Genomic DNA, 57,498 nt, shown 5'->3' on the forward strand with positions numbered 1-57,498 from the left:
GAAGAGCCGGCCAAGATGGCCCCTATTTTAAGGGAACATGCAAGGAGTACGCTCGTTTTAAGGCGTATCATTTCGATGTATTCGGTTTCGGTAACGTCGTTACGTGTCTCGAAATCCATGTCTAATTGCTGTCCCTCGCCTATTTCGAGTGCCGTTTCGGTAAACAAATCTATAACTTCTTTCAGTTTCGAACCATCGCATTGCGCCATGTAGTGATAAGCCAGAACGAGCATAGAGTCGCCGGAGAGAATGGCCGTGTTGGCATTCCATTTTTTATGCACGGTAGGCCTACCGCGCCTGATCGCGGCATTATCCATCAGATCATCGTGCAACAACGTGTAATTGTGGTAGGTTTCGATGGCGCAAGCCGATGAGAGTATGCTCTGCGGATCGTCTTTGTAAAGGTTATAGGCAAGCAACATAAGTGTAGGACGTATACGCTTTCCGCCCAACGAAAGCACATATTTAATGGGCTCGTAAAGTGTATGTGGCTTGCGTGCATACTGCAAATTGTCGAGATATTCGTTGAAAATATTCAGGATTTCGTCTGCTGTCATTATCGTTGATCATTTAGTTTTATTACAGTTTAAATACCACCGGTATGGCGAAGAGCGTACGACAAGGTTTGGCATTCTCTATACCCGGTTTCCATTTAGGCATCATGCGCATGACGCGCAGTGCCTCTCTGTCGAGCAAAGGATGTATGGATTTCTCCAGTTTAATATTCACAATGGAGCCGTCTTTGTTGACTATAAAGGAAACGACCACCTTGCCTTCTATCTGTTGTTGTTGCGCCAAAATGGGATACTTCAGGTTTTTGGTGAGCCATTTCATAAACTCTACCATCCCTCCGGGGAACTCCGGAAGCTGTTCTACAATACGGAAATTAACCGGCTTTTCATCGTCTATGGGGATTTGAGGCAATGCCTGTGTAACGTTGGCATCCTTTGTAAGGCCCTCACCATTGCCGATAAGCAGCGGATTAGTATCGGGAGAAAGCCTTTCTTTGCCCTCCACAGGGCGGTCGACGGGCTTTATTCTTTCGGTAACCGATGGAGATGTTGGCGACGGAGCGGTCGAAATCATGTCTTTCCTGTCCATATAAGGTGCCAAATCCATCTCGTTTTGCAGCTCGTCGAGTATAGACTGTCTGTCCTGTTTTGCCGGTTTGTTGTTGTCGGTATATTCGAATGCGACAAATAGAACCGCAAGCACAAGTATCAATCCTAACAGAAAACCTGTGGTACGCTTGCCCTCCAAATCTGCTCTATTTGTCTTTTTCGCTTCCAAAATACACTTACAATAATCAGTATGTTATTCCGTTATATACATCGTAAATCATTTACAAAAATACTGTAGATATTTGAAAAAAGTGTATCTTTGCCCATAAATTAATGAAATTAGATGAAAAAAGTTGCTTTAGTTCTCCTTTTTTCGCTTATTGCGACAATGGTTTATGCTCAAGAGAGCCGAACTGTATATAATTTTCTGCGCCTTCCTGCGGGAGCTCATGCGGCAGCTTTAGGCGGCGATAATATAACGATAATAGAGGATGACGAGGCGCTTATTTTCAACAATCCGGCACTGTTGTCCTCGGTGAGCGACAAAACAATTAACCTGAACTATATGAATTATATGGCCGGAGTGAATGTTTTGAGCGCTTCCTTCAATAAGATAATCAAAGAAAAACTCTCTTTAGCGGCATCGGCCCAGTACATTGATTACGGTAAGATGAAGGAAGTAGACGCGAACAACGTGCAGACAGGAGAGTTTACCGCAAAGGACATTGCCGTTAGCGGTTATCTTTCGTACATGCTTACCGACCGTTTAGCGGGTGGAATTACGGCAAAAATCATCACTTCTTATATCGGGAATTACAATTCCATAGCCATGGGAGTGGACTTAGGAGTAAACTATTACGACTCAGAACGTGAATGGTCGCTCTCTTTAGTGGCCAAAAATCTGGGTGGACAGCTCAAAGCATTCGACGTAGGTTATGAACCTATGCCTCTCGATTTGCAATTTGGCGCAAGCAAACGATTGATACACACCCCGTTCAGGGTGTCGGCAACGCTGGTAGACCTTAACCATTGGAATTACAAGTTCATCAATCATGCCGTGTTCGGCGTAGATGTAATTCTGTCGCCTTCTATCTGGATCGGCGCAGGGTACAACTTCCGTCGTGCCGACGAGATGAAGATAGCCAACACAGACGGTGAAAGTAACCACGGTGCAGGGCTTTCTATGGGCGGCGGAATTAACCTCGAACGCTTTAAGATTAATCTTGCATACGGCAAATACCATGTGTCGAGTTCTTCTTTAGTTATCAGTCTGGCCTATAATTTATAATAGGTGTTGCAGCAAGAACAGGCAAGAAACGTTTCCGAATATACTGAAAATATGAAAAAGATCATCATAGCAATCGACGGATACTCGTCGTGTGGTAAAAGTACGATGGCCAAAGACTTGGCCCGCGAGATAGGTTATATTTATGTAGATACGGGTGCCATGTACCGTGCAGTTACGCTCTATGCCCTTCGTAAAGACTTGTTCCGGCCCGATGGCAGCGTAAAAACAGGGGAGTTGGAGGCATGTATGCCCGATATCGATATCTCTTTTCGGTTGAACAAGGAAACTATGCGCCCCGATACTTATCTGAACGGAGAGCTTATAGAGCACGAAATACGCACGTTGGAGGTAAGTTCGCACGTGAGTCCTATAGCAGCCGTTCCGTTTGTGCGCCATGCTCTCGTGGCACAGCAGCAGCAGATGGGGAAAGAAAAAGGCATTGTGATGGATGGCAGAGATATCGGAACCACAGTATTTCCGCATGCCGAACTGAAGATATTCGTAACGGCTTCGGCCGAAGTAAGGGCACAACGTCGCTTCGATGAGTTGAAAGCAAAAGGCATGCCTGCCCGTTTTAACGACATTCTACGTAATGTGCAAGAACGCGATTATATTGATACACACCGAGAAATATCCCCCCTTCGCAGAGCTGAAGATGCCATATTGCTTGATAACAGCAACATGACGATCGACCAACAACGGCAATGGCTCATCGACAGGTATAACGAATGTGTGGGATAGGTATGCCCTGTATCGGTGCCACACCGTATGTCTGTTGCCGTTACATGGGCAGCCTGTTTATAGAATGTTAAATGTTTGGTGCGGATATATAAAAATCGTACCTTTGACGTCTGATTATATTAGCGGCGGTTTGTTGCCCGTGCGGCGGCGATGCCTGCCGGATTCTCGTATCGATAATAACCCTTAAAATGAAACAATCGATAGTAAAAATAACGATTATCATCTGCCTGATATCTTGTTGCGCCATGCTTTCGCAGGCTGCGCCGAGTGCGGATAAGTCCGTTGCAGCAGACACTTCAGCTGCGCAAACCGACTCCATAAGCATGGAAGACCGGCTGAACAGCTCTCTCGCAGCGGCTTCCGATACCGTTACAATGCCTGTGGAAGAAGGAAGCATACACCATTCGCTGAAAACAAAGTTTATCGAAGGCAATGCCGGATTTATGTCGCTCGTGGCATTGGCATTGGTAATAGGCTTGGCATTCTGTATAGAAAGGATCATTTATCTTAGCCTTTCGGAGATTAATGCCAAGAAGTTAATGGCCGATGTCGATGCAAAGATTGCCGACGGAGATATCGAGGGTGCCAAGAATTTGTGCCGAGATACGCGCGGACCTGTAGCCTCTATCTGCTATCAAGGGCTTTCGAGGATCGATGAAAGTATCGATAACATCGAACGTTCCGTAGCTTCGTACGGCACGGTGCAGGCATCCAACCTCGAAAAAGGGTGCTCGTGGATTACGTTGTTTATAGCCATGGCGCCGTCGCTCGGCTTTTTAGGAACGGTAATCGGCATGGTTATGGCGTTCGATCAGGTGCAGATGGCGGGCGATCTCAATGCTACAGTTGTGGCAGCCGGTATGAAGGTGGCCCTTATTACAACCATCTTCGGTATCATCGTGGCATTGATATTGCAGGTATTCTACAATTATATCCTTTCGAAAATAGACCATATTACCGGTCAGATGGAAGAGTCGGCCATCACACTCCTCGATTCTATCATGAAATATAAGCTAAAACAATGAATATAAACGGTTGGAAGAGGCTTTCTGCAGAGCAGATTTCGCAACGCATATTGTATGTGTTGACAGCTGTAACCGTACTTGTATTCGGCTTATTCTATTCGGTTGGCTTCGACAGGCTGTTTATAGATAATCCCGACTTCAACGCTCCGCTTTTCACAGATGTACTGTTAGGGCTGATGTATTTTATGCTCTTCGTGGCGTTTGCCGTAGGTGTATGTGCACTTGTGGGAGAGAGCAGGAAACGCAGAGACGAGGAGCGTGTAGTCAACGGCATACCCGCGACCAAGATATCCGTTGCTGTTTTCGGCGGTACTCTTGTTCTGTTGGTGCTTTTCGGGTTGTTGGGATCGTCGGAGCCCATAATGATTAACGGAAGAATGTTTACCGATCGTCTTTGGCTGAAGGCCACCGATCTGTTTATAAATACCTCTTTAGTGCTGCTGTTTATAGTAGTTGTCGCCGTTATTTACGGTTCCACGAAGTATTATCGTAAGAAAGAAGGCAAATGATAATTAAGAAACGTCGGCATCGGGTGCCCGGACTTAACACCACGTCTACGGCAGATATCTCGTTCATGCTGCTCATCTTTTTCCTTGTAACCACATCTATGGACGTGGACAAAGGCCTTCTGCGGCAGTTACCTCCCGCACGTAACGAGAGCAAACAGCAGATAACGGAGATAGACAGGCACACGCTGATGACGATAAAGGTAACTTCTGCCGACGAAATTCGGATAAACGATCGCCCTGTAAAGGCATCGGAATTGCAACAAAAGGTGGAGGCATTCGTGTCGCGTCTTGGAGATAAGCATCTTATTTCGCTCGATACTGATCCTTCGGCAAGCTATCAGGCGTACATAAATGTACAGAACGGCCTTGCGGCAGCCTATCACAACGTGCGCAACAGATTGGCTTCGAGGCAATTCGGTAAGCCGCTCGAGGCCTGTACTTCGCAACAGAGAGAGGCTATACGTGATGTGTGTCCCATGCGGATCATGGAAAATTATGGCCAAAAGGTAGGGGAGAGCAAGCCATGAGCATATTTGAACGACGCCGATACGAGGTGCCCGGGCTCAATACAGCCTCGTTGCCCGACTTGATTTTTACGGTTCTGTTCTTCTTTATGATCGTAACGCACATGCGTAAGGTTACGCTCAAAGTGCAGTATCGTGCGCCCCATGCCACGGAACTTACACGACTTACCAAGAAAACAGCCGTATCTTACGTGTACATAGGCAGGCCTGAAAGGCAGTTGCAAGCGGTGGCCGGCAGCAGTACACGCATACAATTGAACGATAAGTTTGCCACTGCGAACCAGATTGTCGACTACATCGAGGCCGAAAGAAACCGTATGTCGCCCGAAGACAAGCAGCAAATGACTGTTTCGATCAAAGCCGATAAAAGTACTAAAATGGCTGTAATTACCGATGTAAAGCAAGCTCTTCGGCGTGCAAATGCACTAAAAATCAGCTATTCGGCTACCAAGGAGCAATAAAATATGTGCCGGATTATTACTTTTTAGAATGTAATTGTTGTAAATATAATTATTTTATTCTAACTTTGTGAGCAAATTATAATATAGTATGACGCATCATAATTTAGATTTACTGGATAGGAAAATCCTTAAATTAGTGGCAGAAGACGCCCGCATTCCGTTCCTTGAAGTGGCACGAGCATGTAATGTTAGCGGCGCTGCAATACATCAACGTATTCAGAAACTTACGAATTTAGGTGTCTTAAAAGGTTCGCAATTCATCATCGATCCCGAGAAAATAGGCTATGAAACATGCGCTTATATAGGCTTATACCTAAAGGATCCCACTAAATTCGATGAGGTTGTAGAGGAATTGAAGCGCATTCCGGAAGTGGTGGAATGCCATTATACCACCGGTGGTTTCGATATGTTCATCAAGATATATGCACTTAATAACCATCATCTGATGAATGTTATTCACGATAAATTGCAGCCCTTGGGGCTTTCACGCAGCGAAACAATCGTTTCGTTCAATGCGGTTATCGACCGTCAATTGCCGATTATCGACCTTCCGATGGCCGAACAAAGCAACGAAACCGAAGAATAAACGAAAATGATGGATAGGTTTATCCATCATTTTTTATTTGATATAGTCTGTAAAAACGTATTCATACGCATGTTTGTCGTCTTTTTCATGTTCTTCTTTTTGTACAGCTTTCCATCCTTCATAAGGCGGGAAATAGGCGTCGGCATGCTCCGGAACGTCGTTGACTTCGGTTAATAACAGTCTGTCTGCTATGCTCAAAGCCTGCTCGTAGAGGCTTGCGCCACCTATTATATATATGTCTTCCTCCGGCGAACAGTGCTTCAAGGCCTCGTCGAGCGACTTGTAGCAGTCACATCCGGCAAATGTATCTTGGGTTCTGCTTAGCACTATGTTTCTTCTATTGGGCAAAGCGCCCTTCGGAAGCGACTCGAAAGTGCGTCTGCCCATAATGATTGTGTGCCCTGTAGTGAGCATCTTAAAGCGCTTGAGATCGTTGGGAAGCCAATAAATCAGTTTGTTTCGGTAGCCTATGGCACGGTTCTTGGCCACGGCGGCAATAATGTTAATTCGCATATTGTTAGCTGATAATAAGGAAATGAGAATAAGATACGGCAGCCGGAAAGGCTCTCCGCCCTCTGTTCATACCGACACTTGCGCACTTATATGCGGCATCGGATCGTAATCTTTGAGCTCGAAATCTTCGAAATGGAAAGCAAATAAGTCTTTTACATCGGGATTTAAAAGCATCTTGGGCAATGCTCTGGGGGTGCGAGACAGTTGTAGTTTCGCCTGTTCCAAGTGGTTCAAATACAAATGGGTGTCTCCTGTGGTGTGGATAAAGTCGCCTGCTTTCAGTCCTGTAACCTGCGCCATCATCATCAAGAGCAACGCATAAGAGGCGATATTGAATGGAACTCCGAGGAACGTATCGGCACTTCGTTGGTACAATTGCAACGAAAGACGGCCGTTAGCCACATAGAATTGGAACAGACAATGGCAAGGTGGCAGCGCCATATCGTCCACTTCAGCCGGGTTCCATGCACTTACAATCATCCTACGACTATCGGGATGTTGCCTTATCTGGTCGAGTACGTTCTGGATTTGGTCTATTGTACCGCCCTTATAATCAGGCCATGAGCGCCACTGATGGCCATATACCGGGCCTAAGTCGCCGTTCTCGTCGGCCCATTCGTTCCATATTCTTACGCCATGTTCCTGCAGAAACCTCACATTAGTATCGCCCTTGAGGAACCAGAGCAACTCGTAAATGATGGATTTCAGATGGAGTTTCTTCGTTGTAAGCAATGGGAAGCCCTCTTCGAGGTTAAATCTCATCTGGTTGCCGAATATGCTTATGGTGCCTGTTCCCGTACGATCGCCTTTCTTTACGCCCTCTTTAAGGATGCGGTTAAGTAGGTCAAGATATTGTCTCATATTTATTTATCGTTGATAAGTTTATAAAGTTGCGGTGCTGCATCGGGCATATAGGTGCTTTTAATGCGCCATTCTTGGGGATAAAGATTATTGGAACGGCTGCCAAGATGCTTCTCGAAGCCTAACGGTATGCCCATGTAAGTTATCAATACGAAGCCTTTCGGGGTGCCGATAGGCAATGTTACGGCCTCTTTACGCAGGAAGCGTATTGCTTGTTCGTAAGGGAGTTCTGCGATAGGGAATGCCTCTTTATTGAGTAGGAGCGACAAAGCGAGTGATTGGTCGGGTACGATATCCTTGCTTTTTACCTCGCCTAAGCGTATTCCGGCATGGAGAACGCGCAGCTTATCGGCAACTGCGTCGTACAAAGACTGCATGTCTTTCGGAATGGCGATGAGGCTGTAGCCCTCTTGCATGATATTGAAATCGTCGCTATTCTGCAGCCATGTCGTATCGAGTTTTACCGGCTGTCGGCCTTTTTTCTGCTGTTTAACGGTTGTCGATGGCTTTCTGCCGGCCTTATCCCCGATCTTTCGCAGCACTGCCATGAACAAACCTTCGCCCTGAACGCTATCTTTATCGCCGCCGTATCTCGGTATAAAGCGATAAACCGGTGCATCGAAGCCCGATAGAAGTGATCCGCAGATGTTCCACTCCTTGCAGATGTCTACGCTGACCGGTTCGCCTTTCAGCTCTTTACATATCCATTGTACGTTCTCCTCATTCTCTTTAGCGTTGAAAGTGCAGGTGGAATACACGAGCAGACCGCCCGGACGAAGGCATTCCCAAGCACTTTTAACGATCTCGCGTTGCAATCTGCTGCACTTATCCACGTTGCCTATGCTCCATTCTTTTATGGCATTGGCATCTTTACGGAACATTCCTTCGCCCGAACAAGGCACATCGCAGAGAATTACATCGAACATCAAGCCGGCCTTGCGGTACTCTTCAGGATAGTTATTCGTAACGATTGCTTCCGCTATACCGCATTTTTGCACGTTTTCAGACAGCACCTGTGCTCGCTGTCTTACAGGTTCGTTGCACACGAGCAGGCTGTCTGCCGGCAATACCACGCGTGCCAAGGTGGATTTACCCCCCGGTGCAGCACACATGTCGAGCATGGTCACCGGCCCTTTAATATCTTGCCGGAGCACTTGAGCGAGAAACATAGATGATTTTTCCTGTACATAGTACACCCCTGCATGCAACAACGGATCGAATGTAAAATTAGGTCTGTCGGCAAACCAGTGCCCATGTTCGTACCATTCCACTGTGCCCTTGCTGCCACAGATGGCGAAAGACGCCCCTTTGAACGGATTTGTACGCACGAAAGCATGCGGCTCTTCCGCCAGTCCTTGCAGCAACTGTGCATACAGTTCGCTACCCATAAGTTTTTCGGTATAGGCCTCAAATTCTTTTGGAAGTTTCATCCGATTGTGCTATATTTATCTTGCAAAATTAGAAAAAAAAATGTTTCTTTGCAACTTATTCATCCCCTGTTGCGTCAAACTCATAGAAAAATTAAAAATAAAACAAATATGAAAAAGTATCTCATTGCATTGATTTTGGTGCTGGCATGTACTGCCACAAACGTCGAAGCTGTTCCCAAGCACCGGCATCACCAGCAGGTAACGGCGACGGATACCAAGGATAAACAATCCCAAGAGGGTATCGAAGCCTATTCGGATACCACTTCTGCTGACGATACAGGCAGTAAAGACACCGTTTACACCGTAGATTCGTCGGTATCGGGTTCGTATGATCCCACCGATTATGGTAATCCCTTCGATTACCTTATGTACACTCCGGGAAGCGGAGTTGCTAAGACTATCTTTGTTATAGGTATCTCCATTTTCTTGTTGCTCATTATTCTGGCGCCGTTTATCGTGATTATTTATTTGATCAGGTATCTTATCAAACGCCACAACGACAAGGTGATGTTGGCCCAAAAAGCGATGGAAACCGGCCGTCCTATCCCCGATGAAGTGACTCAAACGGTACATCGATCGCCTGAATACAATCGCGAAAAAGGCATTAAAAATATATTCTTGGGATTGGGACTGATGGCTCTGTTCTATTTTCTTGGTGCAAGAGAAATTGTCGGAGTGGGTGCCTTGGTAGCTTTCATGGGTGTCGGACAGTGGGTAATCTCACGCAATTCACGCAACAACCGTAACGACAACGAACAAGAGTTTTAAAGGGTGAAAGGTTTAGACGATATCTCTCTCGTTACTCAGGCGGCTGTATTTCACGACAAGAAGGCCTTCGGCAAGCTCGTTGTGAAGTATCAGTCGCCTATACGCAGGTTCTTTATGAACCAAACAGCGGGCAACGAGCAGTTGAGCGACGACCTTGCACAAGACACGTTCATAAAGGCTTACACCAATATAAGTAGATTTCGCGGGCTGTCGAACTTCTCTACATGGCTCTATCGCATAGCTTATAACGTGTTTTACGACTATATTCGTAGCAGTAAGATTACCGAAGATATCGATACGCCCGCCGTGGTCAAGCGCAATACCGGCGGCACTGATACCAACTTGAAGATGGATATTCACGTGGCGCTCGCCATACTTACCGATGCCGAACGTACCTGCATTACTTTGCAACTGATGGAAGGACAACCGATAGACCACATTACCGAGATTACCGGAATGGCACAAGGAACGGTGAAGTCGCACCTCTTTCGGGCCAAACAGAAACTCTCTACCTACTTAAAACAAAACGGATATGATGGAAAATGATGATAAACTCTTACAACAGTTCTTCGATACACACCGACAGGACATAGCTGACAACGGATTCAGCCGGCACGTTATGCATAATCTGCCGGTGCGTGTAAATCGGATAGGACGTATATGGACAGCACTTTGCACGGTTGCCTGTATAGTTTTTATCTTTGTATCGGGCGCTTTAGATTGGCTTTTTAATCGGATTATAAGTCTCTATGGCGATGTTGCCGGCATGGTGTTGTCGGTGCGTCCCGACCTGTTTACGCCGTTCCTTGTTTACGGTGTTGTGTTTGGCATTGTGGGCTTCTTTACTTATAAGGTAGCTTCGTCTGATCGATTGGCCATGTAAAGCAATTTTTAATTCACAATCTATAATTCATAATAATGTTCCATACATGCAGAGAAGCTCAATTATGAGTTATGAATTGTGAATTATGAACCACCGTAGGTACTACCTGCGATATGTATCTTGATACCCTTTAAACCAGATATCCACCACGTTTTCGGGGCGTATACGGAAATTGTAATCGTCCGTCACATGGTCTATATCGTCGGTAACTCGCAAAGTAAACGTGCCTTCCTGCCAACGTGTGAACCTGTTGTCTTGTCTGTAATATCTGTAATCTTCCACCCAAGAACCGAAATTTCCTACAGACAATACCCGTATGGGTTCGGTAATGTCGTATTGTATTTTCAGTTTGGGTGTCTTATAGCTCTCCATCGTTCCTTTTCCGGCGATGGTGAAATCTAAGGAATAGCCATATTTGGCCGTCCAATTTACGGTCCATGTTTCGTTCGTACAGCTGAAAGCATATTGATAGGGTTCGTCTCTGCCGTCATTATTTGCGTTTCTTTCGTTGTTTGAAAAGTAGTAAGACGCTTTCGGAGCACAATTGCTTTCGCTTATAGTCCATGTATCCGAGTCTGCATCTTTTATCTTCAAATTGTAAAAAATGGTATCTCCGTTGATGCCCGATGATGCTTGAACAGTCCACGTACTGCTCTCGAAATCTTTGAAGGTTACCGTGTAATACGGTCTGCTGTCGCGGTTCATCGAAACAAGGTTATATATCTTTTGGTTATGCATCGGATCGGTTCCCTCTTCAAGTTTGGCATATTTAAAGTATAGTTCTTTCACAGAATCGCGCTTTTCGGGCGTATCTTGCCGGATATATTCCCCAAATTGCCGCGTAAAACGCAGCAAATCGGTGAAACAGGTGAGCGTTTGTTCGGTATATCTCAATACTGTACGACCGGAAGAAGTGGCACGATAGTCATCTTCCGATGTCCAACACCCCGTTAAAAGCAGGCAACCGAGTGCCGCAAGCAATATCTTTGTTTTCATAACTTTCTTGTTTTTATGGTTTTAAAATCTGTATCCGGCACCGCAACGCAATACGCCCAATGCCCCTACTCCAAACTCGGCGTAGCCATAGAGACGCTTGCCGACCATCGCACCAAGTAGGGTTGCGTGCACGATAGGGTTTATCTTGTGGTTGAAACCGGTGTCGTAAAAGCCCTTGTACATGCGGTCTGTGGCCCCTATGGCTATGCCGCTGTAGAATTGTTCTATCGGAGCAATAGAGTAATAGTATCTGCAACTTGCCAATAAAGTGATGTTGTGCATGTGGAAAGAGCCATTTCTATTATTCGAGATAATATCGTATCTGTATCGGTAAGTGTGCTGCCATGCGGCTTGTGCGCCCAATGCCCAATGTTTAGACAGGTGATAATGGTAGGCCATATCGACGCTCAAAGTCTGACGTATCTCGGAGAGAGTATATTTACCGCTATTGTATTCGTAGAGTGGACTGCTCCTGTCGAGCTCCATAGAAGGCATGTCGTCGAAGCTCTTGTGGTTGGTATAGTAGCCTATACCGATAGAAAACTCGTTCTTGGGAGTAGAAATTGCGGTCTTGGAAACTTCTTGCGCCTGAAGAAAGTATGCAGAACAGACTGCGAATGCTATTAAAAAAGTGCGTTTGTTTATCATGAATAATGTTTTTTTACATGGAAAACGCAGGGAATAGAAAAATCTTGCATCGTTCTATGCAAGATTTTCTATTTTTGCAGTTAGCTATATAGAAACAGGCTATAGAATACGTATGAATATGGAACACTGTAAAAATAAAAAAGGTATATGTGCCTTTTCGCTCCGCCTGATGGCGCTTTTGGCCGTCTTGGTGGCCGTAAGTTGCGGCGTAGAAGATAATGACACCGGCACCGGCGGCGGCATTTATAACAACTCCGGTGCATCTTCGGGCGGCGTTTATGGCACATACGAGGGTAAATGGAAGGCCGATAATCGGGATTTGGGCACGGCCGTATTGAAAGTAGATAGCCATTTGGAGTTCTCTGGTTTGCCGCTTACAGAACTTCTCAGCAATATCGTGACCAAAGAGGAGATAGCTTCGGCCGCCGTATCTGCCGCGGGCGATGCCTATAGAGTGCCTTTCATACAGACCGCTTACTCGGCTACGTCGCTCTATTTCAATATAACAAAGCTCGATTATACGTTTGTCTACACCCTCGAAGGTACCCTTCATGAGGTGGAAGTTGTGATGGCTGCCACCGGTTCCGTGGCCGTGTACGACAAACAGAACGGCAGTTTCGTGGTGCTGTTGAAGGTAATTGGTTTCACTGTAGACGGTGTGAAGACGGCGAATTACGGTAAGGAACAAACGCTGATGTTTAATTCTACGGCGAGAAGAAGCGCAAAGTGAAGTCGGAACAAGAGCTTTTGCAAGCCATAAACGGGGGAAACAGGGCGGCCATGCGCGAGCTGTACGACCGCTATTCGGGCTATGCCATGGCGGTAGGGTTGCGCTATATGGCCGATGCCGATGCCGTAAAAGACGTGCTGCAAGACAGTTTCGTAAAGATATTTACCGGCATCGGGGCGTTCGAATACCGTGGAGAGGGCTCGCTCAAGGCGTGGGTATTGCGTGTAGTTGCCAACGAATCGCTCACTCAACTGCGCAGATATCACCATTTCGCGGTAACAGACGAGGTGCCCGATATGCCTGATGAGAATGTTCCCGATACCGAAGATGTGCCCCTGAGCGTAATAATGCAGATGATAGAGCGGTTGCCTGTGGGCTACAGAACGGTTTTCAATCTCTTTGTTTTCGAACAGAAAAGCCATAAGGAGATAGCTCTGTTGCTTGGTATCAAGGAAAATTCTTCGGCTTCGCAGTACTTCCGAGCCAAGAATATGCTGGCAAAAATGATTGAAGAATATAAAATAACTACAAAGATATGAAAGAAAAAGACTGGACAGAACGGCTTCGCAAGCGTATGGCAGACCATCGGGAACCTGTCGATGAAGGTCTGTGGGCGGCGATAGAACAGTCGCTCGATGCCGGTAGAGGGCGCTCTAAAAGAGCTGTCTTCATATCTTTGCACCGCAGGATGGCGATTGCAGCTGCGGCGGTAGTGCTTCTTGTGGGCACTGCTTATGTGCTTCTGCGTCGGCAGGGCGGCGAGGCAGGGCAGACGGTCCGCGTGTATCGTGCAGACAGGAATATGGGGTATCGGCCGCAGGCAGGCACTCTATCGCCCACAGGCGTACTGTCTGTTCCCGATAAGGGTATCGTTTATTCGCCGAAGGTTGCAGAACCGCAGGGAACATTGCCTGTAAACGGTACGGACGAACAGCTTGTTTTAGCACAGAATACTGTAGAGAAAACACCTGTGGAACTACCGCCTGACTCAAGCGAGTATGCTGTTTCTCATCAGAAGAGTACGTATTTGCAAACTGTACCTTATATATATAACGGTGACGGACAGCCTGTCTTGCGGCACCGGAGCGAAGAAGCACGGGTGTCGATGAACCTCTATGCTTTTAATTCCATGGGCGATTATCAGGGGCGTACCGGTACGATGATGACTGAAAACATGATTGGCATTTACGATATTCCCACCCCGCAGCCCGGAATGATGTATGCTAAACACGAGCCGGTATATATGGCCGATACGCACGAAGAAACGCATCATCGGCAGCCGATAGCCTTCGGATTGTCGGTAAGCTACAGGTTAACCGACCGTTGGTCGGTTGCTTCGGGCATGGTTTATACCCGTCTGTCATCGGATTTCGATAAGATTGTTGGTGCCGACCGTATTACCAAGCGCCAAACATTGCACTATATAGGGGTGCCGCTCACGCTGAATTACCGTATTTGGGGCAATAAACGATTGGCTGTTTATGCCGGTGCAGGCGGAGAAGCCGATATGAACGTGGCTGCCAAAACGACAACCGAGGGCGTTAGTCATACTATCGATAAGGATAAAATGCAATGGTCGATGAACGCATCTGTAGGCATTCAGTATAATATATTGCCGCAGTTGGGGGCTTATATGGAGCCCGGAGCGAAGTATTACTTTAATAATGGGAGCGCTATGGAGAACTTCTTCAAGGATAAGCCCCTAAACTTTAGCCTGCAAGTAGGCCTGCGTTTCAATGTTAAATAAAGAGAAACGCATCGCTGTTTCCTGTTTTTTCCTATCCTATCCGGTATGCATTGAGCGTTGCAACGATATGTTGAACCTCTTCGTCGGTAAGCGTTTGGTTACATGGAATGCTCAGTTCCTCGCGATGTATCTTCTCTGTAACGGGGAAAGAACGGTCGTTCCACTCCCGATAACATGCCTGACGATGGGGCGGAATGGGGTAGTGAACGATGGTTTGTATACCCTTCGCGGCCAGAAAATGCTGCAGATGGTCGCGCCGATGGCATAGAATAGGGAAGACATGCCACACGTTATCGGCCGTATTTGCTATGGGTAAAGTCAATAGAGGGTTCTCTATGTGCTGCAAATAATACTGTGCAATCTCTTTACGCCGTGCATTCTCCTGATCCAGATACTTCAGTTTCACGTTCAATACTGCGGCCTGAAGCTCGTCCATACGGCTGTTGATGCCTCGATAAGTGAACACATATTTGCGCGAAGAACCGTAGTTGGCGAGCATGCGCACAGTGTCTGCCAGCGTTGTGTCGTCTGTTGTAACGGCTCCAGCATCGCCCATAGCGCCCATATTCTTACCGGGGTAGAAGCTGTGAGCTGCAGCATGTCCGAGCGAACCCGTATGTCTGCCGTCGGTAAACGTACAGCCATGCGCCTGTGCATTGTCTTCTATCAGCCGTAGACCGTACTTCCGGCACAGTTCGCCGATAGGGGCGGTAAAAGCGCAACGCCCGTACAGATGCACGATCATGATGCCCTTGGTGCGCCGAGTGATATGTCTTTCTATGATAGATTCGTCTATATTGAACGTATCTGGGCATGGTTCCGCCAATACAGGTACGAGCCGGCACTCCGAAATGGCGAGAATGGAAGCGATATAGGTGTTGGCCGGCACGATTATTTCGTCGTCTTCGTTCATCCAGCCCATCTCCATATAGGCGCGAAGAATAAGTTTCAGCGCATCCAAACCGTTGGCACAGCTCACGCAGAAGCGCGTTCCGATGTAAGCGGCATAGGCTTCTTCGAACGCTTTTACGGCGTTTCCCCGCAGATACCATCCGCTTTCAACCACCTTGTTTACAGCCTCTTTGAGTTCTGCAAGGTGTATCTCGGTAACTCGTTTCAGGCTAAGATATTCTATATCGTACTGTTCCATCGGTCGTATATGTTTTAATTAACACTGCCGTTTCCCTCATCTCTCTTCGCTCTTTTCTCTTCCTTCCTCCGTTCTCTCTGCGGTTATAAGCTGTAAAACATCCATCCTTCACCTCTCATCCTTCATCTGTTGGGCAGGAAAGACTTGCCACTCGTACCAGTCCCAGCACAGTCCGCGACCGCCGAACCCCTCCTTTTGACGGATCAGAGACTCGTTCAGATAGCGTCCTCTGTCCTCTGTAGAGCGGCCGAAATCAAAGTATCGGCAGTCTGCATAGTCTTGATTGAGCAGACAGTCGCATATGGCATCGATGGCGCCCCACCGCTTTCCCTCCGGATTGGCTGCAATGTACTGGGTGTGGACAACCTGTTCGGTTGCGTAAACCACGATGCCTGCCACCGTCCGGCCATCTTTATACGCACAGTAGAGTGCGATGTTGTCGGGGAAACGTGATGCGAGCAATTCTATTTCCTGCAAGGAATGTACGGGCTTTACGCCGTATTTTTGACTGAGATTTTCGGAGAGTATCTGCCAAAAGTCTGCGAAATTGTTGCTTTTCTTTACCGTTACACCGTTTGCAACAGCACGTTTAAACGCCCGTCTGCGCATGTAACTCCACTGCAAGGGATGCCCCATATCGATAACGGTACCTATATCTCGTGCGGCAAGGTGTGCGTCGCAGGTGCGGAAGATGGCATAAAGGTCTTCCTCGGCAGGCATAAGATGATACACCCAAGGCACGCATTTGTAGAGCATATGGCGGATGCCTTGCGCAGCAAGATAGGCATTGAGTTCTTGAAAGAGTGTTATGATACGGGCAGCAGAAGCATCTATTCCCATTACGAGACCGCCGTAAGTGAGCCCCATGTGCGACTGTATAGCGTCGCCGTTTATATTGGCCGGCAGCACTGCATATAACTTCCCGTTGAGGTAGAACATCAGTGAATGATCCTTAAAACGGTCGCTGTGATAGTCCATGTAGCTACGGTCGAAGAGGAAAGTACCGTTCTTCGATAGCGCTACGAAAGCATTCCACGCCTCTCGATCTGTGTTTTTATCATATCTTTTGATGTCGAACATTTGCGGTATTCCTTATGTATGTCAGAAAATCATCGTACTCCCGAATGTAATCTTCCTCACAGAAAGGATCGGAAGCCAGTACCAAACAGACCGCTCCGGATGAGAAATCGTTCAGCGTTCTCCATGTTCCAGTGTCGACAAGCAGCCCTTGATAGGGATGATTGAGCAAGTAAGAACGCCGCTCTTTGCCGTTATCGAGTGTGACGTTGAAACTGCCTGCCACCGCTATAATCAACTCCAAGCAATGCTTATGGGCATGCCCTCCGCGATTCTCCCCGCCCGGTATGTCGTATACCCAGTATGTCCGTTTGATATCGAAAGGCATATCCTTGCTTCCTTCGGCCACTGTAAGGTTGCCTCTCGGATCGACTATCTTCGTTAGTTCTATGATTTTCCCGACCGATATGCTCATGATGTTTGTTTATTATATAACGCAGATTTTCGATTTTAGTATAGAAAAAACGATTTTTATAGGTCTTGTGTTTGCGAATAACGGTGTATCTTCGGATAAAAGAGTGTTTGCACGTTTAAGACAGGATATATTTGTAAGAGAGATAGAATGCCTGTTTAATGAAGATAGGTGGGCGCTTTGTCGGACATAGACAGTAGGCCTGTTCGGCGAATTTTGTACGGAAGGGCCGTACGGTGCGTATGGGAAAAGGAGTTAGTAATGGGGTATTCAACGGATAACAGTATCGGCAAGGCGTTTTGCCTTGGCTCTGAGAGCATCCATGTCGGCATCTATTTCGCCGTAACACAGTACTACTCCCATGCGTCGCCCTACGTGTTGGGAGGGCTTCCCGAATATCCTAACGCGGGTATAGTCTTCTTTCAGGGCATCTGCGAGGTTGTATCGTGGCTCGTGGTTGGCATCTTCTTTGGCAAGAACCACGGCAGAACAACCGCTGTGTTCCAAATGAATACCGGCGATGGGCAGTCCCATAACGGCGCGGAAATGGAGTTCGAACTCGCTTAGGTTGGTGGTGTGTGCCAGCGTTACCATGCCTGTATCGTGCGGACGCGGCGAAAGTTCCGAGAATATTACTTCGTTCTCTTCGGTCAAGAAGAACTCTACACCCCAGATACCTGCACCGGTGAGCGCCCTTGTAACCTTGTAGGCCATGTCTTCGGCGTGCCTTAAAGCGGTGCTATCGATACGGTATGGTTGCCAACTTTCGCGGTAATCGCCGCCTTTCTGCACGTGTCCGATGGGCGGACAGAATAGTGTCGGGCCATTCATTTGTGTTACTGTGAGCAGCGTGAACTCGCTTTTAAAGCGGATAAACTCCTCGATGATGAGTTCTTTCACATCGCCCCGACTGCCTTGCATGGCATTGTCGAATGCTTTATGTAGTTCGTCTTCGGCGCGTACGATGCTCTGTCCGTGGCCCGAGGATGACATTAAAGGTTTGACAACACAGGGAAATCCGATCTTCAGAGCGGCACTCTTGAACTCGTCGAAGGTGCGGGCGTAGAAATATTTTGCCGTGCGCAATCCCAATTCCTTTGCAGCCAAATCGCGTATGGCCTTACGGTTCATGGTGAAATTCACGGCACGTGCGCTCGGTACAACCTGTATGCCTTGGCGTTCGAAATCGAAAAGACGCTCCGTACGGATGGCTTCTATCTCAGGTACGATGATATCGGGGCGGTGTTTCCTTACCGCTGCGTCCAACATATCGCCGTTGAGCATGTCGAATACTTCGCGCTCATCGGCCACCTGCATGGCAGGGGCGTTGTCGTATTTGTCGCAGGCTATGACGAACTGACCGGCTCTCTTGGCTGCGATGGTGAACTCTTTACCCAGTTCGCCGGAACCCAAAAGCATGATTTTTTTCATAAGGTATCGGTGGATTTTGATGTGTGTATGAACTGTTTTACGGTTTGCCATTCGGGTGTGACGGCAAGTCTGTGCAGGTTGCGGTCGATATTTTCCATCGTTGTTTCCGGCTCCTCGCCCCGTTTCTTGGCAATGGTATAGATAGAAAGTTGCTCGTTTCCGAAGAGTCCGAAGTAGCTCTTGAGCGCCTGTTCGTCGTCTGCGGAAAGCAAATGGAGTATATGTTCGATGTAATGTTCTACTTTGTGGTTCACGCAATCGGGCTCCTTACCTAAGCGAATAAGGAACGATTGCAGTTCTGTAGCAAGCACATTCATGGGCAATAAGTTATCTGTTGCCGTACATTTGCTCGTAATATTTTCGGTAATCTCCCGATGTTACCTCCTTTATCCATGCTTGGTTTTCGAGGTTCCACCGTATGGTCTTGACGATACCTTCGGCAAACATCGTTTCCGGATACCATCCCAAATCGTTCTTGATCTTGGTGGGATCGATGGCATAGCGTTGGTCGTGCCCCAGTCTGTCGGCTACGAAAGTAATCAATTTATCGTTGATCCAATCAATAGATATATCGCCATGCTCGTCTTTCACTTGCTTTTTCAGCACCTTGCGCAGCTCTTTGTCGCTGCTCATCATGTCGTGTATGGTCTTTATGGTGAGTTTTACGATGTCGATGTTCTTCATTTCGTTATGGCCGCCCACGTTGTATATCTCTCCTTCCTTGCCTTGGCGTACCACCATGTCGATGGCTTTACAATGGTCTTCCACGTACAACCAGTCGCGTATATTGTCTCCCTTGCCGTACACGGGCAACTGTTTACCTTCGAGAATGTTATTGATTATCAGTGGTATGAGCTTCTCGGGAAAGTGGTAGGGGCCGTAGTTGTTGGAGCATCTCGTGATGCTTACCGGCATGTGATAGGTGTCGTGATAGGCCATGACGATAAGATCGGCACTGGTTTTCGATGCAGAATACGGGCTGTGAGGGCATACCGGTGTCTGTTCGGTGAAGTATCCTTCGGCGCCGAGCGAACCATATACCTCGTCTGTAGCCACCTGATGGAACCGCTTGCCCGACTTCCAAACGGGATAACCCTGTGCGTCTTTGCCGGTTACCCATGCCCGGCGTGCGGCATCGAGCAGGTTTTGAGTACCGAGAATATTAACGGATAAGAACAATTGGGGATCCTCTATCGAGCGGTCTACATGGCTTTCAGCGGCGAAATTCACCACGAAATCGATGTCATTATCGGCAAAGAGTCGGTCGGTAAGGGTACGGTCACGGATGTCGCCCTTTACGAAGAAGCACCGTTTATTGTCTATATCGTCCTTGATGGTGCCGAGGTTGCCGGCGTAAGTCAAAGCATCTAACACGATAATTTTGATATCCTCAGTCGGATATTTCTTGTTCAACAGGTACTTAATGTAGTTTGCACCGATGAAACCTGCACCTCCTGTTACGAGATAAGTCTTCATATATTTTTTATATTTTAGTGATTATTCCATATTCAGAGAATACTTTTTCCTTTCTTGATGGATTTTCCGGCGGCTTTATTCTGTCTTTCCGGCAATGTTGTTCATTACTTGTCGGACAGCGATATAACCTCGCAATCGGTGAATTTGTTGCCTTCTATCGTCAGTCTTACCAACGTGCGTTCCTTCTGCCAGCCCTGTATACCGGCGGCACCCGGATTTATATGAAGCAAATTCAGTGTATGATCGTACTTTATCTTTAGGATGTGAGAGTGTCCGCTGATAAAAAGTTGAGGCGGAGAAGCATAGATCATGCCCCGTACGGAGCGGTCGTAATTGCCCGGATAGCCGCCGATGTGCTTCATAAGTACATCGACATCCTCGCATTTGAAGCGCAGTATTTCGGGATACATGCGGCGTAGATCGCCGCCGTCTATATTGCCATGCACCGCTCTCAGAGGCCTGAAAGCGGCTAACCGTTCAGCTATTTCCATCGTACCTATATCGCCTGCATGCCATATTTCGTCACAGGACTCGAAATATTTCAGATATCTGTCGTCCCAATAGCCGTGCGTATCGCTGATAATTCCTATCTTTTTCATTGCTGCTTTCAGGGCTTTGTCGCAGTTATTTATTCCAAGTTGAATTTCTTTCTGATGAATGTAGCGATGAATTTTTCCGTTTCTTCAATGCCTAAAACGGAAGAATTGATGCAAAGATCATAGGATTCGCTGTGCCCCCATTTCTTGCCTGTGTAATAATTATAGTACGAAGATCGCTCGTCTTCGCAGTCGATAATATATTTTCGGGCGGCATCTTCGTTGAATTGGTGCCTCTTGCAAACGGCTTGAATGCGCCTTTCGAGGTCGGCAGTGATAAAGATATTCACCGTATTCTTATAGTTTCGCAGCACATAGTCGGCTGTACGTCCCACGAAGACGCAACTGCTTTCATCGGCAGCCTTACGGATTGCGTCGCTTTGAAAGCGGAACAAACTCTCTTGAGAGAAGTTGTTGTTATAGAAATTATTATCGCCGATCAGCGGTGCATGCAGGTGGAAAAGCGATTTGAAGAACCCTTTACGCTCGTCGTTTTGCTCGAAAAACTTCTCACAAAAGCCACTTTCCTTGGCTGCAAGGTTCAACAATTCGCGGTCATAGAACTTACAATCGAAGTCGTTTGCAAGCAATTTGGCGATTACTCTGCCGCCGCTGCCTATCTGTCGGCCTATGTTAATGATTATTTTCCGATTGTTTTCCATTGGTTGTCTGTTTGAATTGAACTTTAAATTTACGGATGTATGCCGTCATAATCCACATGGCAACCAAGGCTGCAGTGAAGTCTGACGACGGTAGGGCATACCAAACGCCGTCGAGTCCGAACCAACGAGGAAGCGTAATGAGCAGAGGCAACAGAAACAGGAGTTGCCTCGACAGCGAGAGGAAGATACTTATTTTTACTTTGCCGATGCACTGAAAGAAGTTCGTCGTTACCATCTGATAGCCGATAATGGGGAATACAAGCATGTTGATCCGAATGCCTTTGATGGCCAAAGCTATGAGTGTTTGGTCGGTAGTGAACAGTCTGGCGCAATAATAAGGTAGAAACGTCGCCACCAACCAGCCCGTTGTCATGATCAAGGTGGCGGCAATGATGGAATATTTCAATACATCCATCAGTCTTTCATATTTCATAGCGCCGTAATTGTAGCCCGCTATAGGCTGCATACCTTGGTTAATTCCCATCACAAACATTACGAAAATGGTCGAAATACTGTTAGCTATACCGTAAGCACCTACTGCCATATCGCCTCCATATTTTACGAACTGATTGTTCATGAAGATAACTATAATGCAGGCACATGCATTCATCAGAAACGGCGAGATGCCTATCCCAATGATGTTTTTTACCAGATCAGCCTTCAATTTGTATATGCCTCGTTTCAGATGAAGTAACTCCTGTTTGTTACTGAATAACTTCATTTGCCAACTCAAAGCCAATATTTGAGATATAACCGTGGCGAATGCCGCCCCTCGGATGCCCCAGTGCCACCACCATATAAATATAATGTCGAGCAAAATGTTCATGGCTACCGTGAACATAGTGGCGAACATTGCATGACGGGGCTTGCTTGCAGCGCGCAAAACAGCATTCATTCCGAAGTACATATGTGAGAAAACGTTGCCCGAGAGTATCACTTCCATGAAGCTACGTGCATAAGGTAACGTATCGTTACTGGCTCCGAAGAAGCGCAAGATGGGATCGAGAAAGATGAGACATATTATGCCGAACGACAATCCGACAATCAAATTCAACGTTACGGTGTTACCTAAAAGATGCTCAGCCGTACTGTAATCTTTCTGTCCGAGCTTCACCGAAATGGCTGTGGAGGCACCTACACCGACAGCAGCCCCAAAGGCTGCGGCAAGATTCATTAATGGGAAAGTGATCGCGAGGCCCGATATAGCCATGGGACCTACAACTTGTCCGATAAACATACGGTCGATCATGTTGTAGAGAGAGGCCGCTGTCATGGCGACAATCGCAGGTAATGCGTATTGTACAAGCAGCGAACCCACAGGTTTGGTGCCCAGTTCGAGTGTAGCAGTTTTATTATCCATTCAGAAAATCATACGGCATTAACTGCCACAAAAGTACGAAATTTATTTCATAAGCTCCCCGTAAATGCCGAATAAATGTACAAAAACCCCCTGCTAAATTGCCGTTTCTCGATATTATATCGTATTTTTGCATTCGATAAACAATATGTCTATCAGATGCGAAAGGCCGTTACTTTATACGAACTTAATCAGCTTGTAAGCGATACTATAGCCGCCTCTATGCCCGATGAGTATTGGGTAGAGGCGGAATTGGCAGAGATTCACGAGGTCAGGGGGCACTGCTATATGGAGCTGATACAGAAAGAACCTTTCTCGAATACGCCTGTCGCCAAGGCTACAGCCAAGTGCTGGAAGACCAAATGGATGCAGATACGTCCGCACTTCGAACGCATTACCAAACAAAGAATGCACGCCGGACTGAAAATAATGCTGAAAGTACATGCCGATTTCCATGCTGCTTACGGCTTTGCATGGATCGTTACCGACATCGATCCTGCCTATACGATGGGCGATATGGCACGGAAAAGGCAGGAAATAATAACCGCATTGAAGCGCGAGGGTGTATTCGAACTGCAGAAAGAACTCGTGCTCGGCATGTTTGCACAGCGCATAGCAGTGGTGTCGAGTGCCAATGCAGCGGGCTATGGCGACTTTTGCAACCAGCTTGAATGCAACGAATACGGCCTGCATTTCGACATCGAGCTCTTTCAGGCAGTGATGCAAGGCGAGCAGGTAGAGCAGAGTATCATTGCTGCACTGAATGCCATCAACGAACGTATCGACGATTTCGATGTCGTAGTGATTATACGTGGCGGCGGCGCCACTAGCGATTTGAGCGGTTTCGATACCTTGGCATTGGCAGAAAACGTGGCCAATTTCCCCCTTCCCATCATCACCGGAATAGGTCATGAGCGCGATGAAAGCGTGTTGGATATGGTGTCTTACGCCCGTGTAAAGACTCCTACCGCTGCTGCAGCATATCTTATCGGTCATTTGGCAGAGGTTCTTGCAAGGGTAGAAGACGCCCGCAGCGAAATCGTAAGCTATGTGCGCCGACGTATGGAGCACGAAAAATTACGGCTGAACGCCCTTTCCAATAAAATTCCTATCCTGTTTTCGGCAGTCAAGGTATCGCAAACGGCTCGCTTGAACAGTTTGTTCATGCGCACTGTATCGGCCATGAACCGGCATCTGACGGCCGAGAAACACCATTTAGACATGCTTTCGGCGGCTTTGTTTCCATCGGTTCGTCGACGTATAACGGCCGAATATCATCGGTTGGAGATGCTTGTACAGCGGACAGATGCTGTAAATCCCGACATATTATTGCGAAAAGGCTACAGTATAACGTTGCACAACGGCAAACTGTTGCGCGATGTACGTAGTTTGAGAGTAGGCGACGAGATAGAAACAAAGGTGGAACACGGCTCGGTGAGGTCGGTGGTAAAGGCCGAAGAATAGAACGATAACGGGCGCAGACTGCCCCCATATAAATAAAGATGTACCCATGACAAAGGAATTGAACTACGAAGAAGCGGTAAAACAACTGGAAGATATCGTGGCTAAAATGGAGAACGACGAACTCGACATCGACCAGATGAGCGGGCAACTCAAGGTGGCTCAGAGGCTTATCAAGCAATGCAAAGACAAATTGACGAAAGCTGATGCGGAGATAAAAAAGATACTCGATAATGAATGATTATACACAAAACGTGCATGTTTTGTGATGATATCACCGTAAAACGAACAAAATAATTGCGATATTACATATTTATTTGTAATTTTGCAATAGATGATAATGATATTGTGTTAAAGAAATAACGTTATGAAAGATTTAGATTGGTCTAATCTGTCGTTCGGTTATCTGCCGACAGATTATAATGTTCGTTGCTGTTATCGCAACGGGAAGTGGGGCGAGATAGAGGTTTGTTCAGACGAATACCTTAAACTTCACATGGCTGCAACCTGTTTGCATTACGGGCAGGAGGCATTCGAAGGACTGAAAGCCTATCGGTGTCCTGATGGCAGGGTGCGTGTGTTCCGCATGGATGAGAATGCCCTACGTTTGCAATCTACATGCCGCGGCATCCTTATGCCCGAGGTTCCGAGTGAATTGTTTATGGAGATGGTAACGAAAGTGGTACGGCTTAATCAGGAATACGTGCCCACCTACGAGAGCGGAGCCACGCTTTATATTCGTCCGTTGCTCATAGGTACGAGTGCCGAAGTGGGTGTACATCCGTCCGATGAGTACATGTTTCTTATCTTTGTTACACCGGTTGGCCCTTATTTCAAGGGCGGATTTGCGAGCAATCCCTATGTTATCATCCGCGATTACGACCGCTCTGCTCCGCTCGGAACGGGTATCTATAAAGTGGGCGGCAACTATGCAGCCTCTCTGAAAGCCAATTCTATTGCTCATGAAAAGGGCTACGCGTGCGAATTTTACCTCGATGCAAAAGAGAAAAAGTATATAGACGAGTGTGGTGCAGCTAACTTCTTCGGCATAAAGAACAACACTTATGTTACGCCGAAGAGCACGTCTATCCTGCCTTCTATTACCAACAAAAGCCTGATGCAACTGGCAGAAGACTTCGGTATGAAGGTGGAGCGTCGGCAGATACCCGAAGAAGAACTTGCCACATTCGATGAGGCTGGCGCATGTGGAACGGCCGCAGTGATCAGTCCGATTAGCTATATAGACGACTTAGACACAGGGAAACGCTACGATTTCGGGCCAAATCCCGGTCCTATATCTACCAAACTCTACAACCATTTGCGGGGCATACAGTACGGAACAGAGCCCGACGTGCATCATTGGACTACGGTTGTAATCGGGTAGAAAACCTCTTTTCCTGATTTCCTTTTTCGCTTCGTCGCCGGCAGGCCTATTGTTTATCACCGATAAATGGTATGCCTGTCGGCGATATATATGTTGCCTGATATCGACAGGCAGCATATCTTTTTCTGCTAACTTTTTGTATTGTGGATGATTTGCATTACCTTTGCAAAAGATAGGCTGCACCGTCGTGTATGGCACAGCCGTTATTTTATCTCACTGACTAATAACTATGAGCAAGGGAAAATTAGCTAAATTCGCTGAAATGAATACCTTCAGCAATGTGTTCCAATACCCGTTTTCCGTGATACAAAGCGTGCCTTTCACCATGAAAGGGCATTGGCGTGAGCAGTATTTCGGCAACTCGAACCCGATAGTGCTCGAACTCGGCTGCGGAAAAGGGGAATATACCGTGGGTTTAGCTAAGCTCTATCCCGACGTGAACTTCATCGGAATAGACATAAAGGGGGCACGTATGTGGAACGGAGCTAAGTTTGCGTTGGAACAGGGGTTGAAAAATGTGGCGTTCCTGCGTACGAATATCGAGCTTATCGACCGCTTCTTCGCCCCCAATGAAGTGCAGGAAATATGGTTAACCTTTAGCGATCCGCAGATGAAGAATGCCCGCAAACGCCTCACTTCTACCTATTTTATGGAGCGATATCGCCGCTTTATGGTCGACGGAGGCATTGTTCATTTAAAGACAGACTCCAATTTTCTCTTTACATACACCTCGTATATGGTCGATGGAAATACGCTCCCGTTGCTCTTCCGCACCGATAATCTGTATCAAACCGATGGGCTCGATGCCGAAACATCCAAGATACTCTCCATTCAGACCTATTATGAAAGCATGTGGATAGAACGGGGTTTGAACATTAAGTATCAGAAGTTCCGCCTTCCGCATGCCGGTATGCTTACGGAACCCGATGTGGATATACCCCTCGATGAGTACCGTAGCTACCATCGTTCGAAGCGTAGCAGCCTCGAAACCGGTAGATAAATCAACCACACATATACCATAATGAAAACTAATTTGGCTCTTCTTGCAGCGGTATTCGTCTTGTGTACCGCTGCTGTGCGGGCACAGAACCGCAAGGATGTTACCTCTTTTGTAAACCCGTTGATAGGAACCGATGGCATGGGACATACCTTTCCGGGGGCTTGTGCACCGTTCGGAATGGTGCAATTGAGTCCGGAAACCGACACCATTCCCCACAATGTGGATGGCAAATACCAAGGAAACGTGTACGCTTATTGTGCGGGGTATCAGTATCACGATCCCACGATTGTGGGCTTCAGCCATACTCATTTGAGCGGTACGGGGCACTCCGATCTCGGCGATGTGATGCTTATGCCGCAGACAGGTCGACTTCTGTTAACGCCGGGCACGGCATCCGAGCCCGATAAAGGCTATCGTTCGCGCTACTCGCATGCCACCGAAAAGGCCTCGGCAGGGTATTACGAGGTTACTCTCTCCGATAACAACGTGCGTGTTCAGCTTACTGCAACACCGCGAGTGGGTGTGCATAAGTACACTTTTCCGCAGGGACAAGACGCCCGTCTGATACTTGATCTGCTGCATGGCATATACAATTACGATGGTAAAGTGCTGTGGAGCAGCTTACGGATAGAGGATGATACGCTGATAACCGGCTATCGTATCACTAACGGATGGGCTCGTACCGGCTATACATACTTCGCCATCTCGTTCAATAAGCCCATTCTGTCTTACGGATACCGTGACAGGAAGCGCCCTAAATACCAAGGCTTTTGGCGTAAGTTCGACCTTTATCACGACTTCCCCGAGATAGGCGGGCGCGATGTAGTGGCCTATTTCAACTTCGATAATAGCCGTTCGCAGGCGTTAACCGTAAAGGTCGCCCTCTCTGCAGTGAGTACCGAAGGGGCACGAAAGAACCTTGCAGCCGAGGTCGGCGGCATGAGTTTCGAAGACGTGTATACCGCCACGCGGGCTTCTTGGCAGCGTGAACTCGGCATAATAGACTGCCACGGCACCGATGACCAGAAGGTTATGCTCTACACTTCGCTATATCATACGATGATAAATCCATCGATTTATATGGATATAGACAGGAAATATCGCGGGCTCGACGGCAATATTCACGAGGCAACCGATTTCGATAACTACACCGTTTTCTCGCTCTGGGACACTTATCGTGCCGAACATCCGCTGCTAAACCTACTGAAAACCGACCGTAACACTAATATGGTGAAGTCTATGATGGCCCATTGGCGGCAGAGTGTGCACCATGTGTTGCCGGTATGGAGCCTTATGGGCAACGAAGGATGGTGCATGACGGGCTATCATGCCGTTACGGTATTGGCGGATGCCATCGTGAAAGGCGCCCCTATCGATAAGAACGAGGCCTTCGAGGCAATGGTTTCTACGGCTACATGGCCTCGTTTCGCCGGTCTTAAAGAGTATATGAAGTTGGGCTATGCTCCCTATGATCACGATGCGACCGCGGCATCCAACACGCTCGAATATTCCTTCGACGACTGGACAATCTATGCCGCAGCTCTGAAAGAGGGGCGCACTGGCATTGCCGAACAGTTTGCCCGTCGTGCCTTGAACTATCGCAATACGTTCGATCCTGCCGTGGGTTTCGCCGTTCCCCGTTATGCCAACGGCAGTTTTAAGAAAGACTTTGATCCGTTTCAGACCTATAACGAGGGCTTTATAGAGGGCAACTCGTGGAACTTCTCGTTCCATGTACCGCAGGATGTCTATGGTCTTATCGGCGTTATGGGTGGCGAACAAGCCTTTTTGAAGAAGCTCGACGAGCTTTTCGAAATGGATCTACCGGCGGTATATTATAAGGATAACGAGGATATAACGGCAGATTGCCTCGTCGGAGGTTATGTGCACGGCAACGAACCCAGCCATCATGTGCCGTATCTTTATGCATGGACGTCGGCTCCATGGACCGCCCAACGCCGTTTGAGGGGCATTATGAACAAGATGTATCGCAATATGATACGCGGACTTGGTGGGAATGACGACTGCGGACAGATGTCCGCGTGGTACATTTTTACCGCTCTGGGCTTCTATCCCGTATGCCCCGGCAGCGATCAATATGTGCTCGGAGCGCCTTACATGCCCTATATGAATGTGACGTTGCCCAATGGAAAGCAGCTGATCATCAGGGCCAACAGGGTTAGCGACAAGAACTGTTACGTGCAGAGCGTGAAGATGAATGGCAAACCTTATACGAAACTCTACGTTACCCATGCCGAATTGCTCCGCGGGTGCACGCTCGAATTTACGATGGGCAGCAAGCCCAACAGGAAAAGAGGTTTGGCCCGTGAAGACAAACCCTATTCTATGACCGTGGGAGAATAAACATTTCATAATCATATAATCAACAGGTAAAACTCTATGAAACACTCTCTTCCGGCAGCAGTCCTCATGACTGTTTGCGCAGTATCGCTTGTTTCGTGCGGCTCCATGCGGCAGTCAGGTCGTATAAACGGTACATCTAAGGCCGATACATCCATGATGTACGACCGATACATGGGCCGTATAATCTTTTTAGACAAGGCGCCTGATACCGAAGGCTCGCGCATCTATCACTCGATTATCCCCGATCCGGATGCGTATATCCGTGCGGTTGCCCGCACTGTATTGCAGGCCTTGTACTTCTCTCCGCACGATAGTATTCCGCCATGTCGCACGCTTCGTTACACTATAGAGGATGTAGACGGCATTTCGGCAAAGGATGGAGGAGGCGGAGATGTAAGCATTTTCTACAGTACACGCCATGTGAAACGTTCTTTCGAGCACCATGATACGGCGCGAGTCGACTTTGAAACGCGCGGTGTATTGCTGCACGAACTTACTCATGCCTTCCAGTTAGAGCCGCAAGGCATAGGCAGTTACGGTAACAACCGCACCTTTTGGGCCTTCATAGAGGGCATGGCAGACGCTGTAAGAGTGGCTTGCAACGGCTTTCACGGCGAGAAAGACCGGCCCAAGGGAGGCAGTTATAAGGACGCATATCGCCATACGGGCTACTTTTTCAATTGGGTTCGCGAGCATAAAGATAAGGACTTTCTGCGCAAGATGAACCGTTCGACGCTCGAAGTGGTGCCGTGGTCGTGGGACGGAGCCGTGCAGTATGCTCTCGGCAATGACTATACAATGGACAAACTATGGCAGGAATACCAGCTCGCAGTGGGCGATATCAAGAAATAAACCTATCGACATGAACCGACATATCTTTCTTATATTGACGCTTGCCGTAGCACTCGGCGCCGTTGCCAAGTCTGAACAGCAACCACGGAAACTCGTTTCGTACGTCAATCCTTTTGTGGGTACCGACGGCTACGGCAACGTTTACCCGGGTGCGCAGATACCTTTCGGAGGCATACAGATAAGTCCCGACACCGACGAACACTTTTACGATGCGGCTTCGGGCTACAAATGGAACCGACAGAGCATACAGGGATTTTCGTTAACCCATCTTAGCGGTACGGGTATTCCCGATATGGGCGACTTCTTGTTTATGCCCGGAACGGGTATAGTCAGGCTGGATGCCGGTACCGATGAGGCACCCGACAGCGGTTATCGCAGCAGGTTCAGGCACGAAGACGAACGGGCCACCCCCGGATATTATGCCGTGCATCTGCTCGATTACGGCGTAAAAGCCGAGATGACCGCAGGGCTTAGGAGCGGTATCTTGCGATTTACTTATCCTAAGTCGTCGGAATCGTTCGTGTTGATCGACTTCCAACATACGTTGTGGCAACGTTGTGCGTGGTCAAACATACGGGTTGAGAACGATAGCACTATTACCGGTTACCGCTTGATACAAGGGTGGGGGCCGGAACGCCATATTTATTTCACGGCTATATTCTCCAAACCGTTCCGACAGTTCATGGTTTATCAGAACAAAAAGCCTGTGGTTTATAACGGTAACCGGTTCAGGAGTAACCGCGAGGCATGGGGACAAGGGCTCGTGTTCACGGCTTCTTTCGATACCGAAGAGGGCGAACAGATTACCGTGAAGACGGCCATATCGGGCATAAGTACCGCCGGTGCCAAGCTCAACTTGCAGGAATTGCAGGGCAAGACCTTCGACTCGTTGAGGCAACTTGCCGAGGATAAGTGGGAAAAAGAGTTGTCGAAATACCGCATAGAGGGTACGCCTGAGCAGAAAGAAACGTTCTATACGTCGGCTTATCATGCCGCCCTGTGCCCGTTTGTCTACGACGATGCCGACGGCAGATACCGCGGGTTGGACAAGAATGTGGAGCATGAAAACGGCTTTACCAACCGCAGCGTGTTCTCTCTGTGGGATACCTATCGTGCCCAGCATCCGCTGATGAACCTCGTACACCAAGATGTTCAGGCCGATGTAGCTAACTCTTTGCTGGCTCATTACGATAAAAGTGTGGAACGAATGCTGCCGTTTTGGTCGTTTGGAAGTAACGAAACGTGGTGCATGATAGGCTATCATGCCGTGTCGGTGCTTGCAGATATGATCTGTAAAGGGGTGAAAGGTTTCGACCGCGAGCGGGCTCTCGATGCCATGGTTGCCACGGCTATGAACCGTAACTACGACGGATTGGCCGATTACAATGCCAAAGGATACGTGCCATATGACAAAGAACAGGAGTCAGTCTCTAAGACTCTCGAGTATGCATACGACGACTATGCCATTTATAAGGCTGCAAAAGCGCTGGGAAAAGTCCAAACGGCAGACTTCTTCCTTAAACGTGCGCTTAATTACCGGAACCTTTTCGATCCCGAAACCAAGTATATGCGTGGACGAGCAACCGACGGTACGTGGCGTACACCTTTTGCTCCGGTGGCTTATCAGGGCCCCGGATCGGTGAACGGCTGGGGAGATATTACCGAAGGATTTACCGTGCAGTATCATTGGACGGTACCGCACGATGTGCAAGGACTGATAGATTTGATGGGCAGAGATCTGTTTCGTGCCCGTTTGGATTCGCTCTTTACGCTGATACTCCCACAGGATATCCCGGGTGCACATGATATTCACGGGCGCATAGGGGCCTATTGGCACGGCAATGAGCCATGCCATCATGTGACATACCTTTATAATTACATCGGTGAAGGGTGGAAGTGTCAGCGACGAGTGCGCGAAATAGCCGACCGATTCTATGGGAATACGCCCGCTTCTCTATGCGGAAACGACGATTGCGGGCAGATGTCGGCGTGGTATATCTTCAATTGTATAGGCATATACCCCGTGGCTCCGGCAAGCGGATACTACAACATAGGCTCGCCGGCATTGCCTGCAATAGACGTAACCATGAGCAACGGCAACCATATTCGCATGACAACGAAGGGCTGGAACCGCAAGGCGGTATATATAAATAAAGTGTATGTGAACGGTAAACCTTACTCGAAATCGTATCTTACATGGGATGACGTGCAGAAAGGCATCGACCTTCATTTCGTTATGAGTACCAAACCGAACCGTCGGTGGGCCGTGCGAACGGAAGATATCGCACCCTCTTTGTCGACCGCACGGTAATTCTTGCACTGTCGCTGGCTGTAACAACTTTGCCTGCCAATGGCGGGCAAGGGAGATAAAGGTATAGTTCAATCAAGGTAAATGCACGGTTTAAGCCCGTTATGCAATAGTTGTAACGGTCTTAGAACGTGCACTTGTTTCTGCAACACTGCCGATGCGCAGCGAATGTTTTTTATTTTCTTTATGAACGAAGCATTGCTTTTGACCATCTGCAGGTTGTATTCAGTTTGAATTCTCCCAGATGAATGGGCGAACAAGGTACAAGAAAAACGCACTTGCTTTTAATAGGAAAAAGCGGTAGAGCATAAAATAGGGTGACGAGGATAAGCCGTATAATCCTGATAACTTGTTTGGTTGCTTATCTCAGGTCACCCCTTCAGCCGCCTTATCGCAATAAGACGGTGGGCGACAAGCAGTTGTGGAGTCGCCCTTTATATATCTCTCTTACAAAACAAGCGGTGTGTATTCCAGTCCCCAAACCTTGGCCACGGCCTCGTAGGTTACCTTGCCGTCGGCCATGTTTACGCCTTTCATGAGTGCCGGATCGTCTTTGCAAGCCTGTCTCCAGCCCTTGTCGGCCAGTTGGATGGCATATCTGAGCGTAGCATTCGTTAGCGCTATGGTCGACGTATTAGGAACTGCGCCCGGTATATTGGCCACTGCGTAATGCAATATGCCGTCTGTAATATACGTAGGATCGCTGTGCGTGGTCGGATGAGACGTCTCGAAGCAGCCTCCTTGGTCTATGGCAACATCGACGAGCACCGTTCTCGGTTCCATCAGACCGAGCATATCGCGCGTGATAAGGTGCGGTGCAGCATCGCCGGGGACCAGCACCGAGCCGATTACAACGTCGACATCGTGCAGTTGTTGGCGGATGTTGTGCTCCGAAGAATAAAGTGTATGCACGTTAGGTGGCATGTATGCAGCAAGTTGTTTCAGCTTGGGCAGCGAGATATCGGTAATGATAACGTCGGCACCCATGCCTGCCGCGATCCTTGCAGCGGCCTCTCCTACGGTTCCGCCGCCCAATACAAGCACTTTAGCCGGCATTACTCCCGGCGCTCCTGCCATGAGTTTACCCTTTCCGCCCTTAGTTTTTTGAAGGTAATAGGCACCGTTTTGCGCTGCCATTCGGCCCGCCACTTCGCTCATGGGTATAAGAAGAGGCAGCGAATGGTCGGCCTTTTCTACCGTTTCGTAGGCGATGCATACGGCATGGCTCTTAATCATAGCATCGGTGAGCGGCTTATCGCACGCGAAATGGAAATAGGTGAATACCACCTGATCCTTACGGATAAGCGGATATTCCGGCTCTATAGGCTCCTTAACCTTTACGATCATGTCGGCTGCAGCATATACCTCTTCGATAGAGGGCATTATTTTAGCCCCGACAGACTCGTATGCAGCGTCGTTAAACCCACTGCCTACGCCTGCCGTATGCTGTACTAAAACCTGATGGCCGTGCCTGATAAGTTCGGCAACTCCCGCGGGTGTCATGCCTACGCGGTTTTCATTGTTCTTGATTTCTTTTGGAATACCTATTTTCATCATAAACTTTATGCTTTAAATGGTTTATCTTTATGTCGCAAATATAATGAAATCTCTATTACGTTGTTATCGGTATATCGCATTTTTAATCTTTTTTTATATGTGGTATATATACTGAAACGATGTCTTACCTTTGTCCTAAAAAACAGGATATGTTTTGTAATTACTGAATTTTATGTTATCTTTGTAGCGGATAAAATAAAAACTCATCTACTATTATTACAGGTTTTAACAGTGAACAACAGGCTTGTGAGTTGCTGTTTTTGTGCTTTATGATAACATTGATCGGTATTGCCAGAACGAGAATATCTGTGGTAATTGCCCTCATATTACCGTTCTTTAGTTTAGATATTTTGGCGCAATATAACATCGGGTTGCACTTGATGCGAGGCTTTCCTGCAATGGAGAGCGGATACGAAAAGGGAGTGTCGGCTTGCTTTGCGGGTGCGATAGGACGCCAACTTGTTATGGCCGGCGGGTGCAATTTCCCCGATATACCTGCAGCTGATGGTGGGAAAAAGAGATATTACAAAGGAATTTATGCTGCAAAGATCGGGCAGGGCGATAGCTTAGAGTGGCGACACATAGGAGATTTACCTGTAAAATCGGCCTACGGCGTAGCCATAACATGGAAGAAAAGCATTATTTGTATAGGCGGTAATAATGCGTCGGAAGCACTGAATGCAGTAGTGCAAATAAAGATAAGAAAAGGAAAAGCCGTTGTTACACGGTTGCCTTCGTTGCCTTGTGCGCTTGATAATATGACGGGAAGTGTTGTGGGGAATTGCATTTATGTGGCCGGCGGAAACCGGAATGGCATAGCCGTAAATACGGTATTATGCCTAAATCTCGAAGATATTGCAGGGGGATGGCATGAGATTGTTGCCTTTCCGGGGATGGCACGCGTGCAACCTGTGTCGGGAGGATTTAAGAAGTCTGTGTTTAAGATGTGGGGAGGTTTTGCTCCGCGCACAGCAAATAAAGCTGCAACTTTATCTATGAATGGCGTTGCTTTGGCTGTTGGAAAGGCTTTGTGGTACGATCTGCCGGCACCGGTAGGTATGAATAACGAAGAAATATTTCTTGGCGGGGCCGCTTCGGTGATGCTTTCAGACGACAGAATGCTCGCTATAGGCGGCGTAAACAGGTTGGTTTTCCTGCATGCACTGAATGAACAGCAAACGGATTATCTACGTCATGATGCGGAATGGTATAAGTTCAATCCACATATATTGCTGTACGAAGATGAAAAATGGCACGTTATCGGTACGAATAACGTTATGGCCAGAGCCGGCAGTTCGCTTGTGCGGGTGCGCGATACTATATATATAATAGGTGGAGAATTGATGCCCGGTGTGCGTACTCCTACCGTTTACCGCATGAGATTGAGGCGATAGACGCCATGAAATGTAAATCGTTCAACTGATAACCGAATGTATGATGAAAGAAAAAAAGTATTATCCTTGGGTTGTGGTGGGCCTGCTTTGGGCAGTAGCCCTGCTGAATTATATGGATAGGCAGATGCTCTCGACGATGCAGGAAGCCATGAAAGCAGACATCGCAGAACTGAATAAGGCCGAAGCCTTTGGTGCATTGATGGCGGTTTTTCTATGGATATACGGCATTGTGAGTCCGTTTGCGGGTATCGTTGCCGATAAAGTAGACCGCAAATGGCTTGTTGTAGGCAGCTTGTTTGTATGGTCTGCAGTAACATTTCTTATGGGATTTGCTCAAACCTTCGACCAACTGTATTGGCTACGTGCACTGATGGGAGTGAGTGAAGCGCTGTATATTCCCTCTGCATTGTCGCTTATTGCCGATTGGCACGAAGGTAAATCGCGTTCACTTGCTATCGGAATACACATGACAGGGCTCTATGTAGGACAGGCGATCGGTGGTTTCGGGGCGACCGTTGCTATGATATTTTCATGGCATACAGCCTTTCAAGGGCTCGGAATGGTGGGCATCGTTTATGCTGTTCTGCTGGTTCTGGTGCTGAAAGAGAACCCTAAACATCGGGCAGAGCCTGCATGTGAGAATGCTGAACCCAAGAAAGCGGGCACGCAATTGTTTAGAGGATTGAGTGTAGTTCTGTCTACTTGGGCATTTTGGATTATCCTCTTTTATTTCGCGGTGCCCAGTCTACCCGGATGGGCAACTAAGAATTGGCTGCCTACATTGTTTGCGGAGAGTTTGCATATTCCCATGGCGAGTGCCGGACCTCTATCGACCATCACCATAGCCGTATCGTCTTTCGTGGGTGTTATCGTCGGGGGAATACTCTCGGACCGTTGGGTTCAGCGCAATATTCGTGGTCGTGTGTACACGAGTGCCATAGGTCTGGGCATGACAATCCCCGCCCTTATGCTGTTAGGATTGGGCCATAGTCTCGTTACTGTTATAGGTGCAGGAGTTTTGTTCGGTATAGGTTTCGGTATTTTCGATACCAATAATATGCCGATCTTGTGCCAATTTATTTCGTCGCGTTACCGTGCTACGGCTTATGGAATTATGAATATGACGGGCGTATTTGCCGGAGCAGCTGTTACACAGGTATTGGGTAAATTGACTGACGGTGGCAGTTTAGGATTGGGTTTTGCACTTTTGGGTGGCGTAGTTGCCGTAGCTTTAGCGCTTCAACTTATTTTCTTGCACCCTAAAACGGATAATATGGAATAACAATATTGATAAACAAACATTATATGGAAAAGATTATAGGACTTATAGACGCGCCGTTTACGCCTTTTTATGAAAACGGTGATGTAAACACAACACCCATTAAAGCGTATGCAGATATGCTTGTGAAGAACGGTTTAAAAGGCGTTTTCATCAACGGTTCATCGGGTGAAGGCTACATGCTTACCACGGATGAGCGTAAACTTTTGGCAGAGAAATGGGTGGAGGCTGCCCCTGAAGGCTTTAAAGTTATCGTGCATGTGGGCAGTTGTTGCCTGCGCGAAAGCGAGAATTTAGCCCGCCATGCTCGGCAAATCGGTGCATGGGGCATCGGTGCCATGGCTCCCCCGTTCCCCCGTATCGGCAGGATAGAAGAATTGGTCAAGTATTGTGAAACTATTGCAGCAGCTGCTCCGGACCTTCCATTCTACTATTATCACATCCCAGCCTTTAACGGTGTCTATCTTCCCATGCTCGAATTATTGAAATCTGTCGATGGAAGAATTCCTAATTTTGCAGGTATCAAGTATACTTACGAGAGTCTCTATGAGTACAATCAATGTAGGTTGTACGGAGAAGGAAAATACGATATGCTCCACGGACAGGATGAAACGATTCTTTCGAGCCTTGCTCAAGGAGGTGCGCGCGGAGGTATCGGCGGTACTACGAATTATAACGGACGTGAACTTACGGGCATTATAGAGGCATGGAACCGTGGAGATATCGATACTGCACGCGAGAAACAGGACTTCTCGCAGGCCGTAATCAATGTGATATGTCGTTTCCGTGGCAATATCGTAGGTGGAAAACGAATTATGAAACTTATAGGTTTTGACTTGGGACCTAACCGTGTTCCGTTTCAAAACATGACCGATGAAGAAGAACAGAATATGCGCCGAGAACTTGAAAAAATAGGTTTTTTCGAGCGTTGCAACCGATTTTAAAACATAAACAGTTATGGATTATCAGCAATATTTAAGAAAATGGTCGGCCTCATATAAGGCAGATCTCACAAACGATATTATGGCTTTCTGGCTCAAGCATGGGCTTGATAAGAAGCATGGAGGTATTTATACCTGCCTTAATCGTGACGGAAGTTTGATGGATACCACCAAGTCGGTGTGGTTTCAAGGGCGTTTTGGCTTTATCGCAGCCTATGCCTATAACCGTATAGAGAAGCGTCAAGAGTGGTTGGATGCCTCGAAGAGTTGCATCGATTTTATCATTCGGCACTGCACCGATGCACATGGAAGGATGTATTTCGAGGTAACTGAAGACGGTACTCCTTTGCGCATGCGCCGTTATTTATTCTCTGAATGCTTTGCAGCCATTGCAATGTCGGAATATTCCATTGCCTCCGGAGACAAGAGTTATGCGGAACGAGCACTCGAACTCTTTCGTTTGATCTTGCATTACAAGAACACTCACGGGCTTTTGGAACCCAAATATCTGCCGTCATTGCAATGCCAAGGGCACTCTTTAACAATGATATTAATCAATACGGCATCGCGTATTCGGGCGGCAATCGATACACCTGAACTCACTGAACAGATAGACCGATCGCTCGAAGAGTTACAGACGTACTTTTTACACCCTGAATTTAAGGCCGTATTGGAGACCGTGGGATTGCACGGAGAGTTTATAGATACATGCAACGGGCGCGTGATCAATCCCGGACATTGCATAGAAACGTCGTGGTTTATTCTCGAAGAAGCACGGCAACGTGGATGGGATAAAAAACTTACAGCATTGGGATTAAAGATATTGAACTGGTCTTGGGACTGGGGATGGGATAAGGATTTCGGCGGTATAATTAACTTCTGTGACTGCAAGAACTTGCCTTCGCAGGATTATTCGCAAGATATGAAGTTCTGGTGGCCGCAGACTGAGACTATTATTGCTATGCTCTATGCTTATCTCGCCACAGGTGAAGAGGAATACTTACAGCGGCATCAGCTTATTAGCGATTGGACCTACAGTCATTTTCCCGATCATACGTTTGGCGAATGGTATGGGTATTTGCATCGTGACGGTACTGTGGCGCAGCCTGCAAAGGGCAATATATTCAAGGGACCTTTCCATATTCCTCGCATGATGATTATGGGTTACACCCTTTGTCAAGACATTCTGAATAAATCATAATATATTTCTGACGATGAACAGAGAATTAGATTTGTCCGTATCTACCTACGGAATTGCACGTCAATACGACTATCCGGTTGTGTTACTGCCATGGGGCGCTACCGAACCCCATAATTTGCATTTGCCTTATATGACCGATTGCATCCTCTCGCATGATATTGCTGTAGATGCTGCGCAACAAACTTTCGAACGTTACGGTATACGTTGCATGGTGATGCCTCCTGTGAATATGGGTTCTCAAAATCCGGGACAGCGCGAACTCAGTTTCTGTGTACACGCCCGATATGAAACACAAAAGGCAATTCTTACCGATATCGTGGCCTCTCTCAACCATCAAGGATTTCGCAAATTGCTGATCGTCAACGGGCATGGAGGCAATACCTTTAAGAACATGATCCGCGACCTATCCGTGGAATATCCCCATTTCGTGGTGGCAACCAGTGAATGGTTCAAACTTATGCCTGCCAAAGAATTCTTCGATACCCCGGGAGATCATGCCGATGAAGTAGAAACTTCGGTGATGATGCATTATCATCAGGAGCTCGTAAACCTCGATGAAGCAGGGGCAGGCGAAGCAAAATCGTTCGCTATTCCCGCCTTACAGGAGGGACGTGTATGGATCCCGAGAGCATGGAACCGTGTTTCCGTCGATACCGGAATAGGCGATCCGCGCGGTTCTACGGCCGAGAAAGGCCGGATATTTGCCGAAGCCGTGGCCGCGAAATATGCCGAATTTATACGTGACTTTGCCACTACCGCACCTGAAGATATGTACCGTTGAACCGAAGAGTGCATCGTTTGTCAATGCGTAATGCCCGCACTATAGCCCGAAAGGATTTTTCCTTTTGGGCTTCTCTATTATTCGTATATTTTGATTATCTTTGCAACGAGCCCGTAAAACTATTGTTTCGACAGGTATACAGATACAATAAATTTTAGAAACATTATGACATTATATCCAAAACTCATCACGGATGCCTTAACTACAGTTATCTATCCCGGTACGAAAAAGAACTTGATAGAAAGCGAAATGCTTGCCGATGATGTAAGAATAGACGGCATGAAAGTGGCGTTCACCCTTATCTTTCCGCGCGAAACCGATCCGTTTTTAAAGTCTACACTTAAGGCTGCAGAGGCTGCCATACACTATCATGTAGACAAAGACGTGGAAGTTACCATCGCTACAGAGTTCAAATCGGCCCCACGACCGGAGGTCGGAAAGCTGTTACCTCATGTAAAGAACATCATTGCAGTGAGCTCCGGCAAGGGCGGAGTGGGCAAATCCACCGTTTCGGCGAACCTTGCGATTGCCTTGGCTCGCCTTGGTTATAAGGTTGGATTGCTCGATACGGACATCTTCGGGCCGTCTATGCCGAAGATGTTCGGTGTGGAAGACGCAAAAATATATTCGGTGGAAAAAGACGGCAGGCAACTCATAGAGCCGGTAGAGCGATATGGTGTGAGGCTTTTAAGCATCGGTTTCTTCGTTAATCCCGACACTGCAACGCTGTGGCGTGGCGGTATGGCCACATCAGCCCTAAAGCAATTGATCGCTGATACCGATTGGGGAGCCCTCGATTACTTTATTCTTGACACGCCACCCGGTACGAGCGACATCCATCTTACGCTGCTTCAGACGCTTGCCATTACGGGTGCAGTCATCGTAAGTACACCGCAGAGCGTGGCTTTAGCCGATGCCCGTAAGGGAATAGATATGTATCGGAACGAGAAAGTGAACGTGCCTATCCTCGGTTTAGTGGAGAACATGGCGTGGTTTACGCCTGCCGAACTGCCCGAAAACAAGTATTATATCTTCGGTAAAGAGGGCTGTAAGAACCTTGCCGAGGAGATGAATTGCCCCCTGTTGGCGCAAATTCCGATCGTACAGAGTATTTGCGAGAGCGGCGATGCGGGCAAACCGGCCGCTTGCAACGTAGGTTCAGCAACGGGACAAGCCTTTCTGAACCTTGCACAGGCGGTGGTTACGGTGACCAACCGGCGCAACAAAGAGCAGAGTCCGACAAAAATAGTGCAGGTAGATAATAACTGATAGGGATGGTAAATACGATATACGAATTTGCTATACTATAGGTGCGCTTTTCTGTAAAATATAATATATTGTGCCTGCAAGCAGGATAAAAAATGTTATTGCTATCATAATCGTGCAAATAAGAAGCGGGTATAAAAAGTTTGTTTTTATTCCTTATCGGCACGATGACGCCGCTGTTCGAACTCTTCTTTGCCTATGAAGTTCTGTCCCCCGATAGCTCCGCCGCCGTATTGCAGTACAACTCGGCGGTTCAGAACGATCATCGCGTCGTCTGACGTCAGCTCTTTGAGTTCATTATCTGTTAGAGGTGTGTCGTACAGACAGAAATAATAGGCGCCCATGCTTACGCGGTGAAAGAGCAATACGGCCGGATTACGACTGTAGTTGTCGATGTCTATCCCTCGGCAGCCCACGGCCTTGAGCCGCTGGTACAACGTTTCGAGCCGTTCGGGAGTGATGCCTGCCGTTTGTGCATGCCTTGTTTTCAGCATGCCGATGCTATCTATTTCGCGATTATAACTAATGCTGTGGCGCCCTTTTAGGAACAAACGGTCTACCTTTCCGTACCTGATGAACTCTACAGACAGCCGCGTGCTGTCGGGTAGACTGTAGCGGATGTCGTTTACAAACGTCTGCATATCGCGGCCATATTGTCGGTAGTGCGCTTCCATCGTGTCGGCATCGCACGTCTGACCGGTCTGTACGTCGGCGACGGCAAGCATACAAACCAGCAGCATGTTGATAGTGTGCAGCCATAACAGTTTGCGGCTATGGCGGTTGTTGCTGAAAAGCGACCGCACGAAAGAGTAGAAATAAAGGCAGGCCCCGGGGATTGTGATGAACCATAATGCCGCGAATAAGAATGTAATAACGACCATCGTGCCGTTTATATCGGCGGCAAAACAGAATACAAGCAGCAAAAATAATAGGGATAGGGTGGATATGCCAGTGGCGATATAGCACAGGACGATGCTGAACGGCATTCTTTCTATGGAGTTCGGCTCTGCTGTTTCTGCGGGCAAAACACTGCGCTCGGCACGCTTTGTTCGGCGGAATGCAAGCGCTGCCAATGCAATGGAAAGTACAAAGAATAATGCAATTATTATCATGTGGCGTGTACTTGTAACGAGTGCTGTTTCTGCCTTATCCGGCTATTTTTATATCCTTGTGCCTACAGATGTTCCATATAAACGTTTCAGATGGGTAATGTAAGGCGCTTAGAATGCTTATCTAAAGTATTTGCACGGCCTATTTGTCGCTGTCGTGGTTTATGTATCGAGGAATAAGGGATTATATATTTTCTTAAAATGCGTGGAACGTAATCGTGGCGAGGGACTGAAGTGTTGTTTATACCTGCCTGTTTTCGAGGGCCGATTTCGCCTTTGCAGCAGCGATATGTTTCTTCATCATGTTGATTTGTTCGATGGCGTGCCGGCGTGCAAGTATAATCTGATAGCGGTAGATGAGGCAGGTAGCGAAGAAATATACTACCACCTGTGTCCATAGAGCCTGATACTCGGCTTCGATATCGGCAAGAGTGCCGCCCATAGAACTGATGCGCAGGAAGCCTCGAACGCCGAAAGTGGAGGGGAAAATCGTGGCTATACCTTGCCAAATGCCCGGGATATTCGCCTGTGGCCATGATATACCTGTCATGAAGAGGAAAGGAACAGAGGTGAAAACTACCAGTAACATTACGTTCTCTCTGTAGCGTACAAGGCACGAAACCGCCATGCCGAAGAAGATACAAGAGCATAGGTAAGGCACCAACAGGCCTACAAGAGCGCTGGCAGATGCCATAGTTGTATAGCCGAACAGGCGCGGAACAACGAGGGTAAGATAGGCAGCCATGACGGCGTAAACCATGAAGTAACACATCGACTTGCCCAGCACGATGCGGAAAATGCCGTTATAATGCTTGCTTACGGGTACGAGGTCTTTGTAACGGTTGTTCTCTCGAGCCGTGCCGGCAGCAAGACCTATGCCCAGCAGAAGCGTCTGCTGGATGATGACCATGAGCACTCCGGGGATGATGGCATTGCCGTATCCGCCCGTTGAATTGAATATCTGTACCTCTTCAAAGGCAAGCGGTTGGGCGGTAATTTCCTCGTCTCGGGCGGTAAAGTCGTTGGATTGTGAAATCTGAATGCCGCTGTTGAGCTGCGAAGCCACTGCCTGTGCCGTTTGATAAATGGCTTTGTAGGTAAGCATGAGGCTCATGTCACAGTACACGCCCACATGGGATTGACCGCCTCCGCGGTAGAGGTCGGTGCCGAAGTCGGCAGGGAAATAAAGCACGCCGTGCACCTGTTGCTTGCCTACAAGGGCTTTTGCCTCATCTAAGTTATTGCAGTAATAGGCCGCTTTGGTATCAGGAGAGGCGTCGAATGCACGGATAAATTCGCGCGAAGCATGACTGTGTGAGAGGTCGACGATGGCAACGGGCACTTCGCGTACCACTTCATTGTTGTATATCCACGAATAGAGCAGGGGATAGAGCAAAGGAACAAGGATGAAAAAGATCAAGACACCCTCGTCTTTAACGGTGGCTTTCATCTCTTTGGCCCAGATGTAACACATGTCTCTCAGCCCTTCAGCGGTTCTATTTCGTAGTCCTTTGTTGTCCATCTTGCAGTTATGGTATGTATATATAGGTGAGCAACGCTTTTCGCATGTTCCTGATGGTGATGAGAGGAAGCAGGGCCATCAGGCACAGAGCCATGATATTGGGCCATGCGTTGCCGAGCGGAAAACCGTTGAAGATGCCGATTTGATAAATCATGTAGTAGTGGCGCAGCGGAAACAGCTGTGCTATGGCCTCGATCATCGGGTTCATTGCGAACACCGGATAGGTGGCCCCGCACACCGAGAAGCTCACTACAGCCCAGAGAGAGCATACGCTCATCGACATTCGGAGTGATGGCATCAAGCCGAAAGCGAATATGCCGAACCCCTGACAGGCCATGAGTGAGAGCAACGTAAGCAGAAGTATGGGGAACAGACCGCCCGGATGAGGGAACGACAATACATAATAAATGTAAAAATCGAAGCCGAGAAAGACAAGCAGGAATATCAGAAATTGCGGCAACATCTTACCTGCGAGCGCCACGAAGATGTTGTTATCGGCTAAGGCAAGCCACTCCTTGGAGCGCTTAAACTTGATTTCGGTGCCGATAGAGTAGGGGGTGATAAGGAAAATAAAGAGCATGAGCAGGCCCGGAACCATTGCTGTACTCAAATAAATGTTATAGTTGGCCCACGGATTTCCTATCATGTGCAGGTCTATGGCTATGGGTTGAAGGTAATTGCGTATCTCTCTGCCGGTCTTGCCAAGTGCGGATAACTTGGCCGAACCTACCGCTGCGGAGCCTAAGGTAGAGATGGTTTTAAGGTCGCGAAACAGGTTTGAGCCTGCTACAAGCGACACGCTGCTGTAATAAAACGAAATTTTGGGGCGGCGTGAGGACAATAGACCGTCGGTAGTTCCCTTGGGTATGAGCAGAAAGGCATAGATTTCGTTGCGCTGGATGGCTTGTCGGGCCTCGTTGATATTGGGATAATGAGCCACGACACGTGTCGTTTGGAAAGCATCTAAATTGCGTATGAGTGCGCGAGTTGTCGATGTGTTGTCTTGATCTACTATGCCTACGGGCATATCTTCGGGTGTCCCTTCGTTCATCAGCGATGTAAAGAAGAGGATAACCACAATGGGGAACACGACCATACAGAACCCGTAGATGGGATTGCTGCGCAGGAAACCGCATTCGCGGAGGGCTATTCGGTATATCTGACGAATGGTTTTCGTAACGAAAAGTTTTATTGTTCTTCCTTAATAATCAACGACATTCCCGGACGAAGACCGTCGAATTTCTGCAAAGGCCGTGCCTTTACCTCGAATGTTTTCAGATCGTATTGGCCGTTGGCCTTGGTTGCTTTCCACACGGCATAAGATCCTTGGTCTTTAATGTAGTAGACCTTCATCTTGATATCTTTGTTGAAAGCGGGTGAAAAGGCTGTGAACACACTTCCTACCTTCATGCCTTTCAGCTGGTCTTCGCGCACGTTAAAAGTGCCCCACATATCTTTCATGATCGATATACTCATGATTGGCGAGCCTATACCTACCAGTTCGCCCACTTTGGGGTACACATCACTGACCTCACCTTCTACTTGTGAGACCTGTACGGTTTCTTTTAAAAGCGATTTTACTACGTCTACAGCTCCCTTAGCAGCTTGTGCTTGCTTGGCTGCAGCACGTTTCTCTTCTTGGCGGGCGCCGTTTTTGGCAAGGTCGTATTGGCTCTTTGCGGCCCTTACTTGCGCCTCGGTAGCCTTATAGGCGGCAAATGCTTCGTCGCGTTTTTGGGCGCTCATCACCCCTTCATCGAACAAATGCTGCACGCGCTTGTAGGATTTCTCGGCGATGGTGAGTGCAGCTTCTGCCTGTTGCCAAAGCTCGTAAGCACCCCGTATCTGCTCTTTACGTGCGCCGTTGTCGGCCATATCGCTCATTGCGGTGGCTGCATCTTTCGTTGCTTCGGCCACTCTTTGCTGCGCACTTACCTCGGGTACTTCGAGAATAGCAAGGGTATCGCCCACATGTACATAGTCTCCTTCCTTTACACGCAGGTCGACAATGCGGCCCGGCAGCTTGCTCGACACGCGGTATTCCGATACTTCGACTTCGCCTTGTACTATTTCCGGCGTTCTTCCCAACGTAAAAAATCCGATGATTGCTACGGTTACAACCACTGCTGCAAAACCGATTACAGCAAGAAGAATATTGGTATGTTGTGTTTTTGCTGACATAATTCTTTCTTCTCTTTATTATTGTAATGTGCCAAGAGCCTTGTTCAGGTTCACTTGGGCTAATTTTACTTCGACCTCGGCATCTATCTTTTGGCTCTGTGCCTGTTGCCATGCAGTTTGCGCAGCCATGACATCTGTCGATTCCATAACACCCTCGCTGAAGCCGAGATTGGCACAACGAAGGTTCTCTTCAGCACTCTTTATGTTCTCATTTGCCATCAGAAGCCGTTTATAGGCTTCCTTTACTTTGAAGCGACTCTGTGTAATTTGCAACGCTATTTTTTCTTCCGCATCGCTGAGTTCCATCATTGCAATATTCGTAGTTGCTTTGGACGCTCTTATTTTATAGGAACTCTCGAACCAGTTCCATACGGGTATCTGTACGATAAGTCCCACGTTCCACACACCCGAGAAGTTTCTTTGAAATCCGTTGAATACATTGGGGTTCGAGATAAGATACCCGCCTGTGAGCGCTATATGGGGCAGATATTCGGCACGTATGATACGTGTATTCTGCTTACTTATATCGATTGTGTTTTGTAGCATTTTAAGTTCGGGGCGGGAAACGGTAGAAACATCGGTTGTATCTTCGGCGGGGTACGATGCATAGAGGGTTTCTTTGTGTTTGTCGTAGAGGCGGGTATCTTTGTCTAAAGGCAGTCCGCAGAGCTGGCACAGTAGCATCTTGGCGAGCGAGAGTCCGTTTTCTACCTGTGTTATCTGCATTTCTGCTTCGTTTACTTTTACGTCTACTCTCAGTCCGTCTGCACGGGTTGCCACCCCTTCTTTGATCATTTTCTTTACATCCGAGTCGAGTTTCTTCACCAAATCTCGGTAGCTTATGGCCAGTTTTTCTTTTTCTCGCAGCGATACAACCGTCCAGTAAGCCTGATCTATATTATATAATGTGGTTTGGGTTCGTAGGTTTAAGTCGTTTGCAGCCATCTTTTCGGTGATGTCGGCAATCTTGTTGGCGGCGATAATGGCGCCTCCCATATAGACCGGTTGGCGAAGCAGCACGGCTCCAGACCATACCTGTCGGGTGTCGGTGCGGAATGCATCGTTGATGGTCTGGCCCAATTGGTTTCCTGCTTGTGCCAAAGGTGTGCCCAAGGTGTTGAGCAAAGTTCCCATCTGTTGCCCCACTTGCGGCGTTATGATGCCCTGCTGCACCATATTGGTGATAATGCTGTTAAGATTGGTGCCGATGTTTCCCGATACGGTGGTGCCCAAATTGCCGAGTGCATTCTTCTGCCTGTCGTTGAGCAACGATATCTCTTTGCTGAACAACTCGTATCCCCCTATGGCGTCTACCTTAGGAAGATACTTGGTACGCATCGTTTTACGGGCGTTTCTTGCCACGTCTTGCTTTAATCGGGCTATGTTCAACTGCTTGTTGTTGCGCAATGCCATCGCTCTGCAACTGTCGAGTGTGAGCATCTGTTGTTGCGCTTCAACGGGTAAGAGTGCGCCGATAAGCATGAAAAACGTTAATACTTTTTTCATTTTATTTAAAAGTAAAGCTTCTTGATCCAATCATGTTTCCGTCGGCAAAGATACTTACTTGGTAAGTACCGCTCACGAGTGCCTGATCTACATTCCAATAAGTAGTTACTGAGGTCTGCTGTCCGCCGTACTCAATGGTCTTTTTCATCGAGCATTGCAGTGTTCGGTTTTCGTATTGGAATGCGCCTCCGTTACCCAAAATAGAACCTGTTGGCGAGGTTATTCGTACATAAATTGTGCGCATGCCGTTGGTTGCAGTAACGTTTTTTGTTATGCTGAAACTTACTTGTACGGTATTGCATTTCGAAATTCTATTAGTTGTTTTGCTGTGTTTGTCTATCAACGACATATCTATACCTACCGCATCGAGTTGCGAGGCAATGGCTATTTTCTCCGAGAGCGATGCTTTTTCTGTATTTAAGCCTTCGATCTGTCGCGTGGCTTCTGCATATTGACCTTTCACACGAGTATTCTCTGCCGTCAGATTTTGGTTCAGTCGGTTCAGCGAGTCTATTTCTATAACATAGCTGCGAAGCACCTGTCGCACCGTGGCAAGTTCTTTTTTCAGCCGCGCTATTTCGCGTGCGTCGCTGCTTTTTACTTGTTTTAGTTCTTCTAAAAGTCGTTGTGTCTTTTCTTGTTCGGCTGTCAATTGCGCCACAATGGAGTCGTTAGATATCTTAGTACGCATCTCGCTGTATTGATTAGCGAACTGCTGATACTCGTTTTCCATCTCTTTTTTATCGAGTTCTGCCAGCTCTTGCATCGCTTTGTTGGCTTCTTTCTGCTTGTTCAGACTAAATGTAAGGTATATAATGCCGGCAATAAGAAGCACTCCGACAATGATAATGGGGATTAAGACATTTCTCTTCATAAAAGAATTCTTATTATATAAAACAAGTACGCAAAGTTAAAATTTTTATCTTAATTAGCAAAGAATTTCAGAATACCAAATCTTTATTATATTAAAAATTTGCATTTTTATGGAAAAAAAGGACAATATTAAATTTTAATTTGTAATTTTACGGCCTAATTGAAAATATTACAAAGTGAAGAAAAGTGGTTATATATATAAGGTGTTCGACCTGTATTACGACGGTTTTCGCCACATGACGATCGGTAAAACATTATGGATAGTAATTCTTATTAAGCTGTTTATCATGTTTGCTGTGCTCAAAGTTTTTTTCTTTCCTGACTTTTTAAAAGAGAAAAGCAATGCAGGTCATGAAAACGAATATGTATCTAAAGAACTTTTGGAACGCTCTGGAAAATAGGCAAACACAAGCTGTTTAAAATATTATAAACCTAAATAAATTATGATTAACAACTTATTATTAGACATTTCTGCTGGAACTATCGACTGGTCGAGGGCACAATTCGCCTTGACGGCCATCTATCATTGGCTGTTTGTTCCACTTACTTTGGGGCTTGCAGTGGTAATGGGAATCGTGGAGACATGCTATTACCGAACCAAAAAACCTTTTTGGAAGGATGCTGCCCGTTTTTGGCAAAAGCTCTTCGGTATTAATTTTGCCATGGGAGTTGCCACGGGTATTATCCTTGAATTCGAGTTCGGTACCAATTGGAGTAATTATTCGTGGTTCGTAGGCGATATATTCGGCGCACCTCTTGCTATAGAAGGAATTATCGCATTTTTTATGGAATCTACCTTTGTGACTGTGATGTTCTTCGGTTGGAAGAAGGTTTCGTCTGGTTTTCATTTGGCCTCTACATGGCTTACCGGCTTGGGCGCAACCATTTCGGCTTGGTGGATTCTTGTTGCAAATGCATGGATGCAGTATCCTGTTGGCTGTGTTTTCAATCCTGATACGATGCGTAACGAGATGGTGTCGTTCTTTGATGTGGCTCTTTCACCCTTTGCCATCGATAAGTTTTTCCATACTGTTACATCGTCGTGGATTATCGGTGCCGCTTTTACCGTAGGGGTGAGTGCGTGGTATCTGCTGAAAAAACGTGAGCAAAAACTGGCTGTAGAGAGCATTAAGATAGGGAGTATCGTCGGTTTGATTGCCTCTGTTCTTGCTGCAATTACGGGTGATAATTCTGCTTACATGGTGGCCAAAGTGCAGCCGATGAAACTTGCAGCAATGGAAGCTCTATATAATGGCGGAACCGATCAGGGCCTTACAACCGTAGCGTGGGTAGACCTGTTCAAGCAACCTGATTATGCTAAGGAGAAAGAACCGGCTTCTCGTATAGCCATTCCCAATGCACTTTCTATCCTTGCTACGCATGATTCTCATGGATATGTGCCCGGTGTGAACGACATTCTCAATGGGTACACCAAAGCCGATGGTACCAAAGAACTCTCATTGCAAGAGAAAATAGAGCGTGGAAAGAAAGCCATTAGCGCTATGAAAACCTATAGAAGTGGCGATAAGAGTGCTGCTGTAAGGAAAACGATACAAGACAATATGCCTTATTTCGGATACGGTTATGTGAAGTCGGCCGATCAGATCGTGCCTTATATTCCGCTTACGTTCTGGTCTTTCCGTATCATGGTAGGTTTAGGAATAGTATTTATTTTGTTCTTTATCGTGGCTCTGTTCTTTGTTTATAAGAAAGACATTGCCAAACAACGTTGGCTACTTGTGTCTGCTATAGTCCTTGTTCCGTTGGCTTATATCGCAAGCGAACTTGGATGGGTAGTAGCCGAATTGGGCCGACAGCCATGGACTATCCAAGACATATTGCCCACATGGGCGGCCGTTTCCGACTTGCAGCCCGGTTCGGTTATTCTTACATTCTTTATATTCCTTGTACTTTTCACCGCGATGCTCGGCATAGAGATCAATATTCTTTGCAAGCAAATCAAGAAAGGCCCCGAGCATACTGATATTGAACAGATTGTTAACAATTAATCTTCTAAAAAAACAATAACAATGAGTTATATATTTTTGCAACATTACTGGTGGCTCTTGGTTTCTTTGTTAGGGGCTTTATTGGTCTTTCTGATGTTTGTTCAAGGCGCTAATTCGCTTATTTTCAGTCTTGGACGTAATCCTCAAGAGTATCGGATGGTAGTTAATTCTACCGGACGTAAGTGGGAAATCACCTTTACAACGCTTGTTACTTTCGGCGGGGCATTCTTTGCATCGTTCCCATTGTTCTATAGTACCAGCTTCGGAGGTGCCTATTGGCTGTGGATGGTTATACTTTTTTCGTTTGTACTGCAGGCGGTGAGCTACGAATTTCAGAACAAGAACGGCAATTTGCTCGGTGCTAAAACCTTTCAATGGTTCCTGATTATCAACGGAATCCTTGGTCCCTTGTTGCTCGGAGGGGCCGTTGCAACGTTCTTCGATGGCTCTAATTTCCTGATAGACAAAATGAATATTACCGAAGGATTGCAGCCCGTAATCAGTCGTTGGGCAAATGCAAGCAACGGACTCGATGCATTGCTCGATCCTTGGAATTTGGTGTTCGGCTTTTCTGTGTTCTTTCTTGCCCGCATACTCGGTATACTTTATGTAATAAATAATGTGGAGCATGAAGAAATAAGGGCTCGCGGACGTCGCCAATTGCTTATCAATACGGTGCCTTTTCTTATACTGTTTCTGTCGTTCTTGGTACGTACGTTGCTCAAAGACGGCTATGCATACGATCCTGTAACGGGAGTTATCTCGATGGAGCCGATGAAGTATCTGCATAATTTACTCGACATGTGGTACTTAACTGCGATACTTCTCGTCGGTGTGGCATTCTTACTCTTTGCCATTATCAAAACTGTAATGAACAAAGATTATATACGCGGCATCTGGCCGGCGGGTATCGGAGTGGTATTAGCGGTGCTGGTATTGCTGCTTTATGCCGGATGGAACAACACTGCCTACTATCCCTCTAATGTCGATTTGCAGAGCTCGTTAACGATAGCCAATAGCTGCAGCAGCGAATTTACGTTGGATGCAATGGCCGTGGTATCGCTTTTTATCCCGTTTGTACTGGCATATATCGTTTATGTATGGCGCGCTATGGACAGTAAGAAGATAGACAGTGAAGAGATAGAACAAGAAGATGCTTATTAAGAGATTAATTTTAACGGCGCTCTCTGCAGTGCCTTTCATACTCATGGCGCAGGTAGACAGCTTGCGCCATGAAGTGTTGTTGCAGACGAACAAGGGCGACATTCGCCTTGTGCTTTATAACGAAACGCCTCGCCACCGCGACAATTTTCTGAAACTTGTGCGTTCCGGTTATTATAATGGTAACTTGTTCCACCGTGTGATAGCCGGTTTTATGGTGCAATCGGGCGATTCTACGAGCCGACATGCCGCTGCCGGAGCCGTTACGGGCAACTATTCGCCCGACTACACCCTACCTGCCGAAATCGTATTTCCGAAATATTTCCATAAAAGAGGGGCTCTGGTAGCTGCTCACGAGCCCAACCAGACAAATCCGGAATATGCATTTTCGGAAAGCCAGTTCTATATAGTCTACGGAAAGTGCATGAGTGAAGATATGTTCGACCGTGCACAGAGCCGACTTGATATGGCTACCCACGATAAGATAAAACTGACTTCGGAGAGCGGAAAAGCATATTTCGAGTAGGGTGGAACACCATATCTCGACGGCCAGTATATGATTTTCGATGAGGTAGTGGAAGGAATTGATACCATTAAAATATGCAACATGCTGAGACAGAAGCCAATGGTCGACTGATAGAAGATATCAAAATATTGAAAGCTACAGTTGTGAAATAACCGCTTTCGGTGCACTTCCATATACTCGTTTAGCCTCCTTTTCGGCCTCTTCGCCACGTAGTCTCTTGTTCTGCAGATAATCTTTCAGGATGAGAGATTTCTCCTTGAACTGATATTCCTTCTTCAGAGTACCGATAAGGGCACGCAGTTGCATGTTGCGATAGTGCATATTCTCGTCGCCGATACCTATTCTTGAAGAGAAGAATACATTCTCTTTGTTTCGCGGATCGGCGTCGTAGTCAACTTTCTGCAATATTTTTCGATGCTCGATGGCGGGAAATAGTTTCGACAGTTCGAAGGTCCCGGCATGGCGTTCCTTGAAGAAATCGGGCGAAACGGCATGTTCTTGTTCGTTTACTTTACTTGCCAAATACGTGAGAACGTTGTTAGGACCGAATTTCGTCATACCGTCTGCGAACACTGCACTGCGTATCAGTGCCGAATAGTAATAGGTGTCGGCTGCCGAAAGCGATATACCTACGCACACCCGATTATCCATCTTATAGGCATCGTTGGCGCTTTGTCCGCGACGGTGCACGTAGAATTCGCCGAAATGGTTCATCTGTAGCTCGTTGCTATGTACGTAGGGATCTTCGAAAATGCCGGTTCTGTAGAAGTAACTTTCGAGTTCTATCGGGTACAGAGTGATGCCTTTAATGCTAAAACAATAGTGGTTGAGCAAGAGGTTGGTAGTTTCTTGCAGTGACTTAACGATGGTATCGCCGTTTTGCAGCGTACCCAGTTTTTCGATAATTTGTTCTAATTCCATGTTTTTATATTTTAAATGTTTTGGTCATCTGTTTCGTTTGTTGCTGTTATTTGGGCGACGTAGCCTTCTTCTACCTTAAAAACACGCCGCATACATATCAATAGATAAGCATTGAACAGCATTTGCAACCAACGTAAGAGAACAAGAAGATCGTCTTGCAGCTGGTCTGTGAGAAACGTTATTAGTAGTACAATAGGGGTAAGGGCGATTGAACAGAGCAGGAAAGCAATGCCCAATTGTCTGATACTACCGCTATGTCGGAATGTAAGAATGCAGCCTATCCAAATCTGGATAATGTAATGAATGAAACTCAACGCTTGGATGATGGTATTTAATTCAAACGAATTTGAAAAGTTATGGATATAAGAGATGTGCATAAATACGGTGCGCAATACATACAGAGCCCCCATTGCGAACCATAGATTGCTCAATGTGTTGCTTATGCTCATGCTGTTTTTCTGCAGCTGATACAGCATCCATAGCCACATAATGGTATTGATGAGCAGAACGGTGTATCGAACTGCCGGCGACAGAATGAGTTCTACCAGTACGTAATAGCCGTTGTAGCCCGTAATGGGTATTGCATCGGGTGCAGGATAATTGCTTAATACGAAAGTTACAAGAGAGAGTATCAGCCACAAATGGAACTGTTTATCTTGTTTCTGATCTACAATGAAGTGTGTCATAATAATTGTTTTGCGGTCTGTTTTTTATACTTTTCGGGGTGCACCCGATACGTTTATTTACACCTTATTATATATATAGGGCTCAGTACCTCTGGTTTTGCATGATACAGGAACGGTGTGCGTGTTCCTTATTTCTCCTCCGGATCTTGCGTAAGTTCGGTAATTTTCTTCATCAGTTCTTTCATCCGGTTCTGAAACGTCGACGGTCTTTCGTGCTCATGTCGGCTGTCGGTTTGTGGCAGAGGGGCCGTTTGCGGAGTTCTTTCGTAGTCGTTTTCGGGCGTTTGTTGTCTGCGTTCCGGTGCCGAAACTGTCTTTTGCGAGCTTGTTGCAGAAAGCTCGTTGGCAATAGAGCGGCCGCCTGCCGTCGTTTCGCCGGCAGTATCTTCTTGCTCTTCCGCCTCTCCGCCGGCATATACCGTTACGGGTATGCCGTCTATGTTGGTCTTAACAACGGGGCGAGTTATACATTTCGCTGTATTTCCGGCAACATTTTCTGTTGTTTTCAAGTCTGTGTGTTGATACGATTTATAGAGCTTACCGATCATACTTTCAAAATAATCTTCGTCTAAACCCTCTGTGCAGGCTCTGTTATTGTACTCGAAATCGTCGGCAAACCCCGTGGCAAGGATGGTTACTTTGGCATCTTCGTCGAGACTGTTGTCGTCTGAAACGCCCCATATCACGTCGATATTCGGATCGAGTGCGTCCATGAATGCGTCGATTTCGGTCATTTCTCTGACAAAGAGCGGGTGTTTTTCGCTCGTATAGATATTGAACAGTATGCGCCGGGCCTTATCTATGTCGTTGCCATAGAGTAGGGGCGAGTCCAGTGCATCGATAATTGCCTTCTGTACACGGTGCTCGCCGCCGGCACGTCCCATAGCCATGATAGCGCCTCCCCCGCCGCGCAGTGTCGTTTCAACGTCGCAGAAGTCGAGATTGATATCCCCCTCAACGGTGATAAGCTCGCTGATTGACTTGGTTGCATCGCAAAGTATCTGGTCTGCACGGCGAAATGCGTTCTTTATGGTTACTTCGGAATTGGTGTAGATGTCGCAGATGCGTTCGTTATTAATAATAAGCAACGCGTCTACATTGCGCCGCATCTCCTCTACACCTTTGAGGGCTTTGATGATTTTGCGCTTCTTTTCGAAGTAGAACGGTATGGTTACGATGCCTATAGTAAGTATGCCCATGCCTTTGGCCGCACCTGCAATAACAGGAGCCGCACCGGTTCCCGTGCCTCCACCCATGCCCGCAGTGACGAACACCATTTTGGTACCGTCGTCTAACAGGCGTTTGATGCTGTCTATACTTAGCTCGGCGGCCGCCTTTCCTATTTTCGGATCGGCGCCGGCCCCCAGACCTGTGTCGCCTATAGGTACCTTGACGGGGATCGGCGACTTGGCAAGAGACTGGCTGTCGGTATTGCATACGGCAAACGTTACGTTCGTAATGCCTTCGTTGTACATATTCTTAACGGCGTTACATCCGCCTCCGCCCACGCCAATTACCTTGATGATGTTCTTTGTTTTATCCTCTGTGTAGCCGAAATCCACTAAAGGCGTCGCCATTATATCGAATTTTTCCATGCTCTCTATTTTCTGTTTATTCTATGTTTATTTGCAAAAATATATTATTATTTCGAGATAACAAAGTTTTTGCAAGGCTTGCATGTGTTTATCGGGCTCTGGGGGTATCGCAGACAGACGTATGGTTCAACGGGCTTAGACCTTGTATCAATGTAGAATAGATGGCATATCTGTCTCGGAAGTATTTATAAGTTGTTTCTCCGATGTAGGAAGTTTGGCGGAAAATGATTATATTTGCAGCGTGAATACAGAGGCTGAAAATATAGCAAATGAGATACATGAACGCGTGCTGAAGCTGCAATGGATGGGGCGTAACGACCTGCTGTTGCAGAGCATAGGAGTGCCTCTATTGGAGCAACTTCGCATAGAAGCGGCCAAAGGAACACTGAGTCCGCTTCGTATAACGGCCGATTATCGCTTCTTTCTGACCGCTTATAATAATAAAGAGGTGGAGCTTTCACCTATTCATAAGGCGGTATATTTGTTATTTCTGGACCATCCGGAAGGCATAGAATTTAAGAAACTCGGCAATTATAAGGCCGAATTGAGGTCGCATTATGCGAAAACGTGCCGATGGCTCGATACTGTAAAGGTGGTAGAAGCAGTTGATAGGCTCGTTGATCCGCTCGATAATGCCATCAATGAGAAGTGTTCGCGCATCAAGAATGTCTTTTTGTCGCTGATGGACGAATATAGTGCCTCTTATTACATTATAAGTAGTCGTAATCGCAGGCATATTCAAGGAGCGTCGCATATATGGTTCGAGCGTCTGAAGTTGATAACACTCCCCCGAAATATGGTGATTTACGAGACAAAGACATAAGGAGTATCCTCGTTTTTTGTTTTTAATATTATTTTTTTTCTTTCTTTTTTCATTTTCTTGTTCAAATATTTGGTGGTTTTATATTTTTGTATTACTTTTGCCGTCGCTTTCCCCTGATGTGGGGGGAGTATGTTAGAAAGAGTTCTTTGACTAATTTACATAGGAGACAGAAGAAGTAGTACGAAAAAGCTATCCGTTATCATGTCTTTTTATTTATTATTTTGATGTGTTTTATGGATAGGGTAGGAAAATCATTCGACTTTGTCATTTATATCCTTGATTCAGGTTATATTTTGTCATTTGCATATCGTTTGTGATCCAATTTGAGCTAACTTATGAGCGTTTTAATACAGACATTTTAGGTATTTCGTGATATCCTTATAGGTTTTTAGGTTTGTTTTTATATCATTCCTTTTTTCCTTTTTGGTTATGTTAATACCTTATTAATATTTTACAATGTAGAGTTTGATCCTGGCTCAGGATGAACGCTAGCTACAGGCTTAACACATGCAAGTCGCGGGGCATCATGGGAGTTGCTTGCAATTTCTGATGGCGACCGGCGCACGGGTGAGTAACGCGTATCCAACCTTCCCATTACTACGGCATACCCCGTTGAAAGGCGGCCTAATTCCGTATGCAGTCCGAAGCAGTCATCTAATTTGGACGAAAGGTATTTTATCGGTAATGGATGGGGATGCGTCCGATTAGCCAGTCGGCGGGGTAACGGCCCACCGAGGCATCGATCGGTAGGGGTTCTGAGAGGAAGGTCCCCCACACTGGAACTGAGACACGGTCCAGACTCCTACGGGAGGCAGCAGTGAGGAATATTGGTCAATGGGCGTAAGCCTGAACCAGCCAAGTAGCGTGCAGGATGACGGCCCTATGGGTTGTAAACTGCTTTTATGCGGGGATAAAGTTGGGGACGTGTCCCTTTTTGCAGGTACCGCATGAATAAGGACCGGCTAATTCCGTGCCAGCAGCCGCGGTAATACGGAAGGTCCGGGCGTTATCCGGATTTATTGGGTTTAAAGGGAGCGTAGGCAGTTTTTTAAGCGTGCTGTGAAATGTACCGGCTCAACCGGTGATGTGCAGCGCGAACTGGGAATCTTGAGTACGCAGTAAGCAGGCGGAATTCGTGGTGTAGCGGTGAAATGCTTAGATATCACGAAGAACTCCGATTGCGTAGGCAGCTTGCTGTAGCGTAACTGACGCTGAAGCTCGAAAGTGCGGGTATCGAACAGGATTAGATACCCTGGTAGTCCGCACGGTAAACGATGGATGCCCGCTGTCGGTCATATTTGGTCGGTGGCCAAGCGAAAGCGTTAAGCATCCCACCTGGGGAGTACGCCGGCAACGGTGAAACTCAAAGGAATTGACGGGGGCCCGCACAAGCGGAGGAACATGTGGTTTAATTCGATGATACGCGAGGAACCTTACCCGGGCTTGAACTGCAGAGGAAATATCGAGAGATCGTGTTGCCCTTCGGGGCCTCTGTGGAGGTGCTGCATGGTTGTCGTCAGCTCGTGCCGTGAGGTGTCGGCTTAAGTGCCATAACGAGCGCAACCCCTTTTTTCAGTTGCCATCGGTTAAAGCCGGGCACTCTGTGAATACTGCCGCCGTAAGGTGTGAGGAAGGTGGGGATGACGTCAAATCAGCACGGCCCTTACGTCCGGGGCTACACACGTGTTACAATGGCGCGTACAGCGAGTCGGCCGTATGTAAATGCGGTCCAATCCTTAAAACGCGCCTCAGTTCGGACTGGGGTCTGCAACCCGACCCCACGAAGCTGGATTCGCTAGTAATCGCGCATCAGCCATGGCGCGGTGAATACGTTCCCGGGCCTTGTACACACCGCCCGTCAAGCCA

56 protein-coding genes, 1 rRNA gene and 1 pseudogene (2 of these 58 running past the window's edge) are annotated in these 57,498 nt (G+C 47.2%); 32 read left to right on the forward strand and 26 right to left on the reverse strand.

The window, feature by feature from the left end; genetic code table 11:
• Both BN3912_RS06825 and BN3912_RS06830 read right to left on the reverse strand, forming a co-directional pair.
• Window positions 1–560 carry the 5' portion of a polyprenyl synthetase family protein gene (locus tag BN3912_RS06825; protein ID WP_195906775.1) on the reverse strand. The gene continues 415 nt to the left of window position 1, outside the view, so only the first 560 of its 975 coding nucleotides appear in the window; it begins with the start codon at window positions 558–560; its stop codon lies beyond the left edge, outside the window.
• A 19-nt stretch (window positions 561–579) separates the two neighbouring features.
• On the reverse strand, window positions 580–1,290 hold the full coding sequence (locus BN3912_RS06830) for an energy transducer TonB (protein WP_023984867.1): 711 nt from the start codon (window positions 1,288–1,290) through the stop codon (window positions 580–582).
• Window positions 1,291–1,404: 114 nt separating this feature from the next.
• Between BN3912_RS06830 and porQ the strand changes: the two genes are divergently transcribed.
• The 7 genes from porQ (at window position 1,405) to BN3912_RS06865 (ending at window position 6,195) form a co-directional block, all read left to right on the forward strand.
• The gene (gene porQ / locus BN3912_RS06835) at window positions 1,405–2,349 is read left to right on the forward strand and encodes a type IX secretion system protein PorQ (RefSeq protein ID WP_004368559.1); all 945 of its coding nucleotides are present in this window, start codon (window positions 1,405–1,407) and stop codon (window positions 2,347–2,349) included.
• Window positions 2,350–2,400: 51 nt separating this feature from the next.
• Window positions 2,401–3,090, forward strand: coding sequence for a (d)CMP kinase (cmk, locus tag BN3912_RS06840; RefSeq protein ID WP_036859918.1), 690 nt, complete (start codon window positions 2,401–2,403; stop codon window positions 3,088–3,090).
• Between the two features lie 188 nt (window positions 3,091–3,278).
• A complete protein-coding gene (locus BN3912_RS06845) occupies window positions 3,279–4,115 on the forward strand; it encodes a MotA/TolQ/ExbB proton channel family protein (protein ID WP_023984869.1) in 837 nt (278 codons plus the stop codon).
• Window positions 4,112–4,624 (forward strand): beta-carotene 15,15'-monooxygenase, encoded by a 513-nt coding sequence (locus BN3912_RS06850; protein WP_064972287.1) that lies wholly within the window; start codon window positions 4,112–4,114, stop codon window positions 4,622–4,624. The genes BN3912_RS06845 and BN3912_RS06850 overlap by 4 nt, the downstream gene beginning before the upstream one ends.
• On the forward strand, window positions 4,621–5,151 hold the full coding sequence (locus BN3912_RS06855) for an ExbD/TolR family protein (RefSeq protein ID WP_023984871.1): 531 nt from the start codon (window positions 4,621–4,623) through the stop codon (window positions 5,149–5,151). The genes BN3912_RS06850 and BN3912_RS06855 overlap by 4 nt, the downstream gene beginning before the upstream one ends.
• Window positions 5,148–5,609, forward strand: coding sequence for an ExbD/TolR family protein (locus BN3912_RS06860; protein ID WP_023984872.1), 462 nt, complete (start codon window positions 5,148–5,150; stop codon window positions 5,607–5,609). The genes BN3912_RS06855 and BN3912_RS06860 overlap by 4 nt, the downstream gene beginning before the upstream one ends.
• A gap of 88 nt (window positions 5,610–5,697) precedes the next feature.
• Window positions 5,698–6,195 carry an Lrp/AsnC family transcriptional regulator gene (locus BN3912_RS06865; RefSeq protein ID WP_023984873.1) on the forward strand — a complete coding sequence of 166 codons (498 nt, stop codon included), beginning with the start codon at window positions 5,698–5,700 and terminating at the stop codon, window positions 6,193–6,195.
• Window positions 6,196–6,228: 33 nt separating this feature from the next.
• Here BN3912_RS06865 and BN3912_RS06870 read toward each other — a convergent pair whose 3' ends face one another.
• From BN3912_RS06870 to BN3912_RS06880, 3 genes are all read right to left on the reverse strand, one after another.
• Window positions 6,229–6,708, reverse strand: coding sequence for a dihydrofolate reductase (locus BN3912_RS06870; protein WP_023984874.1), 480 nt, complete (start codon window positions 6,706–6,708; stop codon window positions 6,229–6,231).
• Between the two features lie 66 nt (window positions 6,709–6,774).
• Window positions 6,775–7,569, reverse strand: coding sequence for a thymidylate synthase (locus tag BN3912_RS06875; protein ID WP_023984875.1), 795 nt, complete (start codon window positions 7,567–7,569; stop codon window positions 6,775–6,777).
• 2 nt (window positions 7,570–7,571) lie between these two features.
• Window positions 7,572–8,999, reverse strand: a complete 1,428-nt coding sequence (locus BN3912_RS06880; protein ID WP_023984876.1) for a methyltransferase RsmF C-terminal domain-like protein — start codon at window positions 8,997–8,999, stop codon at window positions 7,572–7,574.
• Between the two features lie 108 nt (window positions 9,000–9,107).
• Here BN3912_RS06880 and BN3912_RS06885 point away from each other — a divergent pair, with 108 nt between their 5' ends.
• The 3 genes from BN3912_RS06885 to BN3912_RS06895 are packed head-to-tail and all read left to right on the forward strand — an operon-like array spanning window position 9,108 to window position 10,650.
• A complete protein-coding gene (locus tag BN3912_RS06885) occupies window positions 9,108–9,767 on the forward strand; it encodes a DUF6249 domain-containing protein (RefSeq protein WP_023984877.1) in 660 nt (219 codons plus the stop codon).
• Between the two features lie 3 nt (window positions 9,768–9,770).
• Window positions 9,771–10,313 carry an RNA polymerase sigma factor gene (locus BN3912_RS06890; RefSeq protein WP_023984878.1) on the forward strand — a complete coding sequence of 181 codons (543 nt, stop codon included), beginning with the start codon at window positions 9,771–9,773 and terminating at the stop codon, window positions 10,311–10,313.
• Window positions 10,300–10,650, forward strand: a complete 351-nt coding sequence (locus tag BN3912_RS06895) for a DUF5056 domain-containing protein (protein WP_023984879.1) — start codon at window positions 10,300–10,302, stop codon at window positions 10,648–10,650. Before BN3912_RS06890 ends, BN3912_RS06895 begins: the two co-directional genes overlap by 14 nt.
• A gap of 102 nt (window positions 10,651–10,752) precedes the next feature.
• On the opposite strand, the gene BN3912_RS06900 is transcribed toward BN3912_RS06895, so the two are convergent.
• Both BN3912_RS06900 and BN3912_RS06905 read right to left on the reverse strand, forming a co-directional pair.
• Window positions 10,753–11,646, reverse strand: a complete 894-nt coding sequence (locus tag BN3912_RS06900) for a hypothetical protein (protein WP_023984880.1) — start codon at window positions 11,644–11,646, stop codon at window positions 10,753–10,755.
• A 21-nt stretch (window positions 11,647–11,667) separates the two neighbouring features.
• A complete protein-coding gene (locus BN3912_RS06905) occupies window positions 11,668–12,294 on the reverse strand; it encodes a hypothetical protein (protein WP_023984881.1) in 627 nt (208 codons plus the stop codon).
• A 118-nt stretch (window positions 12,295–12,412) separates the two neighbouring features.
• Here BN3912_RS06905 and BN3912_RS06910 point away from each other — a divergent pair, with 118 nt between their 5' ends.
• Genes BN3912_RS06910 through BN3912_RS06920 form a run of 3 tightly spaced genes read left to right on the forward strand, consistent with a single transcriptional unit; the run spans window position 12,413 to window position 14,771 of the window.
• Window positions 12,413–13,024 carry a DUF4840 domain-containing protein gene (locus BN3912_RS06910; RefSeq protein WP_230204675.1) on the forward strand — a complete coding sequence of 204 codons (612 nt, stop codon included), beginning with the start codon at window positions 12,413–12,415 and terminating at the stop codon, window positions 13,022–13,024.
• On the forward strand, window positions 13,021–13,563 hold the full coding sequence (locus BN3912_RS06915; protein WP_023984883.1) for an RNA polymerase sigma factor: 543 nt from the start codon (window positions 13,021–13,023) through the stop codon (window positions 13,561–13,563). The genes BN3912_RS06910 and BN3912_RS06915 overlap by 4 nt, the downstream gene beginning before the upstream one ends.
• Window positions 13,560–14,771 carry an outer membrane beta-barrel protein gene (locus BN3912_RS06920; protein ID WP_023984884.1) on the forward strand — a complete coding sequence of 404 codons (1,212 nt, stop codon included), beginning with the start codon at window positions 13,560–13,562 and terminating at the stop codon, window positions 14,769–14,771. Before BN3912_RS06915 ends, BN3912_RS06920 begins: the two co-directional genes overlap by 4 nt.
• 31 nt (window positions 14,772–14,802) lie before the next feature.
• On the opposite strand, the gene BN3912_RS06925 is transcribed toward BN3912_RS06920, so the two are convergent.
• From BN3912_RS06925 to BN3912_RS06970, 9 genes are all read right to left on the reverse strand, one after another.
• Window positions 14,803–15,921 (reverse strand): DegT/DnrJ/EryC1/StrS family aminotransferase, encoded by a 1,119-nt coding sequence (locus BN3912_RS06925; protein WP_023984885.1) that lies wholly within the window; start codon window positions 15,919–15,921, stop codon window positions 14,803–14,805.
• A gap of 108 nt (window positions 15,922–16,029) precedes the next feature.
• The gene (locus BN3912_RS06930) at window positions 16,030–17,001 is read right to left on the reverse strand and encodes a GNAT family N-acetyltransferase (RefSeq protein ID WP_023984886.1); all 972 of its coding nucleotides are present in this window, start codon (window positions 16,999–17,001) and stop codon (window positions 16,030–16,032) included.
• A complete protein-coding gene (locus tag BN3912_RS06935) occupies window positions 16,979–17,413 on the reverse strand; it encodes a sugar 3,4-ketoisomerase (protein ID WP_023984887.1) in 435 nt (144 codons plus the stop codon). Before BN3912_RS06935 ends, BN3912_RS06930 begins: the two co-directional genes overlap by 23 nt.
• Window positions 17,414–17,680: 267 nt before the next feature.
• A complete protein-coding gene (gene purT / locus BN3912_RS06945) occupies window positions 17,681–18,841 on the reverse strand; it encodes a formate-dependent phosphoribosylglycinamide formyltransferase (RefSeq protein ID WP_023984888.1) in 1,161 nt (386 codons plus the stop codon).
• Window positions 18,838–19,158 (reverse strand): hypothetical protein, encoded by a 321-nt coding sequence (locus tag BN3912_RS06950; protein ID WP_004368583.1) that lies wholly within the window; start codon window positions 19,156–19,158, stop codon window positions 18,838–18,840. Before BN3912_RS06950 ends, purT begins: the two co-directional genes overlap by 4 nt.
• A 10-nt stretch (window positions 19,159–19,168) precedes the next feature.
• Window positions 19,169–20,317, reverse strand: a complete 1,149-nt coding sequence (rfbB, locus tag BN3912_RS06955) for a dTDP-glucose 4,6-dehydratase (protein WP_023984889.1) — start codon at window positions 20,315–20,317, stop codon at window positions 19,169–19,171.
• 104 nt (window positions 20,318–20,421) lie between these two features.
• Window positions 20,422–20,916, reverse strand: coding sequence for a metallophosphoesterase family protein (locus BN3912_RS06960; RefSeq protein ID WP_023984890.1), 495 nt, complete (start codon window positions 20,914–20,916; stop codon window positions 20,422–20,424).
• 29 nt (window positions 20,917–20,945) lie between these two features.
• Window positions 20,946–21,575, reverse strand: coding sequence for a cytidylate kinase-like family protein (locus BN3912_RS06965; protein ID WP_023984891.1), 630 nt, complete (start codon window positions 21,573–21,575; stop codon window positions 20,946–20,948).
• Entirely contained in the window at window positions 21,547–22,935 is a 1,389-nt protein-coding gene (locus BN3912_RS06970; RefSeq protein WP_023984892.1) for an MATE family efflux transporter, read from the reverse strand. Before BN3912_RS06970 ends, BN3912_RS06965 begins: the two co-directional genes overlap by 29 nt.
• Window positions 22,936–23,091: 156 nt before the next feature.
• Between BN3912_RS06970 and xseA the strand changes: the two genes are divergently transcribed.
• The 7 genes from xseA (at window position 23,092) to BN3912_RS07005 (ending at window position 32,304) form a co-directional block, all read left to right on the forward strand.
• Entirely contained in the window at window positions 23,092–24,396 is a 1,305-nt protein-coding gene (gene xseA, locus BN3912_RS06975; protein ID WP_195906773.1) for an exodeoxyribonuclease VII large subunit, read from the forward strand.
• Window positions 24,397–24,442: 46 nt separating this feature from the next.
• Entirely contained in the window at window positions 24,443–24,634 is a 192-nt protein-coding gene (xseB, locus tag BN3912_RS06980) for an exodeoxyribonuclease VII small subunit (RefSeq protein ID WP_004368589.1), read from the forward strand.
• Between the two features lie 126 nt (window positions 24,635–24,760).
• Window positions 24,761–25,777 (forward strand): branched-chain amino acid aminotransferase, encoded by a 1,017-nt coding sequence (locus tag BN3912_RS06985; RefSeq protein WP_004368590.1) that lies wholly within the window; start codon window positions 24,761–24,763, stop codon window positions 25,775–25,777.
• A 229-nt stretch (window positions 25,778–26,006) separates the two neighbouring features.
• Window positions 26,007–26,777, forward strand: coding sequence for a tRNA (guanosine(46)-N7)-methyltransferase TrmB (gene trmB, locus BN3912_RS06990; RefSeq protein WP_023984894.1), 771 nt, complete (start codon window positions 26,007–26,009; stop codon window positions 26,775–26,777).
• Window positions 26,778–26,798: 21 nt separating this feature from the next.
• Window positions 26,799–29,141 (forward strand): GH92 family glycosyl hydrolase, encoded by a 2,343-nt coding sequence (locus BN3912_RS06995; RefSeq protein ID WP_023984895.1) that lies wholly within the window; start codon window positions 26,799–26,801, stop codon window positions 29,139–29,141.
• Between the two features lie 153 nt (window positions 29,142–29,294).
• The gene (locus tag BN3912_RS07000; RefSeq protein WP_230204680.1) at window positions 29,295–29,993 is read left to right on the forward strand and encodes a basic secretory family protein; all 699 of its coding nucleotides are present in this window, start codon (window positions 29,295–29,297) and stop codon (window positions 29,991–29,993) included.
• 10 nt (window positions 29,994–30,003) lie between these two features.
• A complete protein-coding gene (locus tag BN3912_RS07005) occupies window positions 30,004–32,304 on the forward strand; it encodes a GH92 family glycosyl hydrolase (protein WP_023984897.1) in 2,301 nt (766 codons plus the stop codon).
• Window positions 32,305–32,748: 444 nt separating this feature from the next.
• Here BN3912_RS07005 and ald read toward each other — a convergent pair whose 3' ends face one another.
• Window positions 32,749–33,855: an alanine dehydrogenase gene (ald, locus tag BN3912_RS07010; protein WP_036859922.1), complete on the reverse strand. Its 1,107-nt coding sequence runs from the start codon at window positions 33,853–33,855 to the stop codon at window positions 32,749–32,751.
• Between the two features lie 272 nt (window positions 33,856–34,127).
• Between ald and BN3912_RS07015 the strand changes: the two genes are divergently transcribed.
• The 6 genes from BN3912_RS07015 (at window position 34,128) to BN3912_RS07040 (ending at window position 40,723) form a co-directional block, all read left to right on the forward strand.
• On the forward strand, window positions 34,128–35,252 hold the full coding sequence (locus tag BN3912_RS07015) for a cyclically-permuted mutarotase family protein (protein ID WP_023984899.1): 1,125 nt from the start codon (window positions 34,128–34,130) through the stop codon (window positions 35,250–35,252).
• Window positions 35,253–35,295: 43 nt separating this feature from the next.
• Window positions 35,296–36,534, forward strand: coding sequence for an MFS transporter (locus BN3912_RS07020; RefSeq protein ID WP_023984900.1), 1,239 nt, complete (start codon window positions 35,296–35,298; stop codon window positions 36,532–36,534).
• Between the two features lie 23 nt (window positions 36,535–36,557).
• Window positions 36,558–37,475, forward strand: coding sequence for a dihydrodipicolinate synthase family protein (locus BN3912_RS07025; RefSeq protein ID WP_004368607.1), 918 nt, complete (start codon window positions 36,558–36,560; stop codon window positions 37,473–37,475).
• A 13-nt stretch (window positions 37,476–37,488) separates the two neighbouring features.
• Window positions 37,489–38,673 carry an AGE family epimerase/isomerase gene (locus BN3912_RS07030; protein WP_023984901.1) on the forward strand — a complete coding sequence of 395 codons (1,185 nt, stop codon included), beginning with the start codon at window positions 37,489–37,491 and terminating at the stop codon, window positions 38,671–38,673.
• 13 nt (window positions 38,674–38,686) lie between these two features.
• Window positions 38,687–39,454 carry a creatininase family protein gene (locus tag BN3912_RS07035; RefSeq protein WP_023984902.1) on the forward strand — a complete coding sequence of 256 codons (768 nt, stop codon included), beginning with the start codon at window positions 38,687–38,689 and terminating at the stop codon, window positions 39,452–39,454.
• A 165-nt stretch (window positions 39,455–39,619) separates the two neighbouring features.
• Window positions 39,620–40,723 (forward strand): Mrp/NBP35 family ATP-binding protein, encoded by a 1,104-nt coding sequence (locus BN3912_RS07040; protein WP_023984903.1) that lies wholly within the window; start codon window positions 39,620–39,622, stop codon window positions 40,721–40,723.
• Window positions 40,724–40,869: 146 nt separating this feature from the next.
• Here the strand turns inward: BN3912_RS07040 and BN3912_RS07045 are convergent, their stop codons facing one another.
• The 6 genes from BN3912_RS07045 to BN3912_RS07070 all read right to left on the reverse strand — a co-directional run bounded on the left by BN3912_RS07045 (window position 40,870) and on the right by BN3912_RS07070 (window position 47,912).
• Window positions 40,870–41,832 carry a hypothetical protein gene (locus BN3912_RS07045; protein ID WP_023984904.1) on the reverse strand — a complete coding sequence of 321 codons (963 nt, stop codon included), beginning with the start codon at window positions 41,830–41,832 and terminating at the stop codon, window positions 40,870–40,872.
• A gap of 238 nt (window positions 41,833–42,070) precedes the next feature.
• Window positions 42,071–43,351: an ABC transporter permease gene (locus tag BN3912_RS07050; protein WP_023984905.1), complete on the reverse strand. Its 1,281-nt coding sequence runs from the start codon at window positions 43,349–43,351 to the stop codon at window positions 42,071–42,073.
• A gap of 7 nt (window positions 43,352–43,358) precedes the next feature.
• On the reverse strand, window positions 43,359–44,447 hold the full coding sequence (locus tag BN3912_RS07055; protein ID WP_023984906.1) for an ABC transporter permease: 1,089 nt from the start codon (window positions 44,445–44,447) through the stop codon (window positions 43,359–43,361).
• Window positions 44,448–44,539: 92 nt separating this feature from the next.
• A complete protein-coding gene (locus BN3912_RS07060; RefSeq protein WP_023984907.1) occupies window positions 44,540–45,532 on the reverse strand; it encodes an HlyD family secretion protein in 993 nt (330 codons plus the stop codon).
• Window positions 45,533–45,550: 18 nt separating this feature from the next.
• Window positions 45,551–47,038: a TolC family protein gene (locus BN3912_RS07065; RefSeq protein ID WP_064972289.1), complete on the reverse strand. Its 1,488-nt coding sequence runs from the start codon at window positions 47,036–47,038 to the stop codon at window positions 45,551–45,553.
• A 1-nt stretch (window position 47,039) separates the two neighbouring features.
• Window positions 47,040–47,912, reverse strand: coding sequence for a hypothetical protein (locus BN3912_RS07070; RefSeq protein WP_023984909.1), 873 nt, complete (start codon window positions 47,910–47,912; stop codon window positions 47,040–47,042).
• A gap of 175 nt (window positions 47,913–48,087) precedes the next feature.
• On the opposite strand from BN3912_RS07070, the gene BN3912_RS07075 reads away from it, so the two are divergent.
• The 4 genes and pseudogenes from BN3912_RS07075 (at window position 48,088) to BN3912_RS07090 (ending at window position 51,759) form a co-directional block, all read left to right on the forward strand.
• Window positions 48,088–48,312 carry a DUF4492 domain-containing protein gene (locus tag BN3912_RS07075; RefSeq protein ID WP_004368621.1) on the forward strand — a complete coding sequence of 75 codons (225 nt, stop codon included), beginning with the start codon at window positions 48,088–48,090 and terminating at the stop codon, window positions 48,310–48,312.
• A 45-nt stretch (window positions 48,313–48,357) separates the two neighbouring features.
• A complete protein-coding gene (locus BN3912_RS07080) occupies window positions 48,358–49,920 on the forward strand; it encodes a cytochrome ubiquinol oxidase subunit I (protein WP_036859928.1) in 1,563 nt (520 codons plus the stop codon).
• A 21-nt stretch (window positions 49,921–49,941) separates the two neighbouring features.
• Window positions 49,942–51,084 carry a cytochrome d ubiquinol oxidase subunit II gene (locus BN3912_RS07085; RefSeq protein ID WP_023984911.1) on the forward strand — a complete coding sequence of 381 codons (1,143 nt, stop codon included), beginning with the start codon at window positions 49,942–49,944 and terminating at the stop codon, window positions 51,082–51,084.
• Window positions 51,074–51,759: pseudogene (locus tag BN3912_RS07090) on the forward strand (peptidylprolyl isomerase). Before BN3912_RS07085 ends, BN3912_RS07090 begins: the two are co-directional and overlap by 11 nt.
• Here BN3912_RS07090 and BN3912_RS07095 read toward each other — a convergent pair.
• The 3 genes from BN3912_RS07095 to ftsZ form a co-directional block, all read right to left on the reverse strand.
• Window positions 51,743–52,528 carry a hypothetical protein gene (locus tag BN3912_RS07095; protein ID WP_064972290.1) on the reverse strand — a complete coding sequence of 262 codons (786 nt, stop codon included), beginning with the start codon at window positions 52,526–52,528 and terminating at the stop codon, window positions 51,743–51,745. The pseudogene BN3912_RS07090 and the gene BN3912_RS07095 overlap by 17 nt on opposite strands.
• Window positions 52,529–52,539: 11 nt before the next feature.
• The gene (locus tag BN3912_RS07100; protein ID WP_064972291.1) at window positions 52,540–53,214 is read right to left on the reverse strand and encodes a hypothetical protein; all 675 of its coding nucleotides are present in this window, start codon (window positions 53,212–53,214) and stop codon (window positions 52,540–52,542) included.
• Window positions 53,215–53,342: 128 nt separating this feature from the next.
• Window positions 53,343–54,809 carry a cell division protein FtsZ gene (gene ftsZ / locus BN3912_RS07105; RefSeq protein ID WP_023984915.1) on the reverse strand — a complete coding sequence of 489 codons (1,467 nt, stop codon included), beginning with the start codon at window positions 54,807–54,809 and terminating at the stop codon, window positions 53,343–53,345.
• 214 nt (window positions 54,810–55,023) lie between these two features.
• On the opposite strand from ftsZ, the gene BN3912_RS07110 reads away from it, so the two are divergent.
• Window positions 55,024–55,632: a hypothetical protein gene (locus BN3912_RS07110; protein WP_023984916.1), complete on the forward strand. Its 609-nt coding sequence runs from the start codon at window positions 55,024–55,026 to the stop codon at window positions 55,630–55,632.
• A 453-nt stretch (window positions 55,633–56,085) separates the two neighbouring features.
• Window positions 56,086–57,498, forward strand: a 16S ribosomal RNA gene (locus BN3912_RS07115) (it continues 120 nt past the right edge of the window).

Origin of the sequence: Prevotella phocaeensis, from assembly GCF_900065875.1 — a bacterium.
Classification (GTDB): Bacteria; Bacteroidota; Bacteroidia; order Bacteroidales; family Bacteroidaceae; genus Prevotella; species Prevotella phocaeensis.

What these genes read in the sequence shown, in the direction of transcription:
- porQ (WP_004368559.1), top strand. Translation starts at nt 1,405, where the DNA reads ATGAAAAAAGTTGCTTTAGTTCTCCTTTTTTCGCTTATTGCGACAATG.
- cmk (WP_036859918.1), top strand. Translation starts at nt 2,401, where the DNA reads ATGAAAAAGATCATCATAGCAATCGACGGATACTCGTCGTGTGGTAAA.
- BN3912_RS06845 (WP_023984869.1), top strand. Translation starts at nt 3,279, where the DNA reads ATGAAACAATCGATAGTAAAAATAACGATTATCATCTGCCTGATATCT.
- BN3912_RS06850 (WP_064972287.1), top strand. Translation starts at nt 4,112, where the DNA reads ATGAATATAAACGGTTGGAAGAGGCTTTCTGCAGAGCAGATTTCGCAA.
- BN3912_RS06855 (WP_023984871.1), top strand. Translation starts at nt 4,621, where the DNA reads ATGATAATTAAGAAACGTCGGCATCGGGTGCCCGGACTTAACACCACG.
- BN3912_RS06860 (WP_023984872.1), top strand. Translation starts at nt 5,148, where the DNA reads ATGAGCATATTTGAACGACGCCGATACGAGGTGCCCGGGCTCAATACA.
- BN3912_RS06865 (WP_023984873.1), top strand. Translation starts at nt 5,698, where the DNA reads ATGACGCATCATAATTTAGATTTACTGGATAGGAAAATCCTTAAATTA.
- BN3912_RS06870 (WP_023984874.1), bottom strand. Translation starts at nt 6,708, where the DNA reads ATGCGAATTAACATTATTGCCGCCGTGGCCAAGAACCGTGCCATAGGC.
- BN3912_RS06875 (WP_023984875.1), bottom strand. Translation starts at nt 7,569, where the DNA reads ATGAGACAATATCTTGACCTACTTAACCGCATCCTTAAAGAGGGCGTA.
- BN3912_RS06880 (WP_023984876.1), bottom strand. Translation starts at nt 8,999, where the DNA reads ATGAAACTTCCAAAAGAATTTGAGGCCTATACCGAAAAACTTATGGGT.
- BN3912_RS06885 (WP_023984877.1), top strand. Translation starts at nt 9,108, where the DNA reads ATGAAAAAGTATCTCATTGCATTGATTTTGGTGCTGGCATGTACTGCC.
- BN3912_RS06895 (WP_023984879.1), top strand. Translation starts at nt 10,300, where the DNA reads ATGATGGAAAATGATGATAAACTCTTACAACAGTTCTTCGATACACAC.
- BN3912_RS06900 (WP_023984880.1), bottom strand. Translation starts at nt 11,646, where the DNA reads ATGAAAACAAAGATATTGCTTGCGGCACTCGGTTGCCTGCTTTTAACG.
- BN3912_RS06905 (WP_023984881.1), bottom strand. Translation starts at nt 12,294, where the DNA reads ATGATAAACAAACGCACTTTTTTAATAGCATTCGCAGTCTGTTCTGCA.
- BN3912_RS06910 (WP_230204675.1), top strand. Translation starts at nt 12,413, where the DNA reads ATGGAACACTGTAAAAATAAAAAAGGTATATGTGCCTTTTCGCTCCGC.
- BN3912_RS06920 (WP_023984884.1), top strand. Translation starts at nt 13,560, where the DNA reads ATGAAAGAAAAAGACTGGACAGAACGGCTTCGCAAGCGTATGGCAGAC.
- BN3912_RS06925 (WP_023984885.1), bottom strand. Translation starts at nt 15,921, where the DNA reads ATGGAACAGTACGATATAGAATATCTTAGCCTGAAACGAGTTACCGAG.
- BN3912_RS06930 (WP_023984886.1), bottom strand. Translation starts at nt 17,001, where the DNA reads ATGTTCGACATCAAAAGATATGATAAAAACACAGATCGAGAGGCGTGG.
- BN3912_RS06935 (WP_023984887.1), bottom strand. Translation starts at nt 17,413, where the DNA reads ATGAGCATATCGGTCGGGAAAATCATAGAACTAACGAAGATAGTCGAT.
- purT (WP_023984888.1), bottom strand. Translation starts at nt 18,841, where the DNA reads ATGAAAAAAATCATGCTTTTGGGTTCCGGCGAACTGGGTAAAGAGTTC.
- BN3912_RS06950 (WP_004368583.1), bottom strand. Translation starts at nt 19,158, where the DNA reads ATGAATGTGCTTGCTACAGAACTGCAATCGTTCCTTATTCGCTTAGGT.
- rfbB (WP_023984889.1), bottom strand. Translation starts at nt 20,317, where the DNA reads ATGAAGACTTATCTCGTAACAGGAGGTGCAGGTTTCATCGGTGCAAAC.
- BN3912_RS06960 (WP_023984890.1), bottom strand. Translation starts at nt 20,916, where the DNA reads ATGAAAAAGATAGGAATTATCAGCGATACGCACGGCTATTGGGACGAC.
- BN3912_RS06965 (WP_023984891.1), bottom strand. Translation starts at nt 21,575, where the DNA reads ATGGAAAACAATCGGAAAATAATCATTAACATAGGCCGACAGATAGGC.
- BN3912_RS06970 (WP_023984892.1), bottom strand. Translation starts at nt 22,935, where the DNA reads ATGGATAATAAAACTGCTACACTCGAACTGGGCACCAAACCTGTGGGT.
- xseA (WP_195906773.1), top strand. Translation starts at nt 23,092, where the DNA reads ATGCGAAAGGCCGTTACTTTATACGAACTTAATCAGCTTGTAAGCGAT.
- xseB (WP_004368589.1), top strand. Translation starts at nt 24,443, where the DNA reads ATGACAAAGGAATTGAACTACGAAGAAGCGGTAAAACAACTGGAAGAT.
- BN3912_RS06985 (WP_004368590.1), top strand. Translation starts at nt 24,761, where the DNA reads ATGAAAGATTTAGATTGGTCTAATCTGTCGTTCGGTTATCTGCCGACA.
- trmB (WP_023984894.1), top strand. Translation starts at nt 26,007, where the DNA reads ATGAGCAAGGGAAAATTAGCTAAATTCGCTGAAATGAATACCTTCAGC.
- BN3912_RS06995 (WP_023984895.1), top strand. Translation starts at nt 26,799, where the DNA reads ATGAAAACTAATTTGGCTCTTCTTGCAGCGGTATTCGTCTTGTGTACC.
- BN3912_RS07000 (WP_230204680.1), top strand. Translation starts at nt 29,295, where the DNA reads ATGATGTACGACCGATACATGGGCCGTATAATCTTTTTAGACAAGGCG.
- BN3912_RS07005 (WP_023984897.1), top strand. Translation starts at nt 30,004, where the DNA reads ATGAACCGACATATCTTTCTTATATTGACGCTTGCCGTAGCACTCGGC.
- ald (WP_036859922.1), bottom strand. Translation starts at nt 33,855, where the DNA reads ATGAAAATAGGTATTCCAAAAGAAATCAAGAACAATGAAAACCGCGTA.
- BN3912_RS07015 (WP_023984899.1), top strand. Translation starts at nt 34,128, where the DNA reads ATGATAACATTGATCGGTATTGCCAGAACGAGAATATCTGTGGTAATT.
- BN3912_RS07020 (WP_023984900.1), top strand. Translation starts at nt 35,296, where the DNA reads ATGAAAGAAAAAAAGTATTATCCTTGGGTTGTGGTGGGCCTGCTTTGG.
- BN3912_RS07025 (WP_004368607.1), top strand. Translation starts at nt 36,558, where the DNA reads ATGGAAAAGATTATAGGACTTATAGACGCGCCGTTTACGCCTTTTTAT.
- BN3912_RS07030 (WP_023984901.1), top strand. Translation starts at nt 37,489, where the DNA reads ATGGATTATCAGCAATATTTAAGAAAATGGTCGGCCTCATATAAGGCA.
- BN3912_RS07035 (WP_023984902.1), top strand. Translation starts at nt 38,687, where the DNA reads ATGAACAGAGAATTAGATTTGTCCGTATCTACCTACGGAATTGCACGT.
- BN3912_RS07040 (WP_023984903.1), top strand. Translation starts at nt 39,620, where the DNA reads ATGACATTATATCCAAAACTCATCACGGATGCCTTAACTACAGTTATC.
- BN3912_RS07045 (WP_023984904.1), bottom strand. Translation starts at nt 41,832, where the DNA reads ATGATAATAATTGCATTATTCTTTGTACTTTCCATTGCATTGGCAGCG.
- BN3912_RS07050 (WP_023984905.1), bottom strand. Translation starts at nt 43,351, where the DNA reads ATGGACAACAAAGGACTACGAAATAGAACCGCTGAAGGGCTGAGAGAC.
- BN3912_RS07055 (WP_023984906.1), bottom strand. Translation starts at nt 44,447, where the DNA reads ATGGTCGTGTTCCCCATTGTGGTTATCCTCTTCTTTACATCGCTGATG.
- BN3912_RS07060 (WP_023984907.1), bottom strand. Translation starts at nt 45,532, where the DNA reads ATGTCAGCAAAAACACAACATACCAATATTCTTCTTGCTGTAATCGGT.
- BN3912_RS07065 (WP_064972289.1), bottom strand. Translation starts at nt 47,038, where the DNA reads ATGAAAAAAGTATTAACGTTTTTCATGCTTATCGGCGCACTCTTACCC.
- BN3912_RS07070 (WP_023984909.1), bottom strand. Translation starts at nt 47,912, where the DNA reads ATGAAGAGAAATGTCTTAATCCCCATTATCATTGTCGGAGTGCTTCTT.
- BN3912_RS07085 (WP_023984911.1), top strand. Translation starts at nt 49,942, where the DNA reads ATGAGTTATATATTTTTGCAACATTACTGGTGGCTCTTGGTTTCTTTG.
- BN3912_RS07095 (WP_064972290.1), bottom strand. Translation starts at nt 52,528, where the DNA reads ATGGAATTAGAACAAATTATCGAAAAACTGGGTACGCTGCAAAACGGC.
- BN3912_RS07100 (WP_064972291.1), bottom strand. Translation starts at nt 53,214, where the DNA reads ATGACACACTTCATTGTAGATCAGAAACAAGATAAACAGTTCCATTTG.
- ftsZ (WP_023984915.1), bottom strand. Translation starts at nt 54,809, where the DNA reads ATGGAAAAATTCGATATAATGGCGACGCCTTTAGTGGATTTCGGCTAC.